Origin of the sequence: Thioflexithrix psekupsensis, from assembly GCF_002149925.1 — a bacterium.
GTDB lineage: Bacteria > Pseudomonadota > Gammaproteobacteria > Beggiatoales > Beggiatoaceae > Thioflexithrix > Thioflexithrix psekupsensis.
The window spans coordinates 1-57671 of sequence record NZ_MSLT01000002.1; the positions used below are offsets into that span (position 1 = coordinate 1).

Here is a 57671-nt window from a genome sequence, read left to right on the forward strand (position 1 = left end):
GGGTCTAACGCCACCCGCTCTCCTTCGGATAAACCCGATAAAATCTCAATCTGATCACCAATAATTTTCCCCAAACGCACCTGACGCATGGTTAATTTACCTTGTTCATCAATGGGATAAACCGCTCTGACTTCGCCCCGATAAGCCACAGCCTGATGTGGCAACATCAAACGCGCTTGTTGTCCCAAAATAAACTCCGCTTTAACAAACATTCCGGGTTTTAAATCAGGAATATTTTTAGGTAATTCCAAACGCACCCGAAAATTATGTGACTGGGTATCCGCTTGGGGCAATACGGTAATTTTCTCTACTTTATAACGGGTTGGCGTGTCAGGCAGATTAACGATAATACTGGCTTGATCCTGTTGACGCACAGCCGCCGCTCGACTTTGAGGAATACTGGTCACAGCCCGTAATTGATCAAACGAATACCCTGACATGATTAAACGTCCGGGGGCTGCGCTTTCTCCCAATTCAATATGCCGCTCTAAAACAATTCCGCTATACGGAGCTTTTAATACAGTGTATTGCAATTGTTCTTCAGCGCGTTTAATGGCGGCTTCTACAGAACCGACACGGGCTTGTGCCACGCGAAGTTCGGCATTCACGCGATCCATTTCAACCGCGGCGATGGCTTTGCGGTCGTAACTGGCTTTGACTCGGTTATATTCGCTTTGTACGCCATTTAAGTGAGCGCGGGCTTCTCGCAATTCTGCATTGGCTTGTGCCAACGCGCTGCGATGTTCGGCATCGTTTAAGCGGACTAATACTGCGCCTTTTTTCACTGTGTCATTGACATCAAAATTGACTTCAGTGACTTGTCCGCTGGTTTGTGCGGTTAAAGTGGCGCGATGAACGGGTTCAATCAGTGCATCGACGGTCAATGTGTCGGGTAAAGACTGCCGTTCAGCCACTGCCGTATCCAAAGCCCACACCAACAAGGGCATCGCCCACAATCCCCCTCCCCACAGCATCAAGCGCAAATAGCGGTTTAAAATTCGCAGATAGCGGATAAACATGTCACAACTCCTAAGTTTTTAAAAAATTTAATAATCATGTAAAAAAATTCATGCTTCGCAAGGTAAACAAGAGCAGTTAAGATCATCCAGAATATGGAAATATTAGTGAATTCTAATCTATTTGCAAGCGAAAATTTTGCATTGCAGAACTGGAGGGGAATGACTTGAAGAATCTATACTGTATTATAGAATATAAAATTTTACGTTTACGACTTGTTTTAAAAGTAAGCAATAAAATCACTTGCCAAATAAAGCAAAAATCGTTTAGAGTTTGCCTTGTTTTCAAAACAGCATTAGTAATACTATTATTCATTGCTGTTTTAAGCAGTAAATAAAAATTTAGCACATTTATTAGAGTTGTGGTCTCAATTAAAATCAAGTAGTTGTGTTTAAGCGGAAGTTATGTAGTCCTGCACAGCAGGACAAAATTTTATCATAAAAATCAAGGTAGTGGATTCTCAATCGGTCTGATAAAATTCTAAATACCTTTACTCCGCAAATTGCATTTTCCACAACAATACGCTTTGAAGGTAGAATCCTATTCTCCTCTTTTTGTTCTCGAGTAAGCGGCTTATTTTTGGATTTCTTGTGAGGAAAACACACCGATTTACAATCATATTGTTTATCCATACCTAAAAAACCTAAATCAACTAAAATATTAGACTCAATAAAATATTTTTTATCTGGAGAAAGCATTTTCTTTAACACGTTAAAATCATGGCATTTACCATTTACAGGATGGCTTATATACAAAATTTCTTTAAGTTTATTAACAATCACTAACATCTTTACTGTGTGAGTTTTTTTTTACCCGAATAAAATTCCTTTTGGATTTCTTTATCCGATGGACGTTGTATATCTTGCTCTGTCACATCAATAATCAACTCCTCTATATCGGAAAAATAAGCTTTAAAATCATCGATATTGTCTATGTCTCTGGCAGGCATATGCTTTAAAACACACAAGGCATGAGTTAAAATACGCAAGCCTAATCTCTGCGTTTTCTTGGCGTGAGAACCATCCATACCTGCCATCACACCTAAAGCATCATCAGTTAAACTTTGCTTTAAACGGGTTAGTGTAAATAACAATAATTCTCTCTCGTTATTAATGCAGTAAGTGGCTTTATCATTCATCAATCTTGATTTGAGTGTTGAACCTTGTAAAGTGAGATAAGATTGTTTAAAAACTTCCAGCAACATATCAAACTGCTTTGCATCCAGAGCGATTAAGGCTCTCCATTGTCTGGTTGTGTTTTTATTTGTCAGATTGAAATTCATTTTGATACTCCTTTTTGGAATCGGTTAATACCAGGTTTTTTTGATACCACAAGTCTAATGATATTTCTAAAGATTTTTTTGCCTGCTCAAATATACCAAAATTATGTGAGATATAAAAACAAATTAAGTTTTAATATCTACCTAGATATTAGGTATAAGATACTGTTTAATTTTATTAAACTTAAACACTTTACCTGACAAAAAGGTCTCAAACATACTAGTGACTTCTTTAAAGCTTGATAGGCGATGAAAATTCTTTCTGACCCAATTCTTACCTTGAAGCCAAATATCCTCGACTGGATTTTGCTCTGGGGCATTAGGTGCAAATCTTAATAAACGAACTTTCCATTCTGATTCTGGAAGTCCCCCATTTAATTTCTCTAAATAAGTTCTTAAACCTTCAGAACGATGATAACTTGCACCATCCCAAATAATCACATGACGGGCTTCTTTATATCTGTAAATGAGCCAGTTAATAAAGTCTATCGTATATTTTGTATCAGCTTTCTTTGCCCTATCTAAAATAAATTCTCCCGTATAAATATTCACCGCTCCATACCACGTTTGAGAAGTGCGATAATTACTCATCTTTATTGACGTTCTTTCTCCTTTTTTCGACCAAACATAACCACAAATATCTCCCCACAACTGATGGCTTTCGTCTTGCATCCAGTACATTACCTCTCCACTTTCTATCTGTTCACGCTCCTTATCTATTAAATCCTTAATCTCTTTTTTTTTAGCTTCCACTTTTACCTCATCTTTTGCCGAATTCTCTTTGTGTGTCTTCTTATAACTTAAATTCGCTTCTTCTAATAATTTAGTATAAGAAGTATTTGAAGAATAGAAAACATCATACTCCTCTTTTAAGTATCTCTTTAGTTCCTCTATTGTTATTGTCTTCTTTTCTTGTATCCAATTAATCACATCTTCTCGTTCACGCGGCTTTAAATACCCTGGTGAGCCTTTATACGCTAACTTTAATCCTTCAACCCCTGACGCTAAATAAATGGCTTTCCATTTATCCACAAATTGCACACTGACACAACACGCTAAAGCCGCTTCCGCACGCACAAAACCAAGCAAAGACATTCTTACTGCCATCGCTCGCTTCACTTCTCTCGCTTCACCTGTTGACATTAATTCTTCTAAATCTTCATATCTTTTGTTCATTATTCTCTCCTATTTGAAAAGTATTATTATACGACTCTGAAAAAATTGGTATATATCAACGAAGTGGCAAAATATCGCCGATCTGCGCTTAGAGAGGCTTTTGAAGGATTCAAACAGTCTGCCAAACACGGTGTTCTGCTGAATTTCGAGGACTTTATTGAAAAAAACCAATTTTGGTTGGATGACTACGCCTTGTTTCGTGCTATTCGCCACGCAGAAATGGGTCCATGGTGGACATGGCGTAATTTAGGTTTGCGTAACTACGAATCTAATGCCATTGCACATGCTCGTGACCATTATGCTCAGGAAATCAGATTTTATTGTTTTGAGCAATTTGTATTTTTTGAGCAATGGCAAGAAGTTAGGGATTATGCCAGTCAGAAAGGTGTGCAGTTATTTGGTGACATGCCTTTTTTTGTGGCTGAAGACAGTGTGGAGATGTGGTCAAAACGCGACTATTTTCTTACCGATGAGGAGGGACGGGCAAAGTTTGTCGCAGGTTCTCCACCACAGAATGACTATGCCCGTCCAAACAAGGGGCAATGCTGGGGCAATCCGCTTTACAACTGGGAAACTCTACAAGAATCTGGATTTTCATGGTGGCGTGAGCGGTTAAATACAATGAGTCGGCTATTCGATATTGTTCGCCTTACCCATTTTCGCGGCTACAGAGAATGCTGGGCAGTTCCTCGTTCTGATGATTATGCCCATTGTCTCACGGAAGAGGGACATTGGGAAGATACTCCTGATATGTTGCTGTTTTCCATGCTCAACAACCAACAAGGACAACGTTCTACTCTGGTCGCAGAAAATATTCAAGCACCAGGACTTGATGCAGAAAAAACAGATATTCTATTGAGAAAATCAAATTTACCTGAGATCAAAGTATTGCAACTTGCTTTTGATTTGGACATGGGCAACCCTCATTATCCCCACCAGCACCATGCTTCTGATGTTGTTTATACCGGGACACATGACAGCCAAACGACAATGGAATGGCTAAAGCGTTTTGCTCTGCTAGAAAAACAAACCAGAAAAATCAATATGTTGCGTTATCTTGACCTTGCAACTGATGTTACTTGTCGGGATACTTTACACCGAATTATTGACAGGTTGTATGCTTCTCCAGCCAAACTCGTTATCTTACCCATGCAAGATATTTTAGAACTGGAAGGGAATGAAAACCGAATGAACATACCGGGTGTGTCAAAATGGCGTAACTGGCGGTGGCGTTTCGATTGGGGGCAAATCACACCGGAGATTAAACTAAAACTTTTGAAACTTTCAGAAAAATATGGGCGGGTTGGGTGTGTGTAAAGATCGAAGTTTTTTGCTGATGATACTGAGGACAGGGTTGTTTGCAATTTTTTTCTGTGTTGGTATTGGTACTGTTTTTGCTGATAACAACCCAAACCCGTCTAGCCCCCCATGCCCAAATGATTGGAGTGGCAATCCAAAAACATCTAGTCCGAAAGATCCAAAGCCACAACCCTGTAAATCGAGTGGAAATAGTAAACTGGCAAACAGTAAGGTGCATTTCGAAGAACCCAAGATTAAGCATGTTAATTCCCTATCCTCTGACAAATAGGGGTCAGTCTAATTTGTTAATCTTGAGAAATTCTGACTTAAGTAAAGTTTGTTTAATTGATGTGGTTTATACGGAGTTACGCGATGTTTGTTGCTAAATTGCATAAATATGTATTTTCTTTTTTCCTTAGTATACCGAAAGTTGGAGCTGATTTTTCTAAAAAAACCATGTCCTCTGTCAATGAGGATGTCAGAGAATTTTTGCACTTTGGATATGTAGTTTACATGTGGCTGCTTGCCTTTATTTCTCTTGCATCATTTGCCCTTACAGGTAATAAGCCTGACTTTTTTATTATCATCTACTCCATTTCGGTTTTATTTTTTACTGTATTAACAATAATTTCATATTACGTACTTGTTAAACCAATTGTTGATCCAAGGAAAACAAATCAATCTGTAGGGAAGCATGGCAGCATGTCTCTAACTGGTTTTCTAAAATTTATCAATATGTTGGTTACACTAGTTCCGTTTATGTTTGTTTTACCTATAGAATTTTTAGGTATTACAAGCTTTCTCCTTATAATCCAAAAAGTGGGAGGAGATATTGTCTTTTGGGTGGTTTTTTCTTGGTTCATCCTGATTGTTTTCTTCGCTTTGTTAATAGTAGTAACAAAAATTAGTCACAATATTTTTATCGAATGCCAAAATTGCCAAATATTTGGTGGATTAACTGAACAATTAGCCCAATTCAATGAAATTTACATTATAACTAGAGAAGATTATGCAAAACTGAGAACCTGTATTAAGTGTAGTAAACTTACAAATACAAACATTTATCCTTATGAGATTCTTGATGACGTTAAAGTTAAGGGTGTTAATGGTGAGGTTATGAATATTGAGTACATTGATAGAGAATGTCCATTTATCCTTTTTTTAACAAAGCCTACTTATGAAAAGCAGATGAGGGCGACAATTGGAGAACTAATAAAGCTAGGGTTCAACAATATCTCTGTAATTCGTTCAAGCAATATTGGATCATTTTCTGATATGTGTATTGGTGAAACCAAAATAAAGGAGGTCGTTCTTGAAAACTAACATCGTTTCGATAGAACAGCAGAGAGAATCGGTACATGATCTGCTTGAACGCATTTATTGTGTTCTGGAAAAACATGGGCAGATTGTCTATCAAATGGTAAATAGACCTGCTTTCCCAACCAGTAGTGGTTTGACTATGGATATAATAACTCAAGAAAAGATGGAAGCAAGTGCTGCTTATGAGTCACATAAACGTACTAGAGTTTTTATCAATTCAGCTCCAAATGAGTTGGAAAGTGCAGAAGTTCTCGAGAAACAATTAGGGGATTCTTTTCTGTACATAAAACCGTTGGATTTTATTAGAGGTAGAGGAGATATTTATGACGATCTCCAGGAAAAACTTGAAAATAGTGATGTTATGGTGATTGTTTTGGATAAAGAAGTTTCGTATCAGTGGGTTTTGAACCAACTTTACTTGTGCCAACGCATAAAATCCAGTGCAGGTTACAAGGTAGAACTTGTTTTGTTTTCACCGTATGTAGAAATAGGCGATAGTTCTGAGTTTTTTGAAAAACACATGGTGAGAGCGATTATAGTTAAGTCAGTTGATAATCTAATCAGTGAGTTGATGAAACTAGAACAATTAAGCTAACGAGATGCTGTTTGGCTTGTATTTTGTGAAAAATAATTTACTTGGGAGTATGTAGTCATGAATGGTCCTTATCCCGGTTTAAGACCTTTCCGTCCGGAAGAAGCTGGCATATATTGTGGCAGGGAAGGTGTGCTTAAGAACTTGATCGAGAAGTTGGAGAAGAAATTTATAGTCATAATTGGTGAATCTGGTTGTGGCAAGTCTTCACTGGTTCATGTCGGTTTTTTAAACAGACTGTTGTCAGGGACGCGGATAAGCGGTGGAGAGAAACTTTCTGACAAAAAAGAGGAAAAAAAATCTCCTTCCTTGTGGAAAATTGCAAGCTTCCGCCCAGGTGATGAACCGTTTAAAAACTTGTCTGACGCATTAATTAAAAATACCTCTTTACACGGTGACATTACTCAAAAATTGTGGGAACGCAATTTTTCTGCTTTGCTGCAAGATAATCCTTTAGAAGAAGATCATAATCTCCTGATTTTAGTTGATCAGTTTGAGGAGTTATTTCGTTATGAGCAGCGACCAAATACTGTTGAGACCTTTATTAATTGTCTCTTGGATTGTTCTCAATGCGATCGAGTTCACGTAGCTATTGTTTTACGTTCAGAATTTGAAAGAGATTGTCATCAATATCCAGTACTTACTGAAAAAATTAATGAGGGGACGACATTCAATGTTCGCTTGTTTTATGATGATGAATTGAGGGATATCATCCGATCTCCCGCTAATACTTTTGGTTATACTGGAAATGTAGAAAAAGAATTAGTGGAACAGATTATTAACGATGCAAAGCAAAATTCAGGGGACAGTTTAGCCTTAATACAACAAGCACTAGTTTCTTTGTGGCCGCCTGGTGCAGACATGAAGAAGGTACGACTGACTCTGAAGGCCTACCAAGAAGTTGGTGGGCTTCAGGCGTTGTCAAGGGTTGCTGAACAGGCTTTTGGCGAGTTGAACACTGAAAAAGAAAGAGTGGCAGAAATTCTATTTCGTAACTTAACTACTTTTAATGATGGAATGTTAAATGACATTCCTTACACTCGTTACCCCATGAGACTTGAACATATCGCCCAGTTGCTTCATTCTGATATACGGGCTGTTAGTGAAATTATTAATGTTTTCAGACAGCCTGGTCGACACTTTCTAATGCCGATGCAGGAAAATAAGGGCAGATTATCCGAAGGGGACATTATAGACATTAGCCATGAAGCATTGATTCGGCAATGGGAGAGATTGAAAGAATGGGCAAAAGATGAACGGAGACTGACTAAACAGTATTGGGATTTATTGAGTAAAGACTCGTTTTACAAAGCAAAAACAGGGGAGTTATTGCGCGGATTAGATTTGCAGAATGCTGAACAATGGCTTAAACGTATCCTTTCGTTTTACCCAACAGAAACTCAGTACAATCTTTGGGCTGAACGTCGTTGCAGAAACACAAAAGAAGAGAGTGTTGGAGACTTTCAACAAGTAAAGGACGAAAGTATTGGAGACTTTCAACGGGTAATTGCTTTCATTGAGCAGAGTAGAGCGGCGGAGAAGCAAGCAAAAGAAATTGCCGAAAAGGAGGCCAAAGACAAACAAGCCAAAGAAAACGAATTACGAGCCAGATATGAAGAACTACAACAGCAAAAGCTGGAGAATAGAAGAAAGAAGGCCGATGCGCTTATCGCATTTGCAGTTGCGTTTCTTCTCCTTATCTCGACTATGTCATTTGGTTTGCTATGGAATGAGGCTAAAAAAGCCCGCGAGGCAGCCATTGCCGCAAACGAGCTTGCTCAACAAGCCGAGCAATATCGTCGCCAAGAATTATTTGAATCTCGTCGTACTCATGCCGCTTTATTAGCACAAAATGGGGATTATGCAGGAGCGCAAAGCGTTTTAAAGCAAACCTATGGAATTGAGGATGACTCAGAGACGGGGAAGATGACTCGCCATGCACGGGATTGGTTGGCGGGACTGATCGAAGTCATGGGCGCAGAAGGGGAAACACTGTTTAGTGAGATTGGTAAGCCGCTTCTCGCTATGGCGATGAGTCCTGACGGAGTCAGAGTTGCAGTTGCTGGGGAAAATGGCGTGTTGCAGTTGCATGATGCGCAGACAGGAGAGCGAGTACGCACGCTCTCTGGTCATGAAAGACATGTGAATGTTTTGGTGTTTGAAACACCTCAGTCGCTAGTCAGCGCAGGACAAGATGGAAAAATTATTCGTCACGATTTGCTCAATAACACACAGTCAGTTGTATATGAAGCCGAATATGAAATTTTTGCTTTAGCACGCACTACAGAATGGCTGGCGGCAGCAGGCGCAAGTACACAAATTGTGTTGTTACCGTTGGCAGAACATGCGGGTGTTTCTGATCAAAAGATTCGTTCTATTGATTCTGGGCATGACGACAGTATTTTTTCTCTGGCCTTTGACACACAAGGAAAATATCTGGCCAGTGCTTCTGCGGATCGTAGCGTGCGAGTTTGGCAAGTGGCAGACGACGCGCTGGTCACAACTCTTGTTGGACATGCGGATATGGTTCAAAGTATCGCTTTCCACCCTGATGGACAGCATTTAGTGACAGGCAGTAAAGATAATACATTGCGCTACTGGGAACTTAACACAGGAAAGTCGCAAGTGTGTGCTGGACATGATGATGCTGTATTTAGTTTGGCATTCTTAACCCCTTCTGTTCTCGCTTCAGCCAGTGCAGATCGCACTATCCGCTTGTGGGATGTGGACAGTGGACAGACGCTTAGAGTTTTGCAAGGTCATACAGCACAAGTTACGGGGCTTTTTGGAAAAGAAAAAGAAAATGTGTTGTTAAGTGTCAGTAATGACGGTAGTTTACGTCAATGGCCAACCCATTCTCCGCGTCAACAATTATTGCCAGTTGCTTATGCTGCCTCTGCTGTGGCCATTTCTCCTGACGGCAGTTTTTTTGTCAGCGGCGCGAGAACTGGTTTATTGCAAGCCTATGCGCTTCCCAGTTTATCGCCCTTGTGGCAACGAGAAGATATTCACCAAGCAATGATTTCCAGATTAGTATTTAGCCAAAAAGGGCAATTGTTATCTGCTGATTTAGATGGTAAAGCGGTTGTTTGGCAAGTAGATAAAGTGGGTTTAACCCAATTGAGTACACTTTCTCATGAAAAAACCATTCATGGCGCGTCATTTTCAATTGATGGTCAATTTGTTATCATGACATCAAATGATGGCAATATCAGCGTTTGGTCTGTCAACGGAGAAAAACTGCAATTTCTTGAAAAAGCCCATGATGGAATTGATGTTAATTCTGTGTTTTTCAATTCGACAGGGGAATTTGTACTAACTGCGAGTGATCAAGATGTGAAACGTTGGCAATTCCAAAATGGTCAACTGACCTTACAATCCCGTCTGTCAGAAGGACAAGATATTATTTGGGCAGATTGGAATCCACAAAGTACCCGTTATCTACAAACCAGTCGTAATATGCCTGTAGGGATATTTGATGCACAGACGGGAGAAGCACTCTTCTCTTTACCCGGCCATCAAGACACAGTCCGCCAGGGTTTTTTTAGTCCTGATGGTTATCAAGTGATCACGGTCAGCCAAGACAATACAGTACAGTTTTGGGATTTATCGAAAAAACAAGAAGAAGCTAATTTTTTCCGTTTAACACTGCCTTTAACGGGAGAGATTCGTCATTCAGACCTTCGTTGTGTGGAACAAACCTGTTGGTTGATTGTCCCCGCCTCTGAACAAGAAGAACTTACCAGCGGAGCCATTGCACTTTATTCTATTAAAATGGGGCAATGATATTTTCTCTTCAAAAAAGCCACTGCACTATTTCTTGAAAGATGAATAATGCGGTGGCTTTTTTTATGCTTTCCCCCGCTCTAAATTCAAGCGAAATAACCGCATTAACGCCTCTTCATCATGGATTCTTGTAATTTTCCATTCCGAAAATCCTGAAATTCTGTAAATTCTGATTCTGACAAAATAAAGGCTTTATGAAGCACATCATTTTGTTATAAATGGAATAAGTGAAGATTTACAGCAGAGTTGACAGAAAATATTCAATTCATTAGCATAAATCGTCAGTTTCTGACTCATAACAAACAAGAGAGGAGTGTAAGTACATGCTACATGGTTTACTTGATTTGCCCGTGTGGGCTTTGGTTGCTATTACCCTAATTTTTACACATATTACTATTGCCGCCGTGACGATCTTTTTGCATCGACATCAGGCACATCGCGCCTTAGATTTACATCCAATCATAAGCCATTTTTTTCGTTTTTGGTTATGGTTGACGACGGGAATGATGACACGAGAATGGGTGGCCATTCACCGCAAACACCACGCCGCCTGCGAAACCCCTGAAGACCCCCACAGCCCGCAAATTTTCGGCATTCAACGGGTATTGTGGCAAGGCGCAGAACTTTACCGCGCTTCCGCTAAAGATAAAGCCCTATTAGAGAAATATGGTAATGGTACGCCTAATGATTGGATTGAACGTCATTTATACACCCCTTATTCGTTAATAGGCGTTTTAGTGATGCTGTTTATTGACGTGCTATTATTCGGTGTATTAGGACTAACAATATGGGCAGTGCAAATGGTTTGGATTCCATTTTTTGCGGCGGGCGTGGTCAATGGTTTGGGACACTGGTGGGGATACCGCAATTACGAGTGTGCAGATGCTTCTACTAATCTTTGTCCTTGGGGAATTTTAATTGGCGGAGAAGAACTGCATAATAATCATCATACTTTTGCCAGTTCGGCTAAATTATCGTCTCGTCCTTGGGAGTTTGATATTGGCTGGTTTTATATTCAATTACTCGCCAAATTAGGGTTAGCGCAGGTGAAAAAAGTGGCACCGCCCGCCATTAAATTAAATCCCAATCCACGGTTGGAGGATGTTTGTAGTTTATTGCACCAGCGTTTCCCCGTGATGTTGCAATACGCACAACAGGTGATCGATCACGTTTATCGTCAGGAATTGAAACACGCTAATGGCGATTCCCGCACCTTACTCAAACGAGCCAGAGCCTTATTGATTCGGGAAGAGTCGCTGTTGGACGATCAAGAAAAGTCGCATTTGCAACATATTTTAGCGCAAAATCACGCCTTAGAAACCGTGTATCAATACCGTTTACGTTTACAAAATCTCTGGCAACACACCACCGCCAATCAAGAACTTTTACTACAATCGTTACAAGAATGGTGTCGTCAAGCTGAAGCCAGCGGAGTGCAAGCTTTGCAAGAGTTTGCGCAATTATTACGCCGCTACACCAATATGCCAGCAACCGCTTGATTATCATAAAAATTCTAACTAGCCTTTCCTAGCAAGAAAGGCTAGAGCGGTGGTGTTTTTGTATTTTGCAACACTTGATTATTATACTTTTTTACTGCAAAAGTAAACGGGCAAGCATCCGCTCATAAATCTCAGATAAAGTGTCAATTTCAGTCACATTGACACATTCATTGACTTTGTGAATGGTGGTATTATTCACACCCAATTCAACCACTTGCGCCCCCGTCGGCGCAATAAAACGCCCATCCGATGTTCCCCCTGCCGTCGATAATTGCGCAGAATAGCCGCAAATGTCCTGAATCGCCGCTTGCGTGGCTTCTAATAATTCTCCAGCCGCAGTTAAAAAAGGTAAACCTCCATGCTCCCACGTTAAATCGTATTGAATCGAGTATTTTTGCAATAATTCATTAATTTTTTGCTGTAAATCCTCGTGTGTGACCTCTGTACTGTAACGAAAATTAAATATCACATTCAAATGGTTAGGAATCACATTGGTGGCTCCTGTTCCCGCATTAATATTAGAAATTTGAAAACGGGTTGGCGGAAAAAACGCATTGCCCTGATCCCATTCTTGTGCGCATAAGTCGTTCAAAATAGGCGCAAAACGGTGAATTGGATTGTCGGCTAATTCGGGATAGGCAATGTGACCTTGAATGCCGTGTACGGTTAAACGTCCCGTTAAAGAGCCGCGTCGCCCATTTTTCAAAATATCGCCTAATTTTTCCTTACTCGACGGTTCACCCACCATGCACCAATCAATGTATTCTCCACGATTCATCAAGGTTTCTACCACTTTAACCGTGCCATGTGTGGCCACGCCTTCCTCATCTGAAGTCAGCAAAAAAGCAATCGATCCCGCGTGTTCAGGATGCGCCGCCACGAAACGCTCGGCCGCTGTCACCATCGCCGCCACGCCGCTTTTCATGTCCGCTGCCCCGCGACCGTACAAATAACCGTCTTCAATCGTCGGTTGAAAAGGGTCATAACGCCATTTTTCTACCGGCCCCGTCGGCACCACGTCCACATGTCCCGCAAAAACCAACAGCGGCTTGGCCTCACCGCGTCGTGACCACAAATTTTGCACGTCACCAAAAGACAGCCATTCATTATTAAAACCAAAAGCAGCCAATCGCTCGGCAATTAGGCTTAAACAGCCCTCTTCTTTAGGCGTAATAGACGGGCGACGTATTAATTCAATCGTTAATTCTACCGTTGGAGACAGGGTCATGGTATAAATCCGTAAATCATTTAAAAATAAAACAGAAAAAAAGGATAATTCGATCCGTGATCAAATTACCCTTTTTATTGTCGTAATAATCCGCTTATTGCGCGGCCGATTCTTCTTGTGTAACAGGTTTTTCTACCGCAGGTTCTGCGACGGGCTTAACGATTTGAATCGTGGCTTTTTCGCGCAACAATTCAACATACTTTTGCATACGCTCATTGCTGACCATTTGTTGAATATGGTTTTTCACACCGGCCAACGCGGGGGGAGACATGGTACGCACTTCATCAACCCGCACAATATGCCAGCCGAATTGAGATTTTATGGGAGTTTCGCTGAGTTCTCCCACTTTCTGATTCTGCATGGCAGTGGCAAATTCTGGCACCACCGCATTGGCTTCTACCCAACCTAAATCGCCGCCTTTCTCCGCACTGCCTGCGTCAATGGATTTGGTTTTGGCTAATTCGGCAAAATCGCCTTTTTGTTGCAATTCAGTTAATACTGCTTTTGCGTCTTCTTCAGTGGCAGATAAAATATGACTGACACGATATTCTTGTGGCATGGTGGTGGTTTTCACCAATTCATCATATTTGGCTTGAATTTCTTCTTCAGAAACAGGATTTTTTGCCAAATAATCGTCAAGAATTTGTGAAGCCAATAAGCTGCCCATTGCCGTGTTTAATTCACGTTTAAATTCGGCGGTTTGATCAATGCCTTCTGCTTTAGCCGCTTGAATTAATAATTCCCGATCAATTAAACCTTGCATCATATCGGCTTCGCTTTGCATTTGGCCTTGACCTTGGCGGGCGCGAGCAAAAACCGCTTCTTTGTATTTTTTCCAGTCATGTTCGGTGACGTTTTGTTCATTGACCACCGCTACGGCTTCGTCTGCGGTTTCCGCAGCGTGAACCGATAAAGTGACAACACAACACAATAAGCCGCTGGTAATTAACGGTTTTAACATGAAAAAAGAACTCCACAATTGGGGGGTGAAAAATGAATCATGCCATTATTGCATTTCATCAGGGGTTTTGGCATGAATACTTAGGGCGTGAATGTCAGACGACATCAATGCGGACAAGGCTTCGTACACCATGCGATGGCGTTGTACTAAGGATTTGCCTGCAAATGCTGCGCTGACAAGGTGTACAGTAAAATGCCCGCCACCACTGCGTGCGCCGGCGTGGCCGGCGTGTTGGTGGCTGTCGTCGATGATGTCGATCTGTTTGGGTTGAAATGCGGTGGTTAAACACCCGCGAATTTTTTCTACGCGATCATCACTCATGCGTTTGTCCTTTTACGGTAACACTTTTTTAAACGGTTTAACCACCACTCGCGCATAAATGCCCGCTTCTAAGTAAGGATCAGCGTTTGCCCATTGTTGTGCGGCTTCTAAATTGTCGAATTCGGCGATCACTAAACTGCCCGTAAAGCCCGCGTTACCGGGATCGTTACAGTCAATCGCAGGGTGCGGCCCTGCAATGATCAGACGACCTTGTTCTTTTAAAATTTCTAATCGCGCCAAATGGGCAGGACGAGTTTGGCGACGCGCTTCTAAACTATCGGCGACATCTTCGCTAAGAATGGCATAAAGCATGGGTTAATGTCTCAAGTATTGCAGTTCAAAATGACGAAGTGAATTATAACGTTTTTATAAGCGAAATTTAAGGGGGCGCGAATTATTTTTGTAAGGGTTGTAACAGCGTCACATTGGCTTCCATAAACGCATAAACATCAATTAAATCCCGCGGCCGCATATCGACTAAACTCTGTGCTAAATAATCAGCAAATGTCAATAATTGGCGATAAGTTTGCCAATTGGGTTGAGTATGATAATTGAGATTAAACGCACATAATTCTGCGGCCAATGGAATAATATCTGGATTTAATAAAATATCGGTTTCTGGATAAGTTATAAATAAAAAACTGGTGACAATGCGCCAATGTGCGGCATTCATTTGCATCAATCCCGCAACAAAAGCATTAAATCGCGCTTCTATGGCTTGTTCGGCGAAGAGAAATTGATAGAGTTTTTCTGCAAATAAGCGTTGTTGTGCGGGGTGTTGCAAGCCTTCTTCTAAAGATATTTTTTCAATGTCGCTTAATACCTGTGCCGTTTCTATAATCATCACACTGCGTTCGCAAATTTCTTGATAATTTTTCTCCCGTAATAATTGCGAAAAAGTGGTTTGATTTAAATAATTCTGCATTGCGGTATGGGCAGAAATTCGGGCTTGTCGATAGGTTTTTAAATAACTTTCGCTGTAAAAACCTTCGCCATATTGGTGTAAAAAACGCTCAATTAACACGGGCAACGGTTGATAGCCGATAACTTTTTGTTCGGAGGAAATTTTTAAATCGTCTAATAATCTATTTTGTGCTTGTTGGGGGTCTAAGCGGGCTAATAAAGTTTTTTCTTGACGCAATAATTTTTGTCCCGCGCCCACAAAAAAAACCCGTAAATGTTTATCCGTACACGCTAAAATCTGTCCTAAACCCCATTCGGGTTTTTTCGGATGTCGCACGCGGTCGCCCACGCGAAAAGTGCGCACATTTTCTTGTTCATAGGCTAAACGATGGCGGGCTTGCGCCAGTATTTCATCATAATAATATTCTAATGCAGGATTGACCCCGCGCAAACCCGCCACCACTTGTTCGCTCCATTGCAAATAATCGTGACGACGTTTACGACTCCAATTTAACGGCGGCGCGTGCGCAATATCGTACACGTTACAAATTTTATCCGCTAATTTCAATTGTTTAGCGCGAATGGAGAGTGAAGACGCATGTTCTATTTGGCGACGTTTGCGTTCTACTTTGGATAAGGTTTTATCATCGGTCACTTCGTTGACTACAGATAAGACTTCAACGCCGCATAAGGTTTGAATTTCTTCTGGCGTGGCGTTGGTGTCTTCCAACGTGTCGTGTAACAATGCACCAGCCAGCGTAACCACATCGCGTACACCACCAATTTTCCAAAGAATATCAGCGATTTGGATGGGATGATTGATGTAAGGAGAGGCATTACGATCTTTACGACGTTGATCACGGTGCTTGTCTGCGGCAAAACGTAAAGCGGTTAATAACAGAGAAATGGCATCATCGTTGTTATTGGACATCATTGTCTATCATCTACGTACAAATTAAATGTAAAAGCGGTTTATCATGAATTAGCTTACGCCTTAACGACGCGATACGTCAAATCAATCTGCATTATTTTTTTAATAACAGGAAACACGTCAACTCAGGTGACAGTGGCCTTGTCACTGCGTTAAACTGGTGTGGAGATTTTTGTTAAAAACCACCCTAATGAGGATTAATCAATGGGCTTTATTCGTGTTATTAGTTTGTTTACTTTGCTGTTATTGTCTTGGTCGAGTCAGGCATTTTTTAATATTAATTCCGATCCGAAGTCATTATGGCAATTTCGGGAGCAATATGTGCGTTTAGAAGCGCGAGAAAATACTGCATTGCCCAATCAACACCCCGTGCAATTAGAGACCGCACAATTGCAACGCGCTTTGACGCATGTCGCCGTGTTAAAAAATGAACAAATGATTCCTTTATTTTCACGCTCCGAATTGACCATTTTAATTGATGCCATTGGGCGCGGTTTGGCAAAAGCCAGCCCCGATGAAGATGTGGTCTTTGCCGTCATCGGCGCGCATCCCGGCCTCATTACCCGTGAAAATCGAGTCACCACAGGACGTGTTTTTTTTCAAGCAGATCGCTTAAATCTGATCGTGGGCGATGTTCATGCAGAAATTGATTACCATCAAGATCGCCGTTTGTATCCTTTTGTGGCAGGGCGACGCGATCAGGCCAAAATCCCCGAACGTCCCCTTGTCGCGCAAACCGGACAAACGTTGATGGATCAACGTGCCGATTGGGTGCAATTGGATTTAGCCGCAGCCTTGCCTTTGCCTGAATCCCACCCGATGGCGACTATGCCTTCGATTTTTGTCAATTCCGCGCCTTCCGACACGCAAGTGAAAATGACGCAAGAAATCGCGCAGTTAAAAGCAGAAGTGGCTGAGTTAAAAGCCAGTGAAACTGCATCCGATCCCGTGTCCGTACCAACCCCTGCGGCTGCGCCTGTGCTGTCATCTACGGTAGAAGCGCGTTTGCGGGAGTTGAAACGTTTACGCGATCAAGAGTTAATTTCCGAAGCGGTGTATCAACAGAAACAACAAGAAATTTTACGGGATTTGTAATTTTTCTCACTCACTGGCAAACGATTCTTGTTGGTTTGCCAGTGATTTTTGAGAATAGGATCAACGCCAAATCTTAACCATGACGCGCCGCAAAATCCTTCATAAAATCAACCAACGCCACAACACCCGATTCTGGCATGGCGTTGTAAATACTGGCACGCATTCCCCCCACAGAACGATGTCCCGCTAAAGTCAATAAGCCCGCTTGTTCGGCTTCTTTCAAAAAGGGTTTTTCCAATTCTTCACGCGCCAAAGTAAAAGGCACATTCATCCAAGAACGCACCTCTTTTTGCACAGGATTGTGATAAAAACCCGATTGATCAATATAATCATACAATAAAGCCGCTTTACGTTGATTCCGTACGGCCATTGCTGCCAAGCCACCTTGGGCTTTTAACCACTTAAACACCAAACCCGCGATATACCACGCATAAGTCGGCGGAGTATTAATCATTGAATCATTATCCGCTTGAACTTTATAATCCAAAACTTGCGGTAAATGCGCTTTCGCCTGACCAATTAAATCTTCTCGCACAATCACCACAGTAATTCCCGACGGGCCAATATTCTTTTGTGCGCCGGCGTAAATTAAACCAAATTGATTCACGTCAATAGGACGCGATAATAAAGTGGAAGACATATCAGCCACAACCGGTACATTTCCCACATCGGGAACGTTTGAAATTTCTAAACCATTAATGGTTTCATTTGGGGTGTAATGAAAATAGGCCGCATTCGGATTACATTTCCATTCACTGCGGGCGGGTAGTGCGGTATAACGAGAAGATTCTGCACTGGCGACGACATTGACTTGACAGTGACGTTTTGCCTCGTCGATGGCTTTTTTCGACCAAATGCCCGTATTTAAATAATCGGCTTGGGTGTTGTCGCGTAATAAATTCATAGGAATCGCAGCAAATTGCGCGCTGGCTCCGCCTTGTAAAAACAACACTTTATAATGCGCAGGAATCGCTAATAATTCGCGTAAATCCGCTTCGGCTTGGCTGGCAATAGACACAAATTCTCGCCCACGGTGGCTCATTTCCATCACGCACATGCCTGAATTCTGCCAATCTAACAATTCGGCTTGGGCTTGTTGTAAGACTTCATAGGGTAATGTGGCGGGGCCTGCACTGAAATTATAGGGTCTTGACATGGTTTTCTCTTTTTTTGGGTTGAAAAGCGCAATGGTAATGCGCTTAGGCTGACTTGGCAAGCGGCTAAAATGCAGCCTATTTTTTTCTCATTATGTTAGACTTAAACACGCTAAAACCTCCTGCGTTCCTGCGTTAAATTGCCGCTATACCAATTTTTTCAGAGTCGTATAATAATACTTTTTAAATAGGAGAGAATAATGAACAAGAGATATGAAGATTTAGAAGAGTTAATGTCAACAGGTGAAGCGAGAGAAGTGAAGCGAGCGATGGCAGTAAGAATGTCTTTGCTTGGTTTTGTGCGTGCGGAAGCGGCTTTAGCGTGTTGTGTCAGTGTGCAATTTGTGGATAAATGGAAAGCCATTTATTTAGCGTCAGGGGTGGAAGGATTAAAGTTAGCGTATAAAGGCTCGCCAGGGTATTTAAAGCCGCGTGAACGAGAAGATGTGATTAATTGGATACAAGAAAAGAAGACAATAACAATAGAGGAACTAAAGAGATACTTAAAAGAGGAGTATGATGTTTTCTATTCTTCAAATACTTCTTATACTAAATTATTAGAAGAAGCGAATTTAAGTTATAAGAAGACACACAAAGAGAATTCGGCAAAAGATGAGGTAAAAGTAGAAGCTAAAAAAAAAGAGATTAAGGATTTAATAGATAAGGAGCGTGAACAGATAGAAAGTGGAGAGGTAATGTACTGGATGCAAGACGAAAGCCATCAGTTGTGGGGAGATATTTGTGGTTATGTTTGGTCGAAAAAAGGAGAAAGAACGTCAATAAAGATGAGTAATTATCGCACTTCTCAAACGTGGTATGGAGCGGTGAATATTTATACGGGAGAATTTATTTTAGATAGGGCAAAGAAAGCTGATACAAAATATACGATAGACTTTATTAACTGGCTCATTTACAGATATAAAGAAGCCCGTCATGTGATTATTTGGGATGGTGCAAGTTATCATCGTTCTGAAGGTTTAAGAACTTATTTAGAGAAATTAAATGGGGGACTTCCAGAATCAGAATGGAAAGTTCGTTTATTAAGATTTGCGCCCAATGCCCCAGAGCAAAATCCAGTCGAGGATATTTGGCTTCAAGGTAAGAATTGGGTCAGAAAGAATTTTCATCGTCTATCAAGCTTTAAAGAAGTCACTAGTATGTTTGAGACCTTTTTGTCAGGTAAAGTGTTTAAGTTTAATAAAATTAAACAGTATCTTATACCTAATATCTAGGTAGATATTAAAACTTAATTTGTTTTTATATCTCACATAATTTTGGTATATTTTGAGTTTCCCATGTCCTTATTTTCTTTTCTATTTCCTTTCAAACGACGATCCTCACGCCGGGTAGTGCTTAAAGATGCAGTACAAGAAACACGCTTGTTCAGCACACGGGTTATTTTGGGATGGATGGGGATGTTGTTGGCGTTGTCTTTTATTGTGGTGCGTTTGGTTTACTTGCAAGTGGTTGATCATGAACGTTATACCACTTTATCAGAGAGCAATCGTTTAAAAATTCTCCCGATTCCACCCACTCGCGGCTTTATTTTTGACCGCAATGGGGTGTTGTTGGCCGAAAATCGTGCTTCGTACCGTTTGGAGTTGATTCCTGAGCGCATTCCTAATCTGGATGAAACCATTAACGACCTGCGCACGTTGGTGCATATCAGTGAAGAAGATGTCACGCGTTTTCGCCAACAAATGCGACGTTATCGCCCATTTGATCCGGTGCCGTTGCGTTTTCGTTTGACGGAAGATGAAGTGGCACGTTTTTCGGTGCAAAGTTATCGTTTTAAGGGGGTGGGGATTGAGTCGGATTTAAGCCGATATTATCCGTTGCACCAGAGTGGTGCGCACATTATTGGTTATGTGGGGCGTATCAGTGAAGAAGAATTGAAAGTGATCGATCCCTCCAATTATCGCGGAACAAATTATATTGGCAAGACGGGGGTGGAAAAGTCTTACGAGCGTTATTTACACGGTCAAGTGGGCTATCAGGAAGTGGAAACGGATGTGCGTGGTCGTGTATTGCGGGTGTTGGCGCGTAAAGCTCCCGCACCGGGTAAAAATTTGTATTTGAATATTGATATGGCGTTGCAGAGTTTTGCCGAAGAGTTAATTCGAGATGAGCGAGCGGCTATTGTGGCCATTGATCCGCAAAATGGCGCGGTGTTGGCTTTGGTGAGTATGCCCAGTTATGATCTGAATTTATTTGTTGGCGGAATTGATGCTAAAACCTATAAAGAATTGCGTGATTCGCCAGATCGCCCGTTATATAACAGAGCCATTCGCGGACAGTATCCGCCGGGATCAACCATTAAATCTTTTGTGGGATTGGCAGGATTAGAATATGGCATTCGCACGGAACATTCGCGGGTGTGGTGTTCGGGCGCATTTCAACTCAAAGGACAATCTCATCGTTATCGAGATTGGAAACGCAGTGGTCATGGTTCTGTCAATTTCCACACTGCTGTAGAACAATCTTGTGACGTGTATTTTTATGATCTGGCACACGATCTGGGGATTGATCGCTTGCATACTTTTATGACGCGATTCAAATTTGGACAGAAAACCGGTATTGATCTGGTGGGTGAGTTGTCCGGTTTAATGCCTTCACGAGAATGGAAACGCCGCGCCCGCAAAGCCGCATGGTATCCCGGGGAAACGGTGATTACTGGAATTGGTCAGGGTTACATGCTGGCGACTCCGTTACAATTGGCGGTGGCGACGGCCACTTTAAGTATGCACGGGCAGTTTTTGCAACCCAGAGTGGCTTTTGCCACTGAGGAAGCCAGTGGTCATGAGAGCGAAGCCATCCCCGCACAACAGCGAGATCAGGTGCTTTTGAAGGAAGATAATTTTTGGGTGCAAGCCATTTTGGGTATGGAAGCGGTGATTTATGGTTCTCGTGGCACTGCACGCAAAGTGGCACGAGGCGCGCCTTATCGCTTTGCGGGAAAAACAGGAACGGCTCAAGTTTTTGGTATTAAGCAAGATGAGCGTTACAATGCGGCGCGGTTAGATAAACGTTTACACGATCATGCGTGGTTTGTTGCTTTTGCGCCGGTGGAAAAACCCCGTATTGCTATTGCAGTGATCGTAGAAAACGGCGGCGGTGGAAGCAGCACAGCGGCTCCGATTGCGCGAGAGGTGATGGATTTTTATTTGTTAAATAATCCTGCTACCTTGTTAAGTCAACCTGCTACAACAAAATAATGGGGTTTGTAAACTGATTATTTTGTTTGAATTAGCATTTATCGGATTAAAAAAATTAAATCCCTTACCCTTATTCAGGTATTAAAAATAACTCATGCTCCTCCATTTTGGGGATAAAAAAATATTTTTTTAGGAGAAATGAAAATGAGTCGAAATTTGCCTGATAGCGTTCTTAAAAAATCGGTTGAAATAGCTAGAATAGAAAAAGTAATAGATTCTGAATTATCTTGGAAAGATGAGAGTGGAAATAAAAACTATAAAAAAACAAATTTTGTGCCTGTTAAAAATAAAATAGATAAGGCAACAATCCGAAATTTATTTTTTATGGCTGCGTATAAAAAAAGTAGAATTATAGATGAATGTGAATATAGTTTTGCTTTATTTTATATGGAAAACAATACACGGTATCCCATTTTACAACTAGAAGTCTATGGTCAATTTCAGCAAAGTCATCGCAGCAGTGAATTTAGTGAAATATTTTTTGGCCCGCATCTTCATTTTTATAATACTCAAATAGAACTTGAAGAAGAACTGGGATGTAATGACTTTCAAGAATGGGTTAGTTTATATTGCCATATTGCAAAAATTGAGCTAAAAATAGAAATTAAAACTCCTTTTTAAAACTAAGGTGAATGACTATGATTAATTGCTGTGAACTATTTAAAAATCTTGGATTTACTGCTGAAAAAACAAAAGGTTGTGATGGTTCAGATGTCCTAAGAATAACAACGCCTTCTACATTTTCAGACGGGCAGCCTGTTTTTTTCTATTTAATTAATAATAATGAAAAAATCCAATTGACAGATGATGCTTCAACGTTATTTAAATTCGTTAAAGATGGCTATGAAATGAAAAATAGATGGAAATCTATCTACTCTATCATAGACAAATATGAACTTAATAGAAACAACGGTGAAATTTACATTGATGTAGATAATTCTAATCTATGGCAAGGCTTTGGCCAATTTATAGCTTGTGTCAATGAAATTATTAATTATGAAAAAGGTCTTCACATTGCACAACCCACTTTAGATTTTGTAGAAATGGTGGCAGCCGAATTAGAGAAAATAGCCCCAATACAAGAGAGAAATCCTGTTATTATCGGTGGCAGTCATAAAGAATATACCTTTAATTTTAAGCAAAATGATAGATATGTCGATGCTGTTCCAGTTCATCCCACATCAACAGGTCATTTACTTCGTAAATTAGTAGATATAAGATTGGCACAACCTGAATTAGACATTTTAATTGTGCTTAATGATAATAATGTGGATAAAAACAAGATTGATAAAGAAATGCTTGTATTAAGCAGTATGGCCAGTGTGATTGACTTTACTGATTTGAAGCAATTGCGAGTTCATTAGATTTGTCTGAATCAGAATTTACAGACACAAGAATTTTCAAAATTGATTCTTGCCAGTCGTTTATTTTCAACAGATTTCTTATTCTTTAATTCTGAAAATCCTAAAATTCTGTAAATTCTGATTCTGACAGAAAAATTTTATGAATGACTTAATTTTGGTATAGTTCTTATTTTTTAATCAACTAAGGAATATTAACAATGGATATTCAACAACTAAAAACCATCTACATTAGTCAAATCAAAGATGATTTTACTGATCAAGAAATAAACCCAAATTATTTTAACGCATTAAACAGTGGTGTTAATTTGCTGTTTAAAGCTGTTTATCTTGAGCGTGAATTGGCTCATTTGTTCATTTCTTCATTAGAAGATGTTTTGGGTGAAAAAAGCACGGATTATAATGCGTTTGCTGCTTTCGTAACTTACTTGGAAAAGTATTTAAAATTTATATGCAAAACATCTGGATTAAAATCTGAATATGAATCGCTCAGTGGTTTTATCAAAACCTTGTTTTTAGATAATGCAAGTTTTCCATGTCATGAGAGAAAGGATATTAAGAAACTCTCAGGACAAGCCCCACTGCGTGAATTTTTGTGTACGGCACATTGTGCGCGCCTTGATGTGGCTCACGCCAAAGAAAAACAACAAATTATGCCCAATTGGTGCCAGAATCAAGTTGAAATTCTGAAAAACCGCAATGCGGTATTAATGGTTTTTGTATTGGCTACCTTAAAATATCAAGAGGCTTTGAAGGCTAAAATTCGCACTGAAGAAGTGAACAATGAACCCTCTATAAAATCTTATTTGGAAAAAGTGGTTCAAAAGTTTTCCAGCTTGGAAAATGGTTTTGTTGAGTTAAATTGTGCGGGGAATGGCTATAGAGGAAATGTGCTAGAGTTGTGGAAAAAAACCGATGGAAAACGGTTTTTTCTATTTGCTGACGCGGGAATGGGAAAAACCACTACCCTACAATATATGGTGTTGCAAGAGGCAAAAGTTGTTTAAATAATACGGCTGTGCCTTTTCCTGTTTATATTGAGTTGAAACTTTTTTCACCGTCAACTCCCCTGACTGCTTCTGTCGCCAATCAATTGGGATTGCCTGTTGGATCTACCGAGAAATATTTAAAAGAAGGGAGATTATCCTTATTTTTAGACGGGCTAAATGAAGTGTCTATCGGTCAAAGAAATGAGGCGATTAGAAATATTCAATCTCTTCTTAATGATTATCCTGATGCACCTGTTATTGTAACTTCGAGAAATCACTATATTTTTCAGTCAAATCAAGAAGAACAACTTCCTCAGTTTGAACTGCGAGAAATGGATGATGAACAGTTAAAACTGTTTTTTGCTAAAAATGGCTCGCCTCAAGTTAATGCGCTTTTTAATATTGAAAAAGAAATTGAGCAGGCTGAGGGCAGCAATTTCTTAAATTGGTTGCGCGTGCCTATGTTATTTAAGATGTTGCTCAGTATGGCTGAGGACATTTGTGAAAAATTTCCTGAGCCTGAACCCCAAGACAAAAGAATGGCGGTTTTTGAAGAACGTACACAAACTCAACTTTCTGTAATAGAGTACTTTATCAATGGTATTTTTGAACGAGAACAAGGACGAGACAGTGGTTTTAATCCCATTGCTTTTGAAACGTTATTGAAGGATTTGGCAGTTCATCTTTGGGATAGCAATGAACAACATGGCTCGATTAGAACCAGTGAAGCGGTGGATTTTTTAAGAGAAGCCATTAAAAATGGTTTTCCTAATACCGACGTGAGTTATTTCTTAGATAAGTCTGTTGAGTTACGAATCTTAAAAAAAGATGGGATGCTTTATAGCTTTGCTCATGAGGAGTATTTTAATTATTTTAACGGATTAAAAAGTCGGCGGTAATTATCGTGCTTTACTCTGAAGCTGATTTATTAGATGAGAAAAAAGAGCTTTCCATTCTCACACAATGGCAAAGAGAGCCTCCCACTGACTCCAAATTACGCGATATTGCTCGAATTAATCCTTTATTAGTCGCAAGGTATTTAAATAAACTTCGTCGTCCACCTCTGGAATTTAAAGAAGAGATTAAGCATTTATACATTGCTTTTGTTAAGAGTAAAAAACCAAATCGAGCTTTCTTAGCTTCTCAAGCCTTATATGAATTAAGATATTATGAAGAGCTGTTTTCCGTATTTGCAGAAATTCCTGTGGTCTCGGAGAAAACGCACGGCTTGCTATTAGCCCGTTTATTCAATCAGACCGCTTCAAGTTTTGTATTTAATTTGCTTAAACAATTATTTAGCCGCTATAGAAAAAATCCAGATGCGACCTCTGATGTGCTTTGGCGGTGGGCGGTTGAGGCGTTGCCAAATGATTTAATACTACGAGAAGAAAACAAAGAAGATGTATTGGCTATTTTTGACTTTTTCTTAGCGCAACCGCAATACTCTGACACTTTACATTGGTTTGATGAAAAATTTGAAACGCTGCATTCGCAATTCGTTATCAAAATAGAGCAGTCTGAAAATACAAAATTTTGCTCCCGCTTTTACAATCATTATCTTGCGCGTTGTGATGTTCAAGAAGTGATGCCCCTGCTACAGAATATGCGGCAAAAAAAGCTGCATATTGATATTTTTGCTGTCAATAAAATTGTTCATAAAATTATTGGCTTTGAAGCAAGAAATGCGCTTCTTCAGCAAATGCGCGACGAAAACATTGCGCTGGATACGGTGACTTATTCCATTTTGCTCACCAAAGCTCCCGATTTTGCACAGGCCAAGGCGATTGTGCAGCAAATGCGCGACGAAAATATTGCGCTGGATACGGTGACTTATTCCACTTTGCTCACCAAAGCTCCTGATTTTGCACAGGCCAACGCGATTGTGCAGCAAATGCGCGACGAAAACATTGCGCTTAATACGGTGACTTATAATACATTACTGGACAAAGCAAAAAAAAGTAAAGAACCTTTAAATGTCTTTCTGGGCTTACTTGAAGAAATGATACAGCTTGGACTTAAACCCAATTTTCCCCCAAATAAACCCCCTTACACAACTTTTGCCGTCGAAGATAAAATTAGACGTTCCCTAAAGCCCTTTGCCACATGGAAAAAAAACCAACAAGCTGTTTTAAATCAAAAACCCCCACACTTTAAAAAAGCATGGCAGGATTTTTTTAACAGTTTTTTCTATCCTCAAAATTGAAAAACCAAACCATGCTATAAAAAATTATTTCATTCAGGTATGAAAAACAACCCATGACCCTCCATTCTTTTTCCCACCTTTACTCCCCATTAAGTGAAGCCTTGCAAAAATTGGATGCCCTCAGCGATGCGGCAGAAACGCATGGGATTTTATGTGGTTTATTGTGTTTAAGTCCGCATCCACAAGCGGATTGGGAACGTTATTATCAACGTTTCTTACGCTATGTTTTAGACGATACTAACCGTTTAAAAGCCGATCCACGTTGTCAGCATTTATTGCAGGCTTTACAAGATTATACTGAATCGCAATTGCGCAGTAATGAATTGACTTTTTCTCTGTTATTACCCGATGATCATTTGCCTTTAGTTGAGCGGGTGCAAGCCTTAATGAATTGGTGTACGGGATTTTTATTTGGTTTGCATTTAGAACAGCCTTTTGCCACAGCGCAATTAGATGCGGATATGCAGGCTTTTTTAAATGATATTTCCGCCATTTCTCAATTGGCATTGCCCAGTCAAGACGATAACAGTGATGAAGCAGATTATATGCACGTATTAGAATATGTGCGCATGGGCGTTTTAACCTTGTATCAACAACGGTATTATCAAAATCCGCAAAATCAGTCACAAATGGAATAGAACAAGAATGGATAAACAGGAATTTGTTTTACGGCGACAAGAATTGATGAATATCGTCGGCGACGGCGGTATTGCGTTACTGCCCTCCGCACCCGAAGCAATACGCAATAGAGATGTACATTATCCCTATCGTCCCGACAGTGATTTTTATTACCTCACCGGATTTCCAGAGCCTGAAGCCTTAATGGTGTTGATTCCCGGCCGCGCTCAGGGCGAGTTTTTATTGTTTTGCCGTGAGCGTAATCCAGAACAGGAAACGTGGCACGGACGGCGGGCAGGTTTGGAAGGTGCGTGTGACAAATATGGCGCAGATGATGCGTTTCCGATTACAGATATTGATGATATTGTACCGGGGTTAATGGAAAGTCGTCGCCGTGTCTATTACCCCATGGGCTGTTATCCTGAGTTTGATACCCATGTGATGGCGTGGATGAACCAGTTACGCCAAGCGGCGCGGCGCGGTGTGAATCCGCCTGAAGAGGTGATCGCCTTAGATCATGTTTTACACGAAATGCGTTTATTCAAAAGTAAAGCGGAAATCACAGCCATGCGTCAAGCGGCAGCGATTGCGATCAGTGGGCATTTGCGGGCGATGCGTTGTTGCCGTCCGAATGGCAACGAAGCTGATGTAGAAGCGGAATTATTATATGAATTTGCCCGTTTGGGCAGTAAATCCACCGCATATCCTTCCATTATTGGCGGCGGAGCAAATGGTTGTATTTTGCATTATACCGAGAATAATGCGCGATTAAATGCAGGCGATTTATTATTAATTGATGCAGGCGCAGAATTTGATTATTATGCCTCAGATATTACAAGAACTTTTCCTGTTAATGGCACGTTTAATTCTGCGCAAAAAGAAGTGTATGAATGGGTATTAGCGGCACAATTGGCTGCTATTGAGCAAGTGCGGCCTGATCGCCATTGGAATGACCCGCATGATGCCGCAGTTCGGGTATTAAGTGAGGGTTTATTGGCCATGGGCATATTGCAAGGAAATATAGAAACGGTGATTAAAGAAGAACAGTATAAACGCTTTTATATGCACCGTACTGGACATTGGTTAGGCATGGATGTACATGATGTGGGTGATTATAAAATTGATGAACAATGGCGATTATTAGAAGCGGGAATGGTATTAACGGTGGAGCCGGGGCTTTACATTCCAGCGGGCAGTCGCGGGGTTGATCCGAAATATTGGAATATTGGGATTCGGATTGAAGATGATGTATTAGTCACGGCACAGGGTCACGAAGTTTTAACGGCGGCTATGCCAAAAACCATTGATGCCATTGAAGCGGTGATGGCGACGGGACAATCATAAAGTATGACTTGTATTTTAGGAATTGATCCCGGATCGCGGGTGACAGGATTTGGTGTGATCGAATGGGTGCGCCAAAAAGCGTATTTTCGAGAATGTGGCTGTATTCGATTAACCGCAGAGGCGTTGCCTGAACGTTTACAAGAAATTTTCTTAGGAATTACGGAAGTGATTACACGTCAAGCACCAGATGTATTAGCGATTGAGCAGGTTTTCATGTCGCACAACGCTAATTCTGCGTTAAAATTGGGTCAAGCGCGGGGAGTGGCGATTGTTGCGGGCGTTTTACGTGGTTTGTCGATAGCCGAATACGATCCGACGCAGATTAAACAAGCCATCACCGGACAAGGTCATGCCGATAAAACACAAGTGCAGCACATGATTAAAGTGCTACTCAATTTATCCGATACGCCACAAGCCGACGCGGCCGACGCATTAGCGGTTGCGCTGTGTCACGCCCATACGACACGGTACACACAACGTTTACAAGGGATTCGTTTTAATTTAAAATAAAGTGAAAATTTATTTTTAACAAGGGCTTGCGTCGCCAAAAAAATGTGTAACAATATAAGTAACAACGTCTCACAATTCTAACACAATATAAAAATAAAAAATCTCCACCTAAAAAATATAAATAGCTCTACACGCATGGAGTGATTTATCAGGAGTTGTTATGGCCGTTGTTCACTTAAAAATCCCCGCGCAACTGTACCAACGTTACAGTCATCTGGCTTATTCCCGTGCTTTAGAACCTGCGCATTTTATGTGTCAAGTTTTGGCTGATCATTTGGCGCGTCGTCCGTCGTGCGCTATCAGAGGGCAAGGGTCGCGTTCCCGTCCGCTTACAACCCCGATGACTCGTTTTACTTTGTCAACCACCATGTTTGAATGTTACGCTGACATGGCGTATCAGTATGGTGTTACACCAAATGATTTAATTTTAAACGTGTTAAATCAACAGCTTACACAGCAAATATCAACATTAAGTTCAGCCTGCGATCACCGTACTTGTGCAGTACGCTGTCAAAGTCAGGGAAAAAGTGAGCGTAGAATGGGAGAGGTGGCTTGTTTGTTGTAGTCTTGTCTGAAAGTTTACAGGCAATAACCTGCAAGGCGTTCCTGCGGAATTGGATTGTAATTCGGTTGTGGGAGTGCCTTTTGGGGATAACGTATTTGGCAGGGAGATGACGGTAGGAAGTGGAAATCGTGATTCTGACAGATTTTTCATTCCAATTTATGCCGTGTTTTTCTGTCAGATGAATAATTGCATATTGGTCATCTTTACCTTCTACAATTAAACAATCAGCACCGTTTTTAGCAGAACTCATCCGCGCACCTCAATATGATGACGTGTGGCGATTTCCAATTCTTCAGTGGAATAACATACGGTTTTGGATTCAGTCACATCAACACGGTGGAGAGCAACCGAAGCGGAAATAAAAGGCTGTTCTTGATGTAATCCCGCCAAAGCATAGACACAATCCCAACTGTGGGTAGTGGCAAATACCTGTATATTGAAGAGGTTAGCTGTTTGAATCACAAAACGCCACATGTCTTCCATTGCGCTGTAATGCAAACCAGTGTCTATTTCATCTACCAATAAAATACCATTTTCCGAATTAACCAAAGCAATGGCAATTCCCAATAAGCGACGCATTCCATCTCCCATGCTTCCTAATGGGACTCTATTGGCATTTTGCAATTTAACGATAATTCCATTTGAAAATCGCCCTGTTGTTGTAGTGAATGCAATTCGCTCAATAGTAGGTGAAATAGAACGTAAAGCCTCATAAACTTTTTCTTCTTTTGGCGTAAATAAAATCGAATCCCACAATTTATTAAGTTCACGCGAATCTATATCTCTTGTCCCTAAAAACAGAGTCGGTATGGAATGATTTGCAGAAGCGCGCAACAGTCCATTCAATAAAGATTTATCTGAAGAAAGTGGAATGTACATTTTCCGTTCTAATTCACTACTTTCTAATAGAAGAGCCAACAGTTCTTCTGATTTGTCAAAATTGAACAAATCTTGAGTAAATTCTGCTGGAACAATATGAAATTGTAATAAGCGTTTTTTATTTTTCCATTGACCTGATATTTCAAACTGCAAATTTTCTTCTAATCGATGTCCATTAAATAAATGACGAATTCCAAAACTGACTTGCGCCAATTGTTCCTCAGTTGCTACATCGCTATTTTCTTGTCTGCGTTCAAGAATTTTTAAAAGTGCATTTCCATTAGAAGACAATAATTCTATTGCTTCAAGAATAGAAGTTTTTCCTGCATTGTTTTTACCAACAAATAAATTGACGGGCTTTAGATTTTTGACATGCAGGTTATTAAAAGCACGAAAATTTTTAATGCCTATTGAATCATACATAATTAATTACTATGGTGAAGACAAGATTTATTACATTATATCACTATGTTTAACAGATTCAATAAAATCAAATTTAAAGCTAGATTTTGTGTAGCTATCGGTACATTGCCCACAGGTGTTCTGCTACTTACTTTCCCTCTCCGCCACGCCCCCGCACAGTCATCAATCTGTTGCGCTAAAGGGGCAACGTAGTTTAACCGTTCTTGACGCAAAACTATAAATGCAAGTAATGGCACAATTCACTACTTGGCTTTAGCAAAAATGATGAATTGCTACATAAAGTTATGTCTTTCAAAAATTATATTTTGCCCCTGTTGTAAATTTTTAGAAAACTGATAGTATTATTCCAATTGTATTTTAAATGTGTCCGTGCCTAAATATAATACAAATCACTGGTTTTTGCCGTAAAAAATTCTGTGGGGATCGTGTTCATGAAGGCGATAAAATATATTTTTGTGTACTTTCTTTTGTATTCTTTATTTTCAACAGCGATGGCATTAGACAATTCTTGTGATGCCAATCAGTGTGACTATTCTGTGCCGCTGAATAAAGCTGGGTTTTATGTGGTAGCGGTGCAACTGCCTGAATGTGAAAAAGAAGGGATGTGGGGTTTTTCGGTAAATACATCCAGTGGTAAAAACTCAGGTGGTTTTAACGCAGGAACAGTGTTGGAGGGAAAGGGCGCATTACCAGGATTTTTAGCCTTTTATTTATCCTCTCCCGAAGCCGTACAAGTCGAAGTCATTGAATATCCATCTTCACCTAGACAATTAAAATTTTCTCTTTCAGATAATAATCGTAAGTTAATCCAAGAAAAATGGATGAATTCAAATGAGAAAATAAGCACCCAATTATTAAATCCAGGATTTTATATTGCTTCCGTTGAGACCCGTTCAGATTCGCCGCGCACTCGGTTTGGTATTTCGGTCACTGGAAATAATTTTTCAGGCGGTGTGAATGTGGGTGGATTGATTGATTCTAAAACGGGTGGCAACGGTGAAGGTTTTGGTGGTTTATATGTAGGCGCAGCACAAACAGTTAATTTTAAATTATTATACGGCAATAATTACAGTAACGTAGGTTCTGGCAGACCAAATTTAACGTTTAATTATCAAAATCCTAACGGCACAAGAGAACTCTATTGGACAGCTCCTCATAATAAAACTTGTCCTGCTTCCACAACACCCGTCACACCTCCTCCGATTTCAAATAATTCTCCACCTCATTTTGCTGGAATTCAAAATGTCACCCTGCAACCGCCTTCGTCTGCACGTCTCACTTGGAATCCTGCAACTTCAGCCAGCACGCCAAATAATGTTGGGTATCAAGTACATCTTTCTCAAACATCCAATTTTATCCCCAGTAGCAGTACGTTAGTTGAACAATTAAGCCACGGCAGTACAGATTATACGTTGCGGAATTTACAAGTTGAAACTAATTACAATGCGCTGGTTGTTGCAATAGATGGTAATGGTTTGGTCAGTGCTGATTATAATTACAAAACAATTTATCTCCCCAAACCAACAACGCCAACTCCTTCTGAACCTATAACGGGTACACCAGAAAGTGCTTGTACAAAACCCCAATTTGCTAAACAAGCTAATCTCACACCTAATACTGAAATTTTATCCAATACCGTGAGTTATTGCGGGGTCGAGACACCTGTTAGTTTAACGGGTGGTTTGGCTTCTATGGTGATTAATGGGCAAGATGTGGGAAATCGTACCACATTGCGCAGTGGTGATACTTTAGCCATTAAAACCACTTCCCCCGCAGCAGGAATGTCATCTAATTTGACCGTGACCTTGGGGCAGCAAAATATTGTTTGGAGTTTGAGCAGCGCGGCAATTGCACAACCAGCTGCTGTTTCTGGCACGATGGCAGGTTCTACACCTATAGAATGCGGAGTCAGTGAGGCAGGACAAGCACAATGTACTTTACCCATTTCCGCACCATTAGGCAGTAGCGGTATGACACCTAAGTTGTCTCTAAGTTACGGACAAGGGGGCAATGGTTTGGTGGGTTTAGGTTGGACAATGGGTGGCTTATCTGCTATTTCGCGCTGTGCGGCCACTTTAGATCAAGAAAGAAGTATGACAGGTACGGCATTTAGTGCGCCTGTAGATTTTAGTGATAATGACCGCTTTTGTTTAGATGGCGAACGTTTAATGGCTGATCCCAATCTTTACGGAAAAGATGGGGCAGAATATCGCACGGAACAAGAAAGTTTTCAAAAGGTTGTTTCTTATGGTCAAGTGGGAAATGCGCCTGAGAAGTTTTTGATAAAAACCAAAGATGGTTTGACGATGGAATATGGCTACACGCTAGATTCTCGGATTGAAGCGCAAGGTAGAACTGATGTTTTGGTGTGGGCTTTAAATAAGGTGACGGATAGTGTAGGAAATTACTACACTTTGTCATATCAGGAAAATAACGCCAATGGGGAATATTACCCATTACAAATTGATTATACAGGTAATGTTGCAGCAGGCTTGGTGCCTTATGCTTCTGTGCGTTTTGAATATGAAGCCCGTCCTGATGTCGTGCCAACTTACGTGGCTGGCTCGCTGTTAAAAACCACGCAACGCTTACGAAAAATTGAAACTCGTGTGGGTAACGATATTTATCGAGCTTATCGCTTGAGTTATGAGCAAAGCAGTAGCACGCAACAATCTCGCTTGGTTCAAGTGCAAGAATGTGGCATGGATGGAAAGTGTTTTGAGCCGACGGTTTTTGGGTGGTTAGAAGGCGGCAGTAATACTAATAATTTTACTGAACCCTCAATGTTGTTGCCTAAATTTGGTTCAAATGAGGGTTGGTCAAATGAAAACGCTGCTCCACGACACTTAATAGACGTAAATGGGGATGGAATTGTTGACATTGTGGGATTTGCCAGCAATGGAGTTCGCGTCTCGCTTGGAACAGGAACGGGTTTTACAGAACCAGAGCTTTGGCTTGATTGGTTTGCAGGTGGCAGTGGGTGGTCAAATGAAAATATGGCACCAAGAAGACTAGCAGATGTAAACAGTGATGGCTTGCCTGATATTGTTGGCTTCGCAAGTGATGGAGTACATGTTGCTCTAGGGACAGGTACAGGTTTTACTAAACCAGCACATTGGCTCAAAGAGTTTAGAGGCTTGGACGGTTGGTTCGATGAAAATAAAGTACCACGACACTTGGCAGACGTAAATGGGGATGGTTTGCCTGATATTATTGGTTTTGCCATGAATGGAGTACATGTTTCTCTTGGAACTGGGACAGGTTTTACCAAATCAGAGCATTGGCTCAATTGGTTTGCTGGAAACAGTGGCTGGTCAAATGAAAACATGGCACCGAGAAAATTAACGGACGTAAATGGCGATGGTATTATTGATATTGTTGGTTTTGCAAGTGATGGAGTACATGTTGCTATTGGGACGGGTACAGGCTTTACTAAACCAGAACATTGGCTCAAAGAATTTTCAGGCTTGAGTGGATGGTTGGATGAAAACAAGGTACCGCGACACTTGGCAGACGTAAATGGGGATGGTTTGCCTGATATTATTGGTTTTGCTATGAATGGAGTACATGTTTCTCTTGGAACTGGGACAGGTTTTACCAAATCAGAGCATTGGCTCAATTGGTTTGCTGGAAACAGTGGCTGGTCAAATGAAAACATGGCACCAAGAAAATTGGCAGATGTAAATGGTGATGGCTTGCTTGATATTGTTGGTTTTGCCAGCGACGGAGTACATGTTGCTCTTGGGACAGGGACAGGTTTTACCGAATCAGAACATTGGCTTAAAAAGTTTGGGGGTTTGGATGGCTGGTTAGATGAAAGCAAAGTGCCTCGACACTTAGCAGATGTGAATGGTGATGGTTTGCTTGATATTGTTGGTTTTGCCAGTACGGGTGTGTCTGTGTCCTTTTCAGAAAAGAAAAAAGGTCAACTCATTAGCCACATCACCACAGGCAACAACCAAAAAACCACATTCACCTATACCAAAATTATGTGAGATATAAAAACAAATTAAGTTTTAATATCTAGCTAGATATTAGGTATAAGATACTGTTTAATTTTATTAAACTTAAACACTTTACCTGACAAAAAGGTCTCAAACATACTAGTGACTTCTTTAAAGCTTGATAGACGATGAAAATTCTTTCTGACCCAATTCTTACCTTGAAGCCAAATATCCTCGACTGGATTTTGCTCTGGGGCATTGGGCGCAAATCTTAATAAACGAACTTTCCATTCTGATTCTGGAAGTCCCCCATTTAATTTCTCTAAATAAGTTCTTAAACCTTCAGAACGATGATAACTTGCACCATCCCAAATAATCACATGACGGGCTTCTTTATATCTGTAAATGAGCCAGTTAATAAAGTCTATCGTATATTTTGTATCAGCTTTCTTTGCCCTATCTAAAATAAATTCTCCCGTATAAATATTCACCGCTCCATACCACGTTTGAGAAGTGCGATAATTACTCATCTTTATTGACGTTCTTTCTCCTTTTTTCGACCAAACATAACCACAAATATCTCCCCACAACTGATGGCTTTCGTCTTGCATCCAGTACATTACCTCTCCACTTTCTATCTGTTCACGCTCCTTATCTATTAAATCCTTAATCTCTTTTTTTTTAGCTTCTACTTTTACCTCATCTTTTGCCGAATTCTCTTTGTGTGTCTTCTTATAACTTAAATTCGCTTCTTCTAATAATTTAGTATAAGAAGTATTTGAAGAATAGAAAACATCATACTCCTCTTTTAAGTATCTCTTTAGTTCCTCTATTGTTATTGTCTTCTTTTCTTGTATCCAATTAATCACATCTTCTCGTTCACGCGGCTTTAAATACCCTGGCGAGCCTTTATACGCTAACTTTAATCCTTCCACCCCTGACGCTAAATAAATGGCTTTCCATTTATCCACAAATTGCACACTGACACAACACGCTAAAGCCGCTTCCGCACGCACAAAACCAAGCAAAGACATTCTTACTGCCATCGCTCGCTTCACTTCTCTCGCTTCACCTGTTGACATTAACTCTTCTAAATCTTCATATCTCTTGTTCATTATTCTCTCCTATTTGAAAAGTATTATTATACGACTCTGAAAAAATTGGTATATAAACCCTTAACAGACTCCAGTGTTTACAAAAAAGGCAGTGGGGCTGTTTATCCTGAAATGGATTTTATGGGGGCATTTTACGTTGTATCCTCTATTTCAAGTGATAACGGTATCGGTGGGCAACGGGCTTTAGACTATTTTTACGAAGGCGCAAAAGTGCATTTACAAGGTCGTGGCTTTCGTGGCCTTAGCAAAACCACCATCACAGACCGCGAAACGGGATTACAAAATATTACGTTTTATGACCGTGATTATCGTTATCTCAGCACCAAAGTAAAACGCACTGAAACCCGTTTGTCAGATGGACGCTTGTTGTCTGAAACCGATAATCAAAGCGAATTAATTGTACAAGGTTATGGCGTACATTTTTCACGTATTAAGAAAAGCATTAGTCGTGAATATGAACTAGACGGCAGTTTAACCCAATCGACCGTTACAGAAAATTTCTATGACAATTACGGCAATCCCACCCAAATTAAAATCAGTCACTATCAGGGTGCAGAAACAGGTACGCCGCAATACACCGAAGCAACGGATAATATTTATGAAAATGATGTTGTCAATTGGTACTTAGGTCGTTTAAAACGTACTCAAGTCACTAAAAATGCAGCAGGACAAGGTGTAGTTACTCGCGCTTCTGCATGGGAATATAGCCCGACAACAGGACTGCTCACTAAAGAAGTCATTGAACCTGAACATGCACTGTGTTTGGAAAAAAGCTATCAATATGATGCACTTGGAAATATTACCCAAAGCCATACTAAACCTTGCAACGAACAAAGTGTTCGTACTCAACGCACGGAATATGATACACAAGGGCGTTTTGCGCTTCGCAGTATCAATGCACTGAATCAATCTGAAACCAGACAATACGATGGTTTTGGCAATTTGCTTGCCCTCACTGGACCCAATCAACTGACCACGCGCTGGACGTATGATGGTTTTGGACGCACCCTGTTAGAACTCCGAGCCGATGGCACATGGACACAGCAAGCCTATCTAAAACATGATGAAAGTAGCCCTTGTTCATCTCACAGCAGTTATTACGTGCAAAGCCAAGCCGCAGGTGGCAATGTCAGTTACCAGTGTTTTGATAAACTCGACAGAGAAATACGTCAAGCCACATTCGGCTTTAATGGACAATTGATTTTTGTTGACACTGAATACAATGCTCGCTCTGAAGTGGCGCGTAAATCAATTCCTTATTTTTCTACTGATACTCCGCAATGGACAGTGTATGAATACGACACAATAAGTCGTCCTGTTAAAGAAATCGCTCCTGATGGCAGTATTAATACAGTGGCTTATCAAGGTTTAACCACTGTCACCACCAATCCATTGGGACAAAAAAATACAGAAATTCGAGATGTGCGCGGCAATGTAGTGCAAACCATTGATCATTTAGGCAATTCGGTGAATACCTTATTTGATGGTAATGGTAATGCTATCCAAGTGAGTGCAACGCGCAACGGCGCGGAATTAATGAGTCCAACGGTAATTGAATATGATAAGTTGGGCTACAAAATTCGCATGAGCGAACCCAATACAGGCATCACTCGTTACGAATACAACGCATTGGGAGAATTAATCCGTTAAACTGATGCCAATGGTCAAACGGTTAGTAATGAATACGACACCTTAGGACGTTTGGTTAAACGCAGTACACCAGAAGGCGTTACCACTTGGACTTATGACACCACAGCGCGGGGTATCGGAAAATTAGCCGAAGTGGTAGGCACAGATGGTTATAAAGAAACCATACGTTATGATATTTTTGGTCGTGCCAGTGAAACAATAACCACGATTGGCAATCAAAAATTTGTCACAACGACTCAATTTGACCAATACAGTCGTGCGGCGGGAATGGTTTATCCGACAGGTTTTGCTGTTCATCATATTTATAACCAATACGGCTATTTAAGTGAAGTCCGCGAAGCCACGACAAATCGGATTTATTGGAAAGCGGAGATAAGTAATGCGCGTGGTCAATTGGAAAAAGCAACATTAGGCAATGGTTTAGAAACACGCAAAACTTATAATAATTTAACGGGTTTAATTAAAACCATTTACACGGGAACACCAGCCAGTGCGAATTCAGTACAAAACTTAGGTTTTGAATTTGATGCGTTAGGTAATTTAACCGAACGTCGCAAAGGTAACTTATTTGAAACTTTTAATTATGATGGGCTTAATCGTTTGGTTAAAAGCTCATTAAGTAATGGGCAAACGATTAGTTTAACTTATGATAGTTTAGGTAATATTACTTCAAAATCAGATGTTGGCGCGTATTTATATGGCAGTGGTCGTCCTCATGCCGTGACACAAGCAGGAGGTATGAATTATGAATATGATGCAGTGGGAAATCGTATCAGTGCCAGCAATGGGGAGCAGATTAAATACACTTCGTTTAACAAACCCAGCGAAATTGTCAAAGGTACAAGTCGTTTAACCTTCCAATATGCCCCTGATTATTCGCGTTATCGTCAAACTGTGCTTGAGAATGGTCAAACAAAAGAGATTTTATATCTTGGTTTGTATGAGCAAGAAACCAGTAACGGGGTAACGCAAGGCAAGCATACTATTGTCGCAGGTGGACAAAGCATTGCCGTTCATTTGACCAGTACCCAAAACGCTCCCAAATTGCGTTATTTACATCAAGACCATTTGGGTTCAGTGGATGTCATGACCGATGAAATGGGTCAAGTGGTGGAAAGTTTAAGTTTTGATGCGTGGGGACGGCATCGCAATGCGGTAGATTGGAGTGCATTAAGTGAAGCGGAAATTTCGGAATTAATTAAAAGCCTAGAATGGCGACGTGGTTTTACCGATCATGAGCATTTAAATGCAGTGGAATTAATCCACATGAATGGTCGAATTTACGATCCGATTATTGGGCGTTTTTTAAGTGCGGATCCGTTTGTACAATCCCCAAATAATTTACAGAGTCTGAATCGTTACAGTTATGTTTTGAATAATCCGCTGTCTTATACCGATCCGAGTGGTTATTTTTCTCTGAAAAAACTTGGTAAATCAATAGAAAAATTTGTCAAGCAAAACTGGAAATCTATTGTTTCGATTGGTGTTGGAATTGTCGTTGGCGCATTGACGGCAGGGATTGGTACTGCAATTGGTTTGGGTGCTTTGGGTGGTGCGATTTTATCGGGGGCTGGATTTGGTTTTGCCTCGTCGTTTACAGGTTCAATGTTAAGCGGGCGAAGTTTTGGCGATTCGCTGGTTGCAGGACTCAAGGGCGGTGTTGTCGGCGGAATAACGGCAGGACTCACTTTTGGGGTTGGACATGTCTTTTTTGAGGGCGTGAGTAACTCCCTGTTGCAATTTGGTCTTAAAACAGTGGCGCATGGTATGGTTCAAGGCGTTTCGACGATGGCGCAAGGCGGGCGTTTTGAACATGGCTTTTTAGCAGGCATGATGGGTAAAGTTGGCGGACATTTCGGTTTAGTTGGTTCAGTCGTCGCAGCAGGCACTGCCGCAGAAATTAGCGGAGGTAAATTTGTTAATGGGGCAGTGAGTGGGGCGTTTGTTTATTTGTTTAATGATGCGGTAAGTGAAGTGTGGCGTTTGACAGGAAATTTTCTTACTGGTACTGGACATAAACGAGAGTTTTTTGAAGAAGATTCACCTTTAACGAGAGACTTGATGCAAGCACCAAAGGTAAATGCTGCTAGAGGATATTTTTATAAAAAAAATTATCTAAATAATGGTCAACTAGAGTCAGTCACGGATTATGGTGGTGGCTTTGGTCCTATTGAATTTTTTGAAGCTACTTATCCATTTAAGCTATTTAACCTAACGAGACATTTTGTTGGTTCATATAACGTGCAGATTGTGCCTGTAGAGGACAAACTTCAATTTACAGTGACCAATGTTACTAGCTTAGAATCTTTACTTTATCACTTGCCTGGGGTTAAATCTCGTGAAAGTGGGTGGTTTGGAAGCATTACTCAAGTCTATACTTGGGAAGAGTCAATTGATAAGTCACGATTGGGGAGAATTAAGTAATAAAAAACCTTTTCGCTCGCTCCCAACCGCCTTTGCGTGGGAGCGTGGTGGGACGGGTGGAGGCACACCATGATGCTCGTTTTAATACGAACTTTACCGCGCCAAAACCCCTCCACCCTACCTATCAACAACAAACCCAGCCCCTCACCACCCCAACATCTCCTCCGCATGGGCCAAGGTTTGCGCGGTGATGTCGATTCCGCCGAGCATTCGGGCGATTTCTTCTACTCGTTGGGTGGGGGTTAAGGTTTGGATACAAGTATGGGTTTGTTGTTCGGTCATGATTTTGCGCACTTGCAAATGACTGTCGCCTTGACAGGCCACTTGGGGTAAATGAGTGATACATAATACTTGTCGTTGTCTTCCCAATTGCCGCAGCAATTTGCCCACAATCTCCGCCACGCCTCCGCCAATGCCCACATCCACCTCGTCGAAAATTAACGTCGGTACGCCGCTGCGCTGCGCGGTCATCACTTGAATTGCTAAACTAATTCTGGATAATTCCCCACCCGAAGCCACTTTATGCAACGGTTTAGGGCTTTGTCCAGGGTTGGCACTGACCAAAAACTCCACCCGATCCCAACCCGACACGCTAGGAATACTTTGATTTAACGGCTCCACTTCAATACGCAACTGTCCCCCCGGCATTCCCAATTGGCTCATGGTTTCTGTAATCTGTTGCGCTAAAGGGACGGCATGGTTTAACCGCTCTTGACGCAAAGCCTCGGCCGCTTTTTGATAGCGAATTAAAGCCGCTTGTTGTTGTTGTTCTAATTCGGCGGCGCGTTGCTCATAATGTTCTAATTCTTTTAACTGCTCACTTAGGCGCGTAAAATAATCAGGCAATTCCATCATATTAACCCGATGCTTACGCGCTAAATCTTGTAAATCAGATAATTTTTCTTCTAAAATACTTAAACGATTTGGATCAAGGTCTACATGATGCGAATAATGGCGCAATTCACTGGTTAAATCATCGGCTTGAATGAGTAAACTGTCTAATTGTTGTTTTAACTGATTTAAACGCGGATCAAAATGACACACTTCAGCCAATTCTCGATTGGCTTGATTTAAAGTAGTTATAATCGACGTGCCATCTTCGGCATCTAAATAAGATAAAACCCGCTGCACATTGTCTAATAAACGTTGCGAATTGGCGCATAATTTATGTTCTTCAGAAAGTTCTTTTAATGCCGTATCGGTTAATTCAAATTGTTCTAATTCCTGCACTTGATAACGCAATAACGCCAAACGCGCATCCCGATCTCGGGCTTCGCCGCCTAAAGTGGTTAAGGCTTGATTTAATTCGCGCCATTCCTGATACATTCGCGTCACTTGCGCCCGACAATTGGGATCAGTCGCCATGGCATCTAAAATATCGCGTTGCACGTCTAATTTTAATAAAGATTGATGCGCATGTTGTCCGTGAATATCGACCAATTGCTCACCTAATTCTTTCAAGGTTTGCAAGGAAACAGGGCGATCATTAAGATAACAGCGCGAACGCCCTTTAGCGGTAATGACTCGACGAATCACACAATCGTCTTCTTCTGCTTCTTCCAAAGTCAAATCGCGTTCGCGTAACCAATTGATCATCGATTCGCTTAAACGAAACACGGCCGACACTTGCGCCTGTTCACAGCCCTGTCGCACAACACCACTGTCTGCGCGTGCGCCTAAAACCACACTTAATGCGTCGATTAAAATAGATTTACCTGCGCCCGTTTCTCCCGTAATCACGGTTAAACCTTGCGTCAAATGTAAAGTTTGACGTTCGACAATGGCGATATTTTCGATTTGCAAACGGTGCAACATGATTAAACCGCTTTCCCCCAATCTAATTTAGCCCTTAATGTCGCATAATGATCATGTCCTTGGGGGTGAATGAGGCGAATATGTTGCCGTTTTTCTACCACAATGCGATCACCGGGAATCACTTGTTGTACTAATACACCATCACAACTCAATTGCGCTTGTCCCGCTTGATACGGATCAATGGTGACAGTAATGCAACTGTCGCCATCAACCACAATCGGACGATTACTTAATGTATGCGGACAAATCGAAACTAAAACTAACGCATTAAGCGACGGATGAATAATCGGACCACCACCCGATAACGCATAAGCCGTTGATCCCGTAGGCGTGGCAATCACTAAACCATCGGAACGTTGGCGATTGACTAAATGACCATTAATCGTCGTTTCAAACGCCAACATGTGCGCCATATTCCAACGGTGAATCACCATATCATTGAGCGCGTTAGAATGCGCAATACATTGCCCATCACGGTACACTTCGGCATAAATCAAAAAACGATCTTCTTCTAAAAAAGCCCCACCTAAAATTTCATCTAAATAACTTTCCATTTGCGTGGGACAAATATCAGTGAGAAAACCCAAACGGCCTAAATTAATCCCCAACAACGCCACATCATACTTAGCCAAAAGCCGCGCCGCTTGCAACAAGGTCCCGTCTCCTCCGATGACAATAATCAATTCGCATTGCGTGCCGAGAGCTTCCGTATTTGCGGCGATACGCAAGGATTTTTCTAATAAAAGACGAGAACTCGGCGCATCAATCACAATATCCAGATTTTGCTGCTGCAAATAGCGCACAAGCGATTGTAAAGTGTCTTTGACACGCGGGTCGCCACGTTTAGCGATTAAGCCAATACTGTTGAACATAGTTGTGTTATCTTCGTGTTATCTTAAATTCGGTGTGATGGGGTGTGATGTGGTATGATTCAGACTCAATCAGACCTTCAAAAGCCGTTATTTTACTCTCTATACGGTTTTTCGCCTAACCGCGAATCCATAGTAACAAGGTTTTAGCAGAATGTAATGGTTTTTGCACTCTAGCCAGTAGAGTGCTAAATTAATGCGAGATGAGAATAGCCGCAAACATCTGCCAATAACGGAAAATCACCAAACTGATGTCTTGCGTAAGGGGCAGCGTGCAAGCTACGCTGTGGGGGAATGGCTTTTTTAGACGGATTTTGCGCGAATGTCTGAACATCAAATCAATAAACCAGTCAATAAAACGGACACATCCCAACTTTCCGAACGAGCGGCGCATTTATTTCGAGCGTTGGTGGAACGCTACATTCGTGACGGGCAGCCGGTGGGTTCACGAACGCTGTCACGGGAATTAGCGTGGGATTTGAGTCCAGCGACGATTCGTAACGTCATGGCCGATTTAGAAGACATGGGCTTAATTTTTTCGCCGCATACTTCATCAGGGCGTGTGCCGACACCTTTGGGGTATCGTTTTTTTATCGATACCCTGTTACAAGTCAAACCCTTACAACAACAAGAAGAAGCCCTGTTGCGTCAACGATTTAAAACCCACTTGCCCAGTTTACCAAATGCCAAAACCGTGTTGGCTTACACGTCAGATTTATTGTCCGAAATGACCCGCTTTGCAGGCGTAGTCATGTTGCCACGGCGACGGGCAAAAGTATTGCGTCACATTGAATTTTTAATGTTGGGAAAAAATCGCGTATTGGCGATTTTAGTGTTAAATGATGGCGAAGTACAAAATCGTTTCATTGAAACCACCCGCGATTATTCTCCCTCAGAATTAGAACGAGTGAGTCACTATTTAAATGCGGCTTTTGGCGGGCAGTCGGTGGATCAAGTGCGTCAGTCTTTATTGCAGGAATTACAAGAAGCGCAGCGCGATCTGGACGAATCTCTACAATGGGCAATGACCACCACCCGCCAAGCCTTAGACGATGTGGAAGCCGAACAAAGCGATTTGGTCTTGACGGGACAAATTAATTTAATGGATGTGGATGAATTGTGTCGTGTGGATAAATTGCGCGAATTATTCGTGGCGTTTAATGAGAAACAAGAAATATTAGGCTTATTAGATCAAGCCTTAACGGGCGAAGGCGTGCAAATTTTTATTGGTGGAGAATCGGGTTATTCCGTTTTTGATGATTGTAGCGTCGTGGCTGCGCCTTATGGATTAGCGGGGGAAGTGATTGGTGTATTAGGCGTGATTGGGCCAACGCGCATGAATTATGATCGGGTGATTCCCATTGTCGATTTAACCGCGCAATTGTTGGGATCGGCACTGCATCAAGGATCGCAAAATTAATTAAAAAATCCCTGCTGATTTTTTCTTAGAAAATCAGCAGGGCAGGGTGATTAATCAGAGATCGGCCGTTTTTCTAATAATAACCGTAATTCCTTCAATTCACCTTTTAATCCTTGAATTTCTTTTAACAATAATTGCTGTTCACTTTCGGCAGCTTGTTGTGCTTCTTGAATCAATTGTTGCGCTGCATCTCGATCTTTCTTATGCACTTGCTGCATGGTATCGACAATAATCGCCACAAATAAGTTAAGCATGGTAAAAGTAGTGAATAAAATAAACGGAATAAAAAATAACCACGCATAAGGATATAGTTCCATGACAGGACGAGCGACCCCCGCCGACCAACTTTCCAAAGTCATGACTTGGAATAAGGTATACATGGACGCGCCAATTGTGCCAAAAAACTCCGGAAAACTCTCACCAAACATCCGCGTACTGATCACCGCAGACACATAAAACATCAGTAAAACCAAGCCCGCAATCGACGCAATGCCCGGTAATGATTTTAACAACGCCTCAACAATCAAGCGCAATTGACTGATAAAAGAAATCAAGCGCAAAATCCGTAAAATCCGCAATGCCCGCAATACGGATAAAGAACCACTCGACGGCATGAGCGCAATCGCCACAATCACAAAATCAAAAATATTCCAACCACTCTTAAAAAAACGCCAACCAAATGCGTATAATTTCAGCAGAATTTCTAAGATAAAAATCCCCAAAATAAAGCTATCAATAAAACTTAAAATAAAACCATATTTTGCCACAATTGCCTCTGACGTTTCTAACCCCAAAGTGACGGCATTAAAAACAATAATCAGGACAATAATCGCCTGAATTCGCGGTGATTCTACCCATTCACCGACAACCGTTCTGATTTCTTTACTAAAAATATTTGCCATAATGAATTATCCCTTAAAATAAGTGCAATGTGTATGATATAGCCAACGAAGTATAAAAAACGAATTGGTTTATAGACTCCGTTGGGTATATTGTAGCTAATAAAGCTTCAATCTCTTTGCCAGATTTTTTTGGGGATTTTTCTAATCCATGTTGTCACAGAACAATTCACATCACCCGATAATACCGTCTTAAATCTCTCAGCAAAATAAACAACCACGGCCATAAAATTAAACTGGTCACAGCAGGCAACGCAAACGCCCAACCCAACGAGGGATAATTCAACGTACCGCGAATCCATAACTCCGGAAAACGACTGCCAACAATCAACAACGCCACAAACATGGCCTGTTGCCACACGGGAAAAATACGCACTTGACGGTGCATTTGTACACTAAAATAAGCCACTATACTCAAACTTAACGCATGTTGTCCGAGTAACACATTACTTAACACATCTTGTACCAAACCCACCGTCCACCCCGTCGCCACACTCACACGTTGCGGAGTTGCAATACACCAATAAATCAACGCCATCGCCACCCAATCTGGCCGCCATTCCACCGCCCACACCGGCAACGGCACAATCGATAACATCAACGCAAGCACAAAACTGGTGACAATCACCCAGCCACCTTGATGTTTTTCAACACTCATAACAGGCATACCGTAAAGGAAATTGGAGAAAAAATGGAGTTTTAAGGTTGTGCGGGAACGATGTCGTCGATGTCATCGGGGGGAGCAGGGGGCGGTGGCAATGGCGGCTCATCACGCCAAACAAGTAACACTTCACGGTTACGTTCCAACAAAGAACTGGGTTTAGCCTGCACTTGCGCATAAGGCTGACCAATGTCTAAACTCACCTCCATCACCTCGCCCACTGGATAACCCGGTGGAAATTGTCCCCCAATCCCAGAGGTAATCAGACGATCTCCGGGTTGAATGTCCGCATTATTCGGCAAATATAACAAAGTTAAACGATTGATCGCCCCCAAACCCACCGCAATAGTACGCAAGCCCGTGCGCGCAATCTGCACCGGCAAAGCATGATCCGGATCAGTCACCAACATCACCACACTAGAAAAATGTGTCGCTTCAATCACCTGTCCCATAACGCCATGCGCATCTAACAAAGGTTGTCCCTTTTTTACCCCATGATAAGTGCCTTTGTTAATCACCATTTTACGGGCGAAGGGATCAACCTCAACCGCCAAAACCTCCGCAATCAACACCCGTTCCCCAACATTTGGCGTAGAATCGAGTAAAGAGCGTAGCCGTTCATTTTCCAACTGTAAATCTTGAAATTTCTGTAACATGGCTTGTAATTTCAGATTTTGCTGGCGTAAATGACGACTGTCTGCCAATAGCAATTCCCGATCTCGCATTCGACTGGACACTTCTTCAGCAATCCGACCCGGCAAATCCACCAAATATTGCAGCGCATACACCGGCACCGCCAATTGCGCACGGGCAGTATCGATATATTCCACTTCATGATGATCCGCCATCATTAATCCCAGCGACAAACTGGCAAATAAAATCAATTTAATCGTTGGTGATGGGACATGTAAAAAAAGCGGCTGTTTAATAACAAAAACTCCCCACGTACAGCAAATAGGCAACCATAATATTAAGAATCTAAAGCAAACACATCCACACCATGTTCTTCAATCATTTCCAAAGCGCGGCCACCCCCACGTGCAACACAAGTCAACGGATCATCCGCTAAAATCACCGGTAAACCCGTTTCTTCCATCAATAAACGATCAATACCCGGTAATAACGCACCACCTCCCGTTAAAACCATGCCTTTTTCAGCCACATCTGATCCCAATTCGGGGGGAATTTTTTCTAAAGCGGTTTTCACTGCGCCGACGATTTGTTGCAAAGGTTCTTGCAGAGCTTCTAACACTTCATTGCTGTTTAATTTAATACTACGCGGAATCCCCTCGGCCAAATTACGACCGCGAACATGGACTTCCCGAATTTCGCGCAAAGGAAATGCAGAACCAATTTGATGTTTTACATATTCAGCCGTGGCTTCCCCGATCAACGTACTGTAATGACGACGCACATAACCCACAATCGCCTCATCAAAACGATCCCCACCCACACGAATAGATTCAGAATAAACAATCCCGTTTAACGACAACACACCGACCTCAGTTGTGCCGCCGCCGATGTCCAGAACCATTGATCCCGTGGCTTCACTGACGGGCATTCCTGCGCCAATCGCCGCGGCCATGGGTTCTTCAATCAAATGCACCTCACGTGCGCCTGCGCCTTGTGCGGATTCGCGGATGGCACGACGTTCTACTTGGGTCGAACCGCACGGCACACAAATTAACACCCGCGGACTCGGCCGCAAAAAACGATTTTCATGTACCCTACGAATAAAATACTGCAACATTTTTTCGGTAACGGTGAAATCAGCAATCACCCCATCTTTCATAGGACGAATGGCCGTGATATGTCCCGGTGTGCGTCCCAACATTAATTTGGCTTCAGCTCCAACCGCCGCAATTGATTTTGCGCCGTTACTTTCTCGACCTTGCCGAATCGCCACCACCGACGGTTCATTTAACACAATGCCCTGACCGCGAACATAAATTAAGGTATTCGCTGTCCCCAAATCGATAGATAAATCGTTGGAAAACAGACCGCGTAAGCGTTTAAACATAAATTTAATTTAATCCTGAAAGTTGCAACCTAATAAACTTGAGCGTCGTTTGCTTCTCCGCGCATCAGGAAAGAATCAAAATTCCTACTGTCCCTGCGTAAGGTGCGCAGCAAACTTAAAAAGTGGGCTATTATAAAGCAAATTAAGCCTGATTTATCATAAAAATGCGCAAACGGCATCGCTTAAACCGATCCGACATAAAACACAGCATTTACTGCACCAACACACTCACCCAATGTTCTAAATGAAACACATACTGAGCTTTGTCTTTCAAACGATAACCGAATAATAAGCGCGTCCAACCCAAATGCGGAAAAGTTCCCCGATAAATATCAAGCACCTCATGGGCGCGTAAAACCGTATTGGCTTGAAATGCTTGAATTGCAGCCAAACCCATTTCCGGCTGCCATATCGGCAATCCTTGTGGAGTCACCATATAAATCGTGCTTGCCTGAGTGGCGAGGGGAGGAGGCGTATGGGCAAGCAGCACAAAAACATCAGCCATTTGTCCCACATCTTGCGGATCAACACTGAGTAAGGCTTGAAAATGCACACTTGCGGCCGTCGAACTGATGACACTCTCTTGTAAAAAACTGCCGCCGTTCACCGAAACCCCGCCCGCAAAAACAGTGCGCGTGCCATGCGCTAAAACAGATAACGCCTCATCCGTCACCGTACCAAATCCCAAACTGGGTAAACCCGGCAATGCGCTTTGCACCACTAAGGTCATGCCACTGTTGGCAGGACGGTTGGGTAAATTGGCTTGAATGCGGTAAGTGCCTAATACGTCGGGCGCGGTAAATTGCGTGCTGACCTGACCTTGGGCATTGCTAATGGCAGTGGTGCGGGTTAAGCCCGTAGTAGTCGTGATTCCAGAGGGAGTCACCACCGAAAAGTGAACCGTTTGCCCTTCTTGCGTGATAGGCACATTGCCAAAAACATCTTGTAAAACAAAAATAAACGGTTCAGATAAACGCCCCGCATTTAACGATTGCTGTTCTCCAGCCACAGGAGCTAACACACTGGCTTCCATTGGCAAGACAGTAATCCCCAGAGAAGCAGTAAAATCTAACGCGGTGCGAGCGTGCGCTGAAACCGTCCATTTTCCAGCACGAGTGGTAGAGACTAAGGTTTGCACTTGTCCTTGTTCATTGGTCGTGCCGCTTACAATTAACAAACCATCTCCCACCGTGCCATTGCTATCGTGCAGTTCAAAACGCACATCAATCAGTGTTCGCGGCAAGCCACCGTTATCTAAAAAACGAAAAATAATAGGCTGCGCGGTTTGTCCTACATTGACGGTTTGACACTGCCCTTGAGTGACAAAAAGACTGTTGTGCTGTTCTACGATAAGGGGAATCGTTAAACGCACCGCCGGTTCATCTGCAATCCACGCGTCTACGGTATGAATACCCGCAGTCACCAACGGCGAAGCGGCATTGAGCCGAACATGTACTATGCCTTGGGCATCACTCACGCCGCCGTCTAACACATCCAACACGGCAACATTGACCGCTTCACAGGCCGTATTGGTCAAAGAAAATCCCAACTTAACCCCAGCACGAATTCCCCCTTGCGCATCATTGACCCGAATCATTAAAAATTCGGACATCGCGCCTTTTAACACCGTGCCTGATGTGCTGTCTACGCGGGTTAAAGTGGCGAAACTGAACCCACTATAACTCACCATCGCCAGTAATAGACTGAATTGAATATAAAATTTTATTTGTAGCTGAAAATGACGCATCGCCGTTCTGCCCCTTAAAAGAAATCAAAATTTAATTCCTGCTAACATAGCAATAAATACAACACTTGTCACAACTTGATTTAACTTTTGAAGATCGTTACATTGTGTGGAGCTAACCACCCGATCAGTGTTTTACACACGCTGGACTGACTTAAAAATGATAACAATAGATGGGCTACCCTAAATAAAATGACAAAATGTGTGTTTGAATGCACTTAAATAGCGGAGGTTATTATGCCCTATGAATTGAATGGTAAAACCATCGAAACAGATGCGAATGGTTTTTTATTAAACTTAGACGATTGGAGTGAAGAATTAGCCCCAATCATTGCGCAAGCAGAAGATGTTCCCGAATTAACGGAAAAACATTGGGATGTGATCAATTACTTGCGTGATCAGTATATTAACAATGGTGGAAATCAGCCCAATATGCGTAATTTGGTGAAAGCCATGAAAGAAGTTTGGGATGACAGCAGTCTTGAAGCCAAAGCCCTTTATGCTTTATTTCCACACAATCCCGATAAAGAAGCCAGTAAAATTGGTGGCTTACCCGACACCAAACGCAAAGGTGGTTATTAAACCGAATCAATACGTGATTAATACGTAAAGGTAATGGATTCATTCGATGATAACACGCCATTTTGGGTGTTATCATTTTTTTTATGTTGACCGACAGAGAAATCTATCATGCAAATATCTGAAGATCGTCCAGAGAACAATCAAGTTTCCGTGTGGCAGCGACATGTGGGACAATTAAGCACGTGGCAACGTGGGTTATTTTTGCTGTTATTTGTGGTGATTTATTTTTTCCTGCGTTTTATTATTGCGGGAATTGCTTTTTTTCAATTTGTTACTTTGTTGATAACGGGCGAGATTAATCAGCGTTTACAGTTATTTTCTCAAGGACTTTGCACGTATAGTTATCAAGTGGCACGCTATTTAACTTTTACCACCGAAGATAAGCCTTTTCCTTTCAGCCATTGGCCTCAAGATTAGAAGATAAGACTTAGCGCGTTTTACGGTTTCATTCTTAGAATAATACATTATTAAAAATAATTATTTTCTCACTCGCATTTTTGCTTTTTTTTTGCTATAGATAGAAAATACCGCGCCAGATATTAAAATTCAATATCTCGCAAATTCACCAAAGGAGTCCCCATGCGTTACATCCCCTTAACTCAGGGAGCGGGCTTTATTCTGCTCTGTTTCCACCTTTTATTTTCTCCCGTACAGGCTAAAGAGACACTTAACCTCTATATTTTTCCTTATTTAACGGCACAACAATTGTTAGAAAAATTCACGCCTTTAACTGATTATTTAACCGAAAAAACAGGGATTGAAATTCATCCGATTATCAGTCAAAGTTATGAACAACATGTTCAAGAATTGGGTGAAGATAAAATTGATATTGCTTATATTGGTTCTATTCCCTATGTTAAATTAATAGAAAAATATGGGGAAAAACCCTTATTGGTGCGTTTAGAAACCGCAGGAACACCGACTTTTCGCGGCGCGATTGTGGTGCATAAAGATTCGCCTATTCAGCAAATTAAAGAGGTGATTAATAAACGTTTTGCTTTTGGCGCGCAAGGTTCAACCATGAGCCATTTAATGCAAGATTATTTGTTGCGCGAATCAGGAGTTACGCTTGAACAATTGGCGTGGCATGAATTTCTAGGCAGCCATGATAATGTGGCTTTGGGCGTATTAATGGGAGAATTCGATGCAGGTGCGGTCATTGAAGATATTGTTTATAAATATCAAGAGCGTGGATTACGGGTATTGGCGTGGACTCCTGAAATTTCTGAACATCTGCTATTAACGCGCCGCGATTTGCCTACCGCGCAAATTGAAGCCCTACGCAACGCTTTATTGACCATCACTGAACACCCCCAAGCCCCAACTATACCAATTTTTTCAGAGTCGTATAATAATACTTTTTAAATAGGAGAGAATAATGAACAAGAGATATGAAGATTTAGAAGAGTTAATGTCAACAGGTGAAGCGAGAGAAGTGAAGCGAGCGATGGCAGTAAGAATGTCTTTGCTTGGTTTTGTGCGTGCGGAAGCGGCTTTAGCGTGTTGTGTCAGTGTGCAATTTGTGGATAAATGGAAAGCCATTTATTTAGCGTCAGGGGTGGAAGGATTAAAGTTAGCGTATAAAGGCTCGCCAGGGTATTTAAAGCCGCGTGAACGAGAAGATGTGATTAATTGGATACAAGAAAAGAAGACAATAACAATAGAGGAACTAAAGAGATACTTAAAAGAGGAGTATGATGTTTTCTATTCTTCAAATACTTCTTATACTAAATTATTAGAAGAAGCGAATTTAAGTTATAAGAAGACACACAAAGAGAATTCGGCAAAAGATGAGGTAAAAGTAGAAGCTAAAAAAAAAGAGATTAAGGATTTAATAGATAAGGAGCGTGAACAGATAGAAAGTGGAGAGGTAATGTACTGGATGCAAGACGAAAGCCATCAGTTGTGGGGAGATATTTGTGGTTATGTTTGGTCGAAAAAAGGAGAAAGAACGTCAATAAAGATGAGTAATTATCGCACTTCTCAAACGTGGTATGGAGCGGTGAATATTTATACGGGAGAATTTATTTTAGATAGGGCAAAGAAAGCTGATACAAAATATACGATAGACTTTATTAACTGGCTCATTTACAGATATAAAGAAGCCCGTCATGTGATTATTTGGGATGGTGCAAGTTATCATCGTTCTGAAGGTTTAAGAACTTATTTAGAGAAATTAAATGGGGGACTTCCAGAATCAGAATGGAAAGTTCGTTTATTAAGATTTGCGCCCAATGCCCCAGAGCAAAATCCAGTCGAGGATATTTGGCTTCAAGGTAAGAATTGGGTCAGAAAGAATTTTCATCGTCTATCAAGCTTTAAAGAAGTCACTAGTATGTTTGAGACCTTTTTGTCAGGTAAAGTGTTTAAGTTTAATAAAATTAAACAGTATCTTATACCTAATATCTAGCTAGATATTAGAACTTAATTTGTTTTTATATCTCACATAATTTTGGTATATTTTAAGCGCAATTAGAGCCAATTTAACCAATTTCGTTCCTGTGCTTGATTCGGATTATGATGGTTTGCGGGAAATTGTGCGTAAATTAGAGCAGTAATTTTTTAGGTGAATGAACATGAAAAAAATAAATTTTCTGAGTCTATTTCTTTTAATATGGCTTCCTTCACAGGTTATTGCAGAAAAGTTGCGTTTAACCATTCACCCTTATTTAACCGCACAAGAACTGATGACTAAATTTATGCCTTTGGTGGATTATTTAACGGTTGAAACAGGTTTAGATATTGAACTGATGATCAGTGCAGATTATGAACAACATGTTGAGCAATTAGGAAAAAATCAAATTGATGTGGCTTATGTAGGCCCGTTCCTTTATGTTAAATTGATTCGTGATTATGGAGAAAAACCGCTATTGGCGCGTTTAGAAATCAATGGACGGCCAACCTTTCGCGGTGCCATTGTCACAGGTCAAAGCCGCGAAAAAATTGGACAATTAAGTCACTTAATCGGCAAACGTTTTGCGTTTGGATCAAAAGAATCAACAATGGGCTATTTAGTGCCATATTATTTACTAAAACAAGAGGGAATAGATTTAGAACAATTGGCTTATTATGAATTTTTAGGCAGCCATGATAATGTGGCAATGAGCGTACTAATGGGCGAATTTGATGCGGGTGCGGTCATGGAAGATATTTTTTATAAATATCAGGAAAAAGGCTTAAATTTACTTGCGTTAACTCCAGAAATTTCTGAACATTTATTTGCAACGCGCAGTGATTTACCCCAAGAACAGATTGAAAAACTGCGTCAGGCTTTGCTTTCCATTCTACAGCACCCCGATTCAAAAACTGTTTTAGCGGCAATAAAAAGTAATCTTACCAATTTTGTTCCCGTCACCGATTCAGATTATGACAGTTTACGAATCATCATGAATCACATGGAACAATAATGAATTTTTTACCCCCCATAAAGTCAATAATGATGAAAAGATTTAAGAAACATATTATGGCATTAAGCAACAAACAAATAAAATACCGTTTATTGATTAGTTTTCTTGTCATTTTCGGTGTTTTTGCTTTTTTACTCAGTTACTTTATCAGCAAACAACAACGTGATTTATTGCTAGAAGATCAACGCTATCGTGCGATTTTAGAATTGGATTTGATCAGCGAATTTATTGCAGAATCTTTTTTAAAACGCAATTATGCTCAACTCAGTCAATTTTTAAATCGCTGGGGAGAACAGCGAGATTACATTGTGTTATTAAAAGCAAATTTACCCAATGGCTTTAATTTAGTGAATTACCAACGTTCTCAAGAAGCTAAGAATTTTCTGGAAATGGAAAAACAAGTGGAATTTGCCAGCGATAAAATATTGCATTTGCAAATTACCATGGATCTGTTTCATACTGAGGAAGTGATTGAAGAGTTAAATGAACAATTGGCTTTATTGTTTACAGGAATTATTGCTGCGTTAGGATTTATTTTGTGGTTTACATTAAACCGTTTTGCGATTAATCCGATGCGGCAAGAAATTGAACACCAAGCCGCGACATTAACCAATGTTCAAACCGAAAATTTACGCATGAGTACCGAGCTAGACATTACACGCCGCTTGCAAACGATGCTATTGCCAAGCCATCGAGAATTGGCGGAAATTAAAGATTTAGATATTGCTTGTTTTATGCAGCCCGCCAGCGAAGTGGGGGGTGATTATTACGATGTACTATTAGACCCCAATCAAAAATGGATTAAAATTGGTATTGGCGATGTCACAGGGCATGGATTAGAAAGTGGCGTGTTAGTGTTAATGGTACAAATGGCCGTGCGTACTTTATTGGTTGATGGCGTGCGTGATCCAGCCCGCTTTTTAAGCATTTTAAATCGGGCTGTTTTTGATAATATTCAACGCATGGATTCGGATAAAAATTTAACTTTATCACTGATTGATTATGCTGATGGTAAAATTCAAATTAGCGGCCAACATGAGGATGTTTTATTGATTCGTAAAGGCGGCCAATTAGAGCGAATTGATACTTTTGATTTAGGTTTTATGGTTGGTTTACAACCTGATATTAGCCATTTTATTTCTAAAATTGAATTTGATTTAAACCCCGGTGATGGATTAGTGCTTTATACCGATGGCATTACCGAAGCGCGTAATGTAAAAAAACAAATGTATGGTTTAAATCGTTTATGCGATGTCGTGAGTCGTCATTGGCATTGTTCGGCGCAAGCCATTCAAGAAGCCATTTTATTAGATTTAGGGCAACATATCGGGAAACAACCCGTATTTGATGACGTCACTTTAATGGTAATCAAATCCAGAGAAGAAATCAACTCAGACGCAGTGACCTGTTAGTTTTTATCAGTCAAGTTAATAATGGATAGGGCATGTTTTTTTTAAAAAAAGGATTATTAAAATTATTACCGTTTTTATATGCAGTGACGGTGATTGTTATTGTCTGGCAATTGGTGATTATTTTTAATAAACCACATCCTTCTATTTTGCCCACACCTTGGGCGACCGCTAATAATTTTTGGCAATTGGTCGAAAATGGTTTGTTATGGATGCACACTATGGCCAGTTTAAGCCGTGTGGTGTCAGCTTGGTTATTATCGGCCTGTATCGCCATTCCGTTGGGATTAGTGATGGGGCGTTCGGTTTTATTAGAAAAACTGATCGATCCTTTTATTGAATTATTTCGTCCTATTTCACCTTTGGCGTGGATTCCACTGGCTATTTTGTGGTTTGGGATTGGTGAGGGAGGGAAAATATTTGTGGTCTTTATTGGTACATTTTTCCCTATTTTACTCAGCACGATTGCTGGCGTAAAAAGCATTGATCCCGTATTAATTCATGCGGGGCGTGTTTTAGGCTGTCAATCTCGCTTTTCTTTATTTTATAGAGTTATTTTACCCGCTTCTATGCCGGGCATTATGGTGGGATTGCGCATTTCTTTTGGCACGGGATGGGCAGCAATTATTGCCGCAGAATTGGTGGCGGCACGTTCTGGATTGGGTTATTTAATTGCGAATGGAATGGAAATTTTACGTGCTGATCATGTGTTAGTGGGGATGATTATGATTGGATTATTAGGCGTTTGTTTTGATGTTTTTTTTCGCTTGATTGATCGCCGTGTCACATGGAAAATATAGTGATGACAGAAACATTTCCTTTATCCACTCGTCGCTTGAATAAAACTTATTATTCTGATTCGGGTGAAACGGTTGTTGCCTTAGAAGAAATTAATTTAAATATTGAAACGGGCGAATTTGTGGTTATTGTTGGCCCTTCGGGTTGTGGTAAAAGTACCTTATTAAATATATTAGCTGGATTAGAACCCGCTACCAACGGCGAAGTATTGGCTTATCATCAACCCATTACCCAACCTAATATTGAACGCAGTATGGTGTTTCAAAACTATGCGTTATTTCCGTGGTTATCGGTGCGCGGTAATGTGGAATTCGGTTTAGAACGGCGTGGCATTTCACGACAATTACGCCGAAAAATAGCAGAGAATTATTTAAATTTAGTGGGTTTAATAGACTTTGCAGATAAACGTATTCACGAATTGTCGGGCGGCATGAAACAACGGGTGGCGATTGCGCGAGCATTTGCGGTTGATCCGCAGGTGATCTTAATGGACGAACCTTTTGGCGCATTAGACGCATTAACACGACGCTTTTTACAAGGCGAATTATTGCGCATTTGGCGCACTGATCGTAAAACGATTGTGTTTATTACCCATTCTGTTCCCGAAGCCATTTATTTAGCCACTCGTATTATTGTAATGACGGCACGCCCCGGACGAATTAAAACTCAAGTCATTCCCAATCTTCCCCATCCACGCGAAACCACGTCAGAAGCCTTTCGAGAATTGGAACATGATTTGTATTTGGCATTAGATGAAGAACTGGCACGCGGTTTTAATTTTAGTGAATAACAAATTGAAATTAAACATTGCCTATACAATAAAATCGATTATACTTAGCGTCTTAGCTTATTCCAAGCACGGATGATGAATGATGAAAGCATCTGTCAAGTAAGCGAAGTCGCCATCTATTATCCACCTAATTCGAGGTACATCACGAATGGCAAAGCAAAAAACATTGAGTTTATTGTTAAAGCAATTTATTGTCATGGGGAGCGTCTGTTTATTATCCCAGCCATTAATCGCACAAAGCGACACTGAAACCACTCCAAACACCTATTTATTACGCGATGGAGTGAGTTTAAACGATGTGGTTGCCATCACGGTTGAAAAATCTCCCAATATTCTTTTACAAGCCCTCACCGTGGAAGCCGCCAAAGCCGGCGAACAAATCCAAACGGGCTTTTTCGATCTCACAACCAACGCCAGTGTGACCGGACAGCATCAACGTAAACCCGCATTGCTGAACCCACTCACTGGCCGTTTAGATCAAGATGCAATTGTTCTTTCGACGGGTTTATCTAAGTTATTTAGAACAGGCGTATTAGCCAGCGTGGCCGTCAATGTAAATCGTCTTGATATTATCAGAAATAATATACCAAAAAGATATGATTCATAGAATCCTTAATTTGTCAGAATCAGAATTTACAGACACAAAAATTTTCAAAATTTATTCTTGTAAGTCGTTTATTTTAAACAGATTTTTTATTCTTTAATTCTGAAAATCTTAAAATTCTGTAAATTCTGATTCTGACAGAAAAATTTTATGAATGACTTAATTTTGGTATAGCGATCCCGCTAAAGATACGGGAAAATTATTATCTGTCATTAACCAAACGGGCGTTCGATTTGTATTGACCGTTCCTTTATTAAAAGGCGCGGGAGAAATATCTGCGGCTGCTAATGAAAAAGCCGCCATTTTACAACGCCAAGCGGCTGAAATGGGTTATCAACATTTTATTGCCAATACCTTATTAAATTCTATTTCGGCTTATTGGGATTATAAAGCGGCTTTAGAGAAACTCAGTGTTGAACGCGCTGCTGAAGCACGAGTAGAGCAAGGTTATCGCAAGGTAAATAATTTTTTAGCGGGTTCTGGTCAGGAAGCCCAATTGCGCAGTCGTTTCGCTGCGGAATTAGCGCGCTTGGAAGCCTATGTTTATGACAAGAAAAGTCGCACCATTAAGGCTACACAAGACGTTGAAAATGCGAAAATCGCGCTGGCTAATACCATCGGCATTCCTGCGGCTGAAGCCGCCAGCATTGGGCCACCTAAAGATGAATTTCCTAAAGGGGGTTGGGATCGTCGTTTAGCGGCGATGGAAGAGCTGAATTATGCGCAACATTTATTGCAATTAGCCTTGCAAAATCGCGCCGATTTAAAAGCCGCAAAATTAAACCAAGAAGCTGAAATGGTACGGCAAGAAAAAGCCCGCAAAGATTTGTATCCCACCTTAAATCTTAACCT

At 41.1% G+C, this 57671-nt stretch carries 49 protein-coding genes and 1 pseudogene (1 of these 50 running past the window's edge); 31 read left to right on the top strand and 19 right to left on the bottom strand.

Annotated elements, in window-relative coordinates:
* The 4 genes from TPSD3_RS00985 to TPSD3_RS01000 form a co-directional block, all read right to left on the bottom strand.
* On the bottom strand, positions 1 to 1019 hold a 1019-nt coding region (locus TPSD3_RS00985; RefSeq protein WP_086486738.1), incomplete at its 3' end, for an efflux RND transporter periplasmic adaptor subunit.
* 375 nt (positions 1020 to 1394) lie between these two features.
* A complete protein-coding gene (locus TPSD3_RS00990; RefSeq protein ID WP_086486739.1) occupies positions 1395 to 1805 on the bottom strand; it encodes a transposase family protein in 411 nt (136 codons plus the stop codon).
* Between the two features lie 2 nt (positions 1806 to 1807).
* Positions 1808 to 2299, bottom strand: coding sequence for a hypothetical protein (locus TPSD3_RS00995; RefSeq protein ID WP_086486740.1), 492 nt, complete (start codon positions 2297 to 2299; stop codon positions 1808 to 1810).
* A 141-nt stretch (positions 2300 to 2440) separates the two neighbouring features.
* Positions 2441 to 3472 (bottom strand): IS630 family transposase, encoded by a 1032-nt coding sequence (locus TPSD3_RS01000; protein ID WP_086486662.1) that lies wholly within the window; start codon positions 3470 to 3472, stop codon positions 2441 to 2443.
* A gap of 45 nt (positions 3473 to 3517) precedes the next feature.
* On the opposite strand from TPSD3_RS01000, the gene malQ reads away from it, so the two are divergent.
* The 5 genes from malQ (at position 3518) to TPSD3_RS01025 (ending at position 11968) form a co-directional block, all read left to right on the top strand.
* On the top strand, positions 3518 to 4789 hold the full coding sequence (malQ, locus tag TPSD3_RS01005) for a 4-alpha-glucanotransferase (RefSeq protein WP_280938402.1): 1272 nt from the start codon (positions 3518 to 3520) through the stop codon (positions 4787 to 4789).
* A gap of 354 nt (positions 4790 to 5143) precedes the next feature.
* Positions 5144 to 6094: a hypothetical protein gene (locus TPSD3_RS01010; protein WP_086486742.1), complete on the top strand. Its 951-nt coding sequence runs from the start codon at positions 5144 to 5146 to the stop codon at positions 6092 to 6094.
* Positions 6084 to 6686, top strand: coding sequence for a BTB/POZ domain-containing protein (locus TPSD3_RS01015; RefSeq protein WP_086486743.1), 603 nt, complete (start codon positions 6084 to 6086; stop codon positions 6684 to 6686). The genes TPSD3_RS01010 and TPSD3_RS01015 overlap by 11 nt, the downstream gene beginning before the upstream one ends.
* Positions 6687 to 6743: 57 nt before the next feature.
* Complete coding sequence (locus TPSD3_RS01020) at positions 6744 to 10469, top strand: nSTAND1 domain-containing NTPase (RefSeq protein WP_086486744.1); 3726 nt, start codon at positions 6744 to 6746, stop codon at positions 10467 to 10469.
* Between the two features lie 323 nt (positions 10470 to 10792).
* On the top strand, positions 10793 to 11968 hold the full coding sequence (locus TPSD3_RS01025) for a DesA family fatty acid desaturase (protein WP_086486745.1): 1176 nt from the start codon (positions 10793 to 10795) through the stop codon (positions 11966 to 11968).
* A 91-nt stretch (positions 11969 to 12059) separates the two neighbouring features.
* Here TPSD3_RS01025 and dapE read toward each other — a convergent pair whose 3' ends face one another.
* The 5 genes from dapE to TPSD3_RS01050 form a co-directional block, all read right to left on the bottom strand.
* Positions 12060 to 13190: a succinyl-diaminopimelate desuccinylase gene (gene dapE, locus TPSD3_RS01030; RefSeq protein ID WP_086486794.1), complete on the bottom strand. Its 1131-nt coding sequence runs from the start codon at positions 13188 to 13190 to the stop codon at positions 12060 to 12062.
* A 100-nt stretch (positions 13191 to 13290) separates the two neighbouring features.
* Positions 13291 to 14157, bottom strand: a complete 867-nt coding sequence (locus tag TPSD3_RS01035; protein WP_086486746.1) for a peptidylprolyl isomerase — start codon at positions 14155 to 14157, stop codon at positions 13291 to 13293.
* A 45-nt stretch (positions 14158 to 14202) separates the two neighbouring features.
* Positions 14203 to 14478 carry a BolA family protein gene (locus TPSD3_RS01040; protein WP_086486747.1) on the bottom strand — a complete coding sequence of 92 codons (276 nt, stop codon included), beginning with the start codon at positions 14476 to 14478 and terminating at the stop codon, positions 14203 to 14205.
* Between the two features lie 12 nt (positions 14479 to 14490).
* Positions 14491 to 14790, bottom strand: a complete 300-nt coding sequence (locus tag TPSD3_RS01045; RefSeq protein WP_086486748.1) for a YciI family protein — start codon at positions 14788 to 14790, stop codon at positions 14491 to 14493.
* Between the two features lie 82 nt (positions 14791 to 14872).
* Complete coding sequence (locus tag TPSD3_RS01050; RefSeq protein ID WP_140048449.1) at positions 14873 to 16315, bottom strand: DUF3553 domain-containing protein; 1443 nt, start codon at positions 16313 to 16315, stop codon at positions 14873 to 14875.
* 201 nt (positions 16316 to 16516) lie between these two features.
* Here TPSD3_RS01050 and TPSD3_RS01055 point away from each other — a divergent pair, with 201 nt between their 5' ends.
* Entirely contained in the window at positions 16517 to 17407 is an 891-nt protein-coding gene (locus TPSD3_RS01055; RefSeq protein ID WP_086486750.1) for an SHOCT domain-containing protein, read from the top strand.
* A 73-nt stretch (positions 17408 to 17480) separates the two neighbouring features.
* Here the strand turns inward: TPSD3_RS01055 and serC are convergent, their stop codons facing one another.
* Positions 17481 to 18563, bottom strand: a complete 1083-nt coding sequence (gene serC, locus TPSD3_RS01060; RefSeq protein ID WP_086486751.1) for a 3-phosphoserine/phosphohydroxythreonine transaminase — start codon at positions 18561 to 18563, stop codon at positions 17481 to 17483.
* Positions 18564 to 18761: 198 nt separating this feature from the next.
* On the opposite strand from serC, the gene TPSD3_RS01065 reads away from it, so the two are divergent.
* From TPSD3_RS01065 to TPSD3_RS01115, 11 genes are all read left to right on the top strand, one after another.
* The gene (locus TPSD3_RS01065; protein WP_086486662.1) at positions 18762 to 19793 is read left to right on the top strand and encodes an IS630 family transposase; all 1032 of its coding nucleotides are present in this window, start codon (positions 18762 to 18764) and stop codon (positions 19791 to 19793) included.
* A 117-nt stretch (positions 19794 to 19910) separates the two neighbouring features.
* Positions 19911 to 21776 (top strand): penicillin-binding protein 2, encoded by a 1866-nt coding sequence (mrdA, locus tag TPSD3_RS01070; RefSeq protein WP_245391499.1) that lies wholly within the window; start codon positions 19911 to 19913, stop codon positions 21774 to 21776.
* 144 nt (positions 21777 to 21920) lie between these two features.
* Positions 21921 to 22397, top strand: a complete 477-nt coding sequence (locus TPSD3_RS01075) for a hypothetical protein (RefSeq protein ID WP_086486753.1) — start codon at positions 21921 to 21923, stop codon at positions 22395 to 22397.
* Between the two features lie 11 nt (positions 22398 to 22408).
* Positions 22409 to 23140, top strand: a complete 732-nt coding sequence (locus TPSD3_RS01080) for a DUF1828 domain-containing protein (protein WP_086486754.1) — start codon at positions 22409 to 22411, stop codon at positions 23138 to 23140.
* Between the two features lie 197 nt (positions 23141 to 23337).
* Positions 23338 to 24144, top strand: coding sequence for a hypothetical protein (locus tag TPSD3_RS01085; protein WP_086486755.1), 807 nt, complete (start codon positions 23338 to 23340; stop codon positions 24142 to 24144).
* 11 nt (positions 24145 to 24155) lie between these two features.
* Positions 24156 to 25025, top strand: coding sequence for an NACHT domain-containing protein (locus tag TPSD3_RS01090; RefSeq protein ID WP_086486756.1), 870 nt, complete (start codon positions 24156 to 24158; stop codon positions 25023 to 25025).
* A gap of 5 nt (positions 25026 to 25030) precedes the next feature.
* The gene (locus tag TPSD3_RS01095; protein WP_086486757.1) at positions 25031 to 26329 is read left to right on the top strand and encodes a pentatricopeptide repeat-containing protein; all 1299 of its coding nucleotides are present in this window, start codon (positions 25031 to 25033) and stop codon (positions 26327 to 26329) included.
* Between the two features lie 53 nt (positions 26330 to 26382).
* The gene (locus tag TPSD3_RS01100) at positions 26383 to 26967 is read left to right on the top strand and encodes a UPF0149 family protein (protein ID WP_086486758.1); all 585 of its coding nucleotides are present in this window, start codon (positions 26383 to 26385) and stop codon (positions 26965 to 26967) included.
* 7 nt (positions 26968 to 26974) lie between these two features.
* Positions 26975 to 28291, top strand: coding sequence for a Xaa-Pro aminopeptidase (gene pepP, locus TPSD3_RS01105; RefSeq protein ID WP_086486759.1), 1317 nt, complete (start codon positions 26975 to 26977; stop codon positions 28289 to 28291).
* A 3-nt stretch (positions 28292 to 28294) separates the two neighbouring features.
* Entirely contained in the window at positions 28295 to 28801 is a 507-nt protein-coding gene (gene ruvC, locus TPSD3_RS01110) for a crossover junction endodeoxyribonuclease RuvC (protein ID WP_086486760.1), read from the top strand.
* A 160-nt stretch (positions 28802 to 28961) separates the two neighbouring features.
* A complete protein-coding gene (locus TPSD3_RS01115; protein ID WP_086486761.1) occupies positions 28962 to 29366 on the top strand; it encodes a hypothetical protein in 405 nt (134 codons plus the stop codon).
* Between the two features lie 246 nt (positions 29367 to 29612).
* On the opposite strand, the gene TPSD3_RS01120 is transcribed toward TPSD3_RS01115, so the two are convergent.
* Entirely contained in the window at positions 29613 to 30668 is a 1056-nt protein-coding gene (locus tag TPSD3_RS01120) for an AAA family ATPase (protein ID WP_086486762.1), read from the bottom strand.
* A gap of 431 nt (positions 30669 to 31099) precedes the next feature.
* Here TPSD3_RS01120 and TPSD3_RS01125 point away from each other — a divergent pair, with 431 nt between their 5' ends.
* Entirely contained in the window at positions 31100 to 34663 is a 3564-nt protein-coding gene (locus TPSD3_RS01125; RefSeq protein ID WP_086486763.1) for an FG-GAP-like repeat-containing protein, read from the top strand.
* 32 nt (positions 34664 to 34695) lie between these two features.
* On the opposite strand, the gene TPSD3_RS01130 is transcribed toward TPSD3_RS01125, so the two are convergent.
* Complete coding sequence (locus tag TPSD3_RS01130) at positions 34696 to 35727, bottom strand: IS630 family transposase (RefSeq protein ID WP_086486662.1); 1032 nt, start codon at positions 35725 to 35727, stop codon at positions 34696 to 34698.
* 45 nt (positions 35728 to 35772) lie between these two features.
* Here TPSD3_RS01130 and TPSD3_RS01135 point away from each other — a divergent pair, with 45 nt between their 5' ends.
* Positions 35773 to 37377: an RHS repeat domain-containing protein gene (locus tag TPSD3_RS01135; RefSeq protein ID WP_086486764.1), complete on the top strand. Its 1605-nt coding sequence runs from the start codon at positions 35773 to 35775 to the stop codon at positions 37375 to 37377.
* A 27-nt stretch (positions 37378 to 37404) separates the two neighbouring features.
* Positions 37405 to 39801 (top strand): annotated as a pseudogene (locus TPSD3_RS18210) (RHS repeat-associated core domain-containing protein); the annotation flags it as partial.
* A 144-nt stretch (positions 39802 to 39945) separates the two neighbouring features.
* On the opposite strand, the gene recN reads toward TPSD3_RS18210, so the two are convergent.
* Positions 39946 to 41616 (bottom strand): DNA repair protein RecN, encoded by a 1671-nt coding sequence (recN, locus tag TPSD3_RS01145; RefSeq protein WP_086486766.1) that lies wholly within the window; start codon positions 41614 to 41616, stop codon positions 39946 to 39948.
* A gap of 2 nt (positions 41617 to 41618) precedes the next feature.
* A complete protein-coding gene (locus TPSD3_RS01150) occupies positions 41619 to 42488 on the bottom strand; it encodes an NAD(+) kinase (RefSeq protein ID WP_086486767.1) in 870 nt (289 codons plus the stop codon).
* Positions 42489 to 42807: 319 nt separating this feature from the next.
* Between TPSD3_RS01150 and hrcA the strand changes: the two genes are divergently transcribed.
* Complete coding sequence (gene hrcA, locus TPSD3_RS01155; RefSeq protein ID WP_086486768.1) at positions 42808 to 43905, top strand: heat-inducible transcriptional repressor HrcA; 1098 nt, start codon at positions 42808 to 42810, stop codon at positions 43903 to 43905.
* Between the two features lie 50 nt (positions 43906 to 43955).
* On the opposite strand, the gene TPSD3_RS01160 is transcribed toward hrcA, so the two are convergent.
* From TPSD3_RS01160 to TPSD3_RS01180, 5 genes are all read right to left on the bottom strand, one after another.
* Positions 43956 to 44807, bottom strand: coding sequence for an ion transporter (locus TPSD3_RS01160; RefSeq protein ID WP_086486769.1), 852 nt, complete (start codon positions 44805 to 44807; stop codon positions 43956 to 43958).
* Positions 44808 to 44973: 166 nt separating this feature from the next.
* Positions 44974 to 45462 carry a rod shape-determining protein MreD gene (gene mreD, locus TPSD3_RS01165; protein WP_086486770.1) on the bottom strand — a complete coding sequence of 163 codons (489 nt, stop codon included), beginning with the start codon at positions 45460 to 45462 and terminating at the stop codon, positions 44974 to 44976.
* A 41-nt stretch (positions 45463 to 45503) separates the two neighbouring features.
* Entirely contained in the window at positions 45504 to 46427 is a 924-nt protein-coding gene (gene mreC / locus TPSD3_RS01170; RefSeq protein ID WP_280938403.1) for a rod shape-determining protein MreC, read from the bottom strand.
* An 8-nt stretch (positions 46428 to 46435) separates the two neighbouring features.
* Positions 46436 to 47485 carry a rod shape-determining protein gene (locus TPSD3_RS01175; RefSeq protein ID WP_086486771.1) on the bottom strand — a complete coding sequence of 350 codons (1050 nt, stop codon included), beginning with the start codon at positions 47483 to 47485 and terminating at the stop codon, positions 46436 to 46438.
* 211 nt (positions 47486 to 47696) lie between these two features.
* Positions 47697 to 49232, bottom strand: coding sequence for a hypothetical protein (locus TPSD3_RS01180; RefSeq protein WP_086486772.1), 1536 nt, complete (start codon positions 49230 to 49232; stop codon positions 47697 to 47699).
* 234 nt (positions 49233 to 49466) lie between these two features.
* Between TPSD3_RS01180 and TPSD3_RS01185 the strand changes: the two genes are divergently transcribed.
* The 10 genes from TPSD3_RS01185 to TPSD3_RS01230 all read left to right on the top strand — a co-directional run.
* Positions 49467 to 49811, top strand: a complete 345-nt coding sequence (locus TPSD3_RS01185) for a TusE/DsrC/DsvC family sulfur relay protein (protein WP_086486773.1) — start codon at positions 49467 to 49469, stop codon at positions 49809 to 49811.
* A 108-nt stretch (positions 49812 to 49919) separates the two neighbouring features.
* Positions 49920 to 50228 (top strand): DUF4389 domain-containing protein, encoded by a 309-nt coding sequence (locus TPSD3_RS01190; protein WP_086486774.1) that lies wholly within the window; start codon positions 49920 to 49922, stop codon positions 50226 to 50228.
* 162 nt (positions 50229 to 50390) lie between these two features.
* Positions 50391 to 51176, top strand: a complete 786-nt coding sequence (gene phnD / locus TPSD3_RS01195; RefSeq protein ID WP_086486775.1) for a phosphate/phosphite/phosphonate ABC transporter substrate-binding protein — start codon at positions 50391 to 50393, stop codon at positions 51174 to 51176.
* Between the two features lie 13 nt (positions 51177 to 51189).
* Entirely contained in the window at positions 51190 to 52221 is a 1032-nt protein-coding gene (locus TPSD3_RS01200) for an IS630 family transposase (RefSeq protein WP_086486662.1), read from the top strand.
* A 166-nt stretch (positions 52222 to 52387) separates the two neighbouring features.
* Positions 52388 to 53218 (top strand): phosphate/phosphite/phosphonate ABC transporter substrate-binding protein, encoded by an 831-nt coding sequence (gene phnD / locus TPSD3_RS01205; protein ID WP_176329671.1) that lies wholly within the window; start codon positions 52388 to 52390, stop codon positions 53216 to 53218.
* A gap of 29 nt (positions 53219 to 53247) precedes the next feature.
* Positions 53248 to 54630, top strand: coding sequence for a PP2C family protein-serine/threonine phosphatase (locus TPSD3_RS01210; RefSeq protein WP_217884340.1), 1383 nt, complete (start codon positions 53248 to 53250; stop codon positions 54628 to 54630).
* Positions 54631 to 54662: 32 nt separating this feature from the next.
* On the top strand, positions 54663 to 55427 hold the full coding sequence (locus TPSD3_RS01215; RefSeq protein WP_086486778.1) for an ABC transporter permease: 765 nt from the start codon (positions 54663 to 54665) through the stop codon (positions 55425 to 55427).
* A gap of 2 nt (positions 55428 to 55429) precedes the next feature.
* Positions 55430 to 56215, top strand: coding sequence for an ABC transporter ATP-binding protein (locus TPSD3_RS01220; RefSeq protein ID WP_086486779.1), 786 nt, complete (start codon positions 55430 to 55432; stop codon positions 56213 to 56215).
* A 148-nt stretch (positions 56216 to 56363) separates the two neighbouring features.
* Positions 56364 to 56822, top strand: a complete 459-nt coding sequence (locus TPSD3_RS01225; protein WP_086486780.1) for a hypothetical protein — start codon at positions 56364 to 56366, stop codon at positions 56820 to 56822.
* A gap of 235 nt (positions 56823 to 57057) precedes the next feature.
* On the top strand, positions 57058 to 57671 hold the 5' portion of the coding sequence (locus tag TPSD3_RS01230; RefSeq protein WP_086486781.1) for a TolC family protein. The gene runs 529 nt beyond the window's last position; the window shows 614 of its 1143 coding nt (coding positions 1–614); its start codon is at positions 57058 to 57060; the stop codon falls past the right edge of the window.

Bases quoted from the DNA above. Each gene is read 5' to 3' on its own strand.
- TPSD3_RS01210 (WP_217884340.1), top strand. From the start codon at position 53,248: ATGATGAAAAGATTTAAGAAACATATTATGGCATTAAGCAACAAACAA.
- pepP (WP_086486759.1), top strand. From the start codon at position 26,975: ATGGATAAACAGGAATTTGTTTTACGGCGACAAGAATTGATGAATATC.
- TPSD3_RS01220 (WP_086486779.1), top strand. From the start codon at position 55,430: ATGACAGAAACATTTCCTTTATCCACTCGTCGCTTGAATAAAACTTAT.
- mreD (WP_086486770.1), bottom strand. From the start codon at position 45,462: ATGAGTGTTGAAAAACATCAAGGTGGCTGGGTGATTGTCACCAGTTTT.
- TPSD3_RS01040 (WP_086486747.1), bottom strand. From the start codon at position 14,478: ATGAGTGATGATCGCGTAGAAAAAATTCGCGGGTGTTTAACCACCGCA.
- TPSD3_RS01050 (WP_140048449.1), bottom strand. From the start codon at position 16,315: ATGATGTCCAATAACAACGATGATGCCATTTCTCTGTTATTAACCGCT.
- ruvC (WP_086486760.1), top strand. From the start codon at position 28,295: ATGACTTGTATTTTAGGAATTGATCCCGGATCGCGGGTGACAGGATTT.
- hrcA (WP_086486768.1), top strand. From the start codon at position 42,808: ATGTCTGAACATCAAATCAATAAACCAGTCAATAAAACGGACACATCC.
- TPSD3_RS01200 (WP_086486662.1), top strand. From the start codon at position 51,190: ATGAACAAGAGATATGAAGATTTAGAAGAGTTAATGTCAACAGGTGAA.
- recN (WP_086486766.1), bottom strand. From the start codon at position 41,616: ATGTTGCACCGTTTGCAAATCGAAAATATCGCCATTGTCGAACGTCAA.
- TPSD3_RS01055 (WP_086486750.1), top strand. From the start codon at position 16,517: ATGGGCTTTATTCGTGTTATTAGTTTGTTTACTTTGCTGTTATTGTCT.
- serC (WP_086486751.1), bottom strand. From the start codon at position 18,563: ATGTCAAGACCCTATAATTTCAGTGCAGGCCCCGCCACATTACCCTAT.
- TPSD3_RS01085 (WP_086486755.1), top strand. From the start codon at position 23,338: ATGGATATTCAACAACTAAAAACCATCTACATTAGTCAAATCAAAGAT.
- TPSD3_RS00995 (WP_086486740.1), bottom strand. From the start codon at position 2,299: ATGAATTTCAATCTGACAAATAAAAACACAACCAGACAATGGAGAGCC.
- phnD (WP_176329671.1), top strand. From the start codon at position 52,388: ATGAAAAAAATAAATTTTCTGAGTCTATTTCTTTTAATATGGCTTCCT.
- TPSD3_RS01150 (WP_086486767.1), bottom strand. From the start codon at position 42,488: ATGTTCAACAGTATTGGCTTAATCGCTAAACGTGGCGACCCGCGTGTC.
- TPSD3_RS01045 (WP_086486748.1), bottom strand. From the start codon at position 14,790: ATGCTTTATGCCATTCTTAGCGAAGATGTCGCCGATAGTTTAGAAGCG.
- TPSD3_RS01160 (WP_086486769.1), bottom strand. From the start codon at position 44,807: ATGGCAAATATTTTTAGTAAAGAAATCAGAACGGTTGTCGGTGAATGG.
- TPSD3_RS00990 (WP_086486739.1), bottom strand. From the start codon at position 1,805: ATGTTAGTGATTGTTAATAAACTTAAAGAAATTTTGTATATAAGCCAT.
- TPSD3_RS01000 (WP_086486662.1), bottom strand. From the start codon at position 3,472: ATGAACAAAAGATATGAAGATTTAGAAGAATTAATGTCAACAGGTGAA.
- TPSD3_RS01115 (WP_086486761.1), top strand. From the start codon at position 28,962: ATGGCCGTTGTTCACTTAAAAATCCCCGCGCAACTGTACCAACGTTAC.
- TPSD3_RS01020 (WP_086486744.1), top strand. From the start codon at position 6,744: ATGAATGGTCCTTATCCCGGTTTAAGACCTTTCCGTCCGGAAGAAGCT.
- TPSD3_RS01035 (WP_086486746.1), bottom strand. From the start codon at position 14,157: ATGTTAAAACCGTTAATTACCAGCGGCTTATTGTGTTGTGTTGTCACT.
- TPSD3_RS01120 (WP_086486762.1), bottom strand. From the start codon at position 30,668: ATGTATGATTCAATAGGCATTAAAAATTTTCGTGCTTTTAATAACCTG.
- TPSD3_RS01180 (WP_086486772.1), bottom strand. From the start codon at position 49,232: ATGCGTCATTTTCAGCTACAAATAAAATTTTATATTCAATTCAGTCTA.
- TPSD3_RS01065 (WP_086486662.1), top strand. From the start codon at position 18,762: ATGAACAAGAGATATGAAGATTTAGAAGAGTTAATGTCAACAGGTGAA.
- TPSD3_RS01175 (WP_086486771.1), bottom strand. From the start codon at position 47,485: ATGTTTAAACGCTTACGCGGTCTGTTTTCCAACGATTTATCTATCGAT.
- TPSD3_RS01010 (WP_086486742.1), top strand. From the start codon at position 5,144: ATGTTTGTTGCTAAATTGCATAAATATGTATTTTCTTTTTTCCTTAGT.
- TPSD3_RS01025 (WP_086486745.1), top strand. From the start codon at position 10,793: ATGCTACATGGTTTACTTGATTTGCCCGTGTGGGCTTTGGTTGCTATT.
- TPSD3_RS01080 (WP_086486754.1), top strand. From the start codon at position 22,409: ATGACTATGATTAATTGCTGTGAACTATTTAAAAATCTTGGATTTACT.
- TPSD3_RS01130 (WP_086486662.1), bottom strand. From the start codon at position 35,727: ATGAACAAGAGATATGAAGATTTAGAAGAGTTAATGTCAACAGGTGAA.
- TPSD3_RS01100 (WP_086486758.1), top strand. From the start codon at position 26,383: ATGACCCTCCATTCTTTTTCCCACCTTTACTCCCCATTAAGTGAAGCC.
- TPSD3_RS01125 (WP_086486763.1), top strand. From the start codon at position 31,100: ATGAAGGCGATAAAATATATTTTTGTGTACTTTCTTTTGTATTCTTTA.
- TPSD3_RS01215 (WP_086486778.1), top strand. From the start codon at position 54,663: ATGTTTTTTTTAAAAAAAGGATTATTAAAATTATTACCGTTTTTATAT.
- phnD (WP_086486775.1), top strand. From the start codon at position 50,391: ATGCGTTACATCCCCTTAACTCAGGGAGCGGGCTTTATTCTGCTCTGT.
- TPSD3_RS01075 (WP_086486753.1), top strand. From the start codon at position 21,921: ATGAGTCGAAATTTGCCTGATAGCGTTCTTAAAAAATCGGTTGAAATA.
- TPSD3_RS01185 (WP_086486773.1), top strand. From the start codon at position 49,467: ATGCCCTATGAATTGAATGGTAAAACCATCGAAACAGATGCGAATGGT.
- TPSD3_RS01190 (WP_086486774.1), top strand. From the start codon at position 49,920: ATGCAAATATCTGAAGATCGTCCAGAGAACAATCAAGTTTCCGTGTGG.
- TPSD3_RS01225 (WP_086486780.1), top strand. From the start codon at position 56,364: ATGGCAAAGCAAAAAACATTGAGTTTATTGTTAAAGCAATTTATTGTC.